The organism is Nonomuraea sp. NPDC049655 (genome assembly GCF_044465465.1).
In the GTDB taxonomy this organism is placed as follows: Bacteria; Actinomycetota; Actinomycetes; order Streptosporangiales; family Streptosporangiaceae; genus Nonomuraea.
Genome location: NZ_JBITLS010000008.1, coordinates 283532 through 340652 on the forward strand (window position 1 = coordinate 283532; position 57121 = coordinate 340652).

Sequence of the window (57121 nt, forward strand, 5' to 3'; positions counted from 1 at the left end):
CCCGCCATGAGGGCCCCACCATGAGGACGCCGCCATGAGGACGCCGCGGCCGGCTCAGGCCGGTTGCGGCGTCCGCGGCTCGGCCCTGGCCGGGGCGTAGAGGCCGAGGCGGCGCAGGGCCGGCGCGGTCATCATGGTGGTGATCAGGGCCATCAGCACGAGCACCGTGAACGTGCCGGGCGCGATCAGTCCCATGCCGAGCCCGGTGCTGAGCACGACGATCTCGGTGACGCCACGGGCGTTCATGAGCACGCCGAGCCCGAGCGCGAGTCGCCCCGGCATGCCGCCCGCCCAGGCGATCACCCCGGCCGCGCCCAGCTTGCCGAGGACGGCGGCCACCAGCAGCACCGCCCCGCCCAGCAGCACCACCGGATGGCCGAACGCCAGATGCACGTCGGTGCGCAGCCCGATCGAGGCGAAGAACACCGGCAGCAACATCGCGCGGTTGAGCGAGCCCAGGCGTTCGGGCACCGCGCCGAGCACGGGGGCGTCGCGGGGGAAGGCCACCCCGGCCAGCAGGGCGCCGAAGATGGCGTGCACGCCGATGGCGTCGGTCGCCGCCGCCAGGGCGAAGATCAGGCCCAGGACCAGCGCGAGCGCGGCCGGAGCGGGCAGCCGGCGGGCGGCGTGCCGGGCCGCCAGGGCGGCGAGCGCGGGGCGTACGACGAGGGTCACGGCGAGGACCAGGGCGGCGGCCAGCCCCAGCGAGGTCAGCACGCCCGCCGGGGAGCCGGCGTGCGCGAGGGCGATCACCGCGGCCAGCGCGCACCAGGCGAGCACGTCGGCCAGCCCCGCGCACAGGATCGCCAGCGAGCCCAGCCGGGTGGCGGTCAGCCCGGCCTCCTGGAGGATCCTGGCCAGCACGGGGAACGCGGTGACGCTCAACGCCGTCCCGGCGAACAGGACGAACGCCGTGCCCGACGCCGACGGCCCGGCGAGCGCGTCGGCGAACGGGACCGCCGCGACCGCTCCCAGGGCGAACGGCACGGCCGTCATCGCCAACGCGGCGACCCCCACGACCACGCGCTGCCGGCCGAGGGCGGCCGGGTCGAACTCCCGCCCCACCGTGAACATGAAGACCGCCAGCCCGGCCTGGGCCAGCAGTTCGAGCTGCGGCGCGACCCAGCCGGGCAGGATCAGCGCGGACACCCCCGGCGCCAGCGAGCCCAGCGCGGACGGCCCGAGCAGCAGCCCGGCCACCATCTGCCCCACCACGGACGGCTGGCCCGCCCGGCGCGCCAGGACGCCGCCCAGCGAGGCCAGCCCGCCGATGACCGCCACAGCGAGGAACAGCCGCAGGATCGACTGGGCGGGCGGCACCCCGGCGGGCGCGGCCGGCGCCGCCGGATGCCCCGGCTGCTGCGCGCCAGGCCCGAACACCAGCAACATCGACACGCCCGCCACGGCGATCAGCAGCAGCGCGACCGCCAGGCCCCGGGCCGGGGCGGGCAGCAGGGCCTGTTCGGTGTCGTCGAGCGGGTCGTGTCCGCGCATGGTCGCACCTTCCTGCGTATCCCGCGATGGGCTCCCGGCCCTTCGCCGGGTCAGTCGGCGGCTGGGAGCGGCCGGGCCGCCCGCCGGCCGATCAGCAGCAGGGCGCCGACGGCGGCGACGATGCCGACGGCGATGACGGGGATCAGGGCCCGATAGCCGAGCTCGCTCGCCACCAGGCCGAACAGCGGGGGACCGAGCAGGGAGCCGAGGCTGCCGGCCTGGGCGATGACGCCGTTGCCGACGTCGGCGTGGTCGAGGCGCTCCAGGATGAGGGGGAGCGCGGCGAAGACCAGGGCGCCGAGGAAGCCGTTCTCCATGGAGATGACGCCCGCGCCGGTGAGCGCGCCCCCGGCGGAGCCGCCGGCGTACAGGATCCAGGCGGCCGGCACGACGAGGAAACCGGACAGGGCCAGCACGCCGACCCGTACGCCCCTGCGCAGCAGGACGCCCACCGCCAGCCCGCCGGCCACGCCGAGCAGCGAGATCACCGAGGTGAGCGCGCCCGCGGCGGCGGCCGAGCGGCCGTACTGCTCGATGAGCAGCGTGGGCAGCAGCACGATCACCGGGATGGTCACCAGCGCCGTCAGGCAGAAGGCCGCGGCCAGCACGCCCGGCCAGGTCAGCGCCCGCGCCCGGGGCACCGGCCCGGCCGCCTGCGCCGCGCCGCCGCGCGGCAGCCGCGCCCACGTCACCGCGGCGACCAGCAGCGTCAGCCCGGCGATCAGGCCGGTCCAGCCGCGCCACCCCAGCGCGTCGCCGGCCGCGCCGCCGGCCAGCGTGCTGGCCCCCAGCCCGACCGGGACGAACGTCGCCCAGACCGACAGGGCGGTGCCCCGGTCGCGCTCGTGGGCCAGGCGCAGGATCAGCGCCGGGCAGGAGATGGTGACCAGGACGTAGCCGACGCCCTCGACGCCGCGGGCGACGAGCAGCCAGGCGAAGTCGTTCGCCGCCATGCTCGCCGCGCCCGCCGCCGCGATCAGGACCAGCCCGGTGACCAGCGACCGCCCGGTGCCGAAGCGGCGGACGAGATAGCCCGCCGGCAGGCCGACCGCGGCCCCGACGCCGACCACCGCCGAGATCACCCAGCCCAGCTCCGACAGCGACAGCCCCAGCTGGGCCGCCATCGCGGGCCCGACCGAGGAGAACTTGCCGAGGCTCATCGCGCCGACGACCCCGCCGACGTAGACGAGCAGGATCGTCAGCCAGGGGGAGCGCCGCGGGGACGCCTCCGTGATCTTCGCCGCCGACCGGGGGTCCATGAGTCTCCTTCGCACTGCGCTCCGCGGGCCAGGGTTCCCACGTCCGATCTTCGCCATGCCGGCGGCGCCGATCAACCCGCTTCCCCCGTGGCGAAGATGCCGATGCCCGACTCGGTGACGTTGACGGCCCCGGCCGACAGCAGCGCGTCGATCGTCTCGGGCACCTCCCGCCTGGGCAGGACGCCCTGGAGCACGACCATGGTCCCGTCCGCGAGGTCGGCGCCCGCGCGCCACGACCGGCCCGGCATCGCGGGCACCACCTCGGCCAGCCGGTCGGCGGGGGCGCGCACGGTCAGCAGCACGTGGGCCGGGCCCACCCAGGCGGCGCGCAGCAGCAGGGCGACGTTCCTGATCACGCCGCGCCTGGCCGGGTCGGCGTAGGCGGCCGGGTTGGCGACGAGCTGCGCGCCGCAGGTCCGCACGGTCTCGATGACGCGCAGGTCGTTCTGGCGCAGCGAGTGGCCGGTCTCCACGACGTCCATCATGGCGTCGGCCAGCTCGGGGATCTTGGCCTCGGTCGCGCCGTAGGACACGACCACCTCGGCCCGGCGTCCGGCCTCGCGGAAGAAGCGGCGGCCGATGTTCGGGTACTCGGTGGCCACCCTGACGCCGTCGTCGAGGTCGGCGGCGCTGCGGGCCGGATGGCCGGACGGCACCGCGAGCACCAGCCGCCACGGCCGTTCGGTGTTCCTGGAGTAGTCGAACGACTCCACCACCTCGACCTCGGCCCCGGTCTCCTCCACCCAGTCGGCGCCGGTCAGCCCGAGGTCGAAGGTGCCGTCGCCGACGACCAGGGGGATCTCGCGCGGCTTGTAGAAGGCCACGTGCGACACGCCGGAGTGGTCCACCGTGCCGCGGTAGGAGCGGTCCGAGCGCCGCCGTACGGGCAGCCCAGCGGTCGCGAACAGCTCCAGGGCCCGCCGCTCCAGCGAGCCCTTCGGCAGGGCGAGCGAGATCATGGTTCCTCCTGACGGGCGCGGCGGGGACGGCGGGGCGGCGGGGTCACACGTGCAGCAGCCGGTCGATGCCGACGACGGGCGGCTCGGGCAGGGAGGACGGCCGCACCTCGATCTCGCCCACCACGAGGTCGTCCGGCCAGGAGTCGACGATGGTGGCCACGCAGCGGGCCACCGACCGGGTGCTCATCTTGTGCGGAGAGCCGTCGCCGTCGAGGTTGGCGATGGCGCCCGGCGAGACCAGGCAGGCGCGCACCCCGTTGCGGCGCTCCTCCAGCAGCAGCGTCTCGACCAGCGCCTTCAGCCCGGCCTTGGTGGCGCTGTAGGCGGCCCCGCCCTCGAAGTACCGCGTTCCGGCGTGGCTGCCCATGGCGACGAACATCCCGCCGGCGGCCCGCAACGCCGGCAGGACGGCTTTGAGCAGGTGGAAGCAGGCGCTCAGGTTGATCGCGACCAGCCGCTCCCAGTCCTCGGCGCGCAGGTCGGCGATCGGGTCGAGCACCCGGTCCACCGCGTTGGACACGCAGACGTCGAGCCGGCCGGCCGCGCCGAGCACCTGGGCGGTCGCCTCCGCGATCTGCGCCGGGTCCGCCAGATCGCACCTGTGCTCGCCGAGCCAGTCCTCGCCCGTGAGCGAGCGATTCAGGGAGAAGACGCGGTAGCCGCGCTCGCGCAGCTCCTCGGCGATGGCCCGCCCGCTGCCCCGGTTGCTGCCGGTGACCAGCGCGGCCGGGGTCTCATGTGATGACATCGAGGACGCGGCTCCACTGGTTCACGATCTCCTCGCCCGCCACGCCGTCCCGGAACAGGTCCTTGTCCAGCGGGGAGCCGTCCTGGTGGCGCAGGCGCATGCAGTCCTGGGAGATCTCGGAGATGACGGTCAGCCCGCCGTCGGCCGTCCGGCCGAAGATGAGGCAGAAGTCCCACACCTCCAGCGGGCGCAGCCAGGACCGCAGCACGTCGTTGACGGCGAGGGACAGCTCGCGCATCTCCTCCACCGGCAGGCCGAGCGCCCGCAGGTAGTCCTCGCCGATCGGCTGGTCCTCGGGGTCGGTCCGGTAGTCGAACTTCACGACCGGGCGCGGCAGCGGGGCCCCGTCCTCGAACAGGCCGGGGTACTTGCGGGTGGTCGATCCGGTGGCCCGGTTCTTCACGATCACCTCGAACGGCGGCGCCGGGCAGTAGTCGGCCACGTACGAGTCGGCCGAGACGCGTTCCCGGAACGCGCACGGCACGCCGGCGTCGGCCAGCCGGGCCGCCGCCCTTTCGTAGAAATCGAGCCGGAGCGGCCCGGTGCGCTCGACGATTTCATCGCGGTGGTACGTGAAACTGCGCAGGCTGGGGATTATCTGCACCAGGCACCGCCCCTCGGGCAGCAGCCACAGACGCTTACTGCGCCCGACGATATCCGGCTCGCCCCGGCCGGCCGGAGTTCCCGGATCTGATCCGTTATCCACGTCGCCTCCATCCGCCGACAATGGCCCACACAACTTGATATTGCGGGCACCTCGCTGTCAAGGCGGCGTGACCCTGGAAAAAGGAGCACTTGACGTGGCTCTCGCGGTCTTGATATGTCGTCCGCCCTTGCCCGGAGCACTGGAAGAAAGAGTACTTGACGGGTCCCGGCGACCGGACGGTACTGTCTTCAGAAATTGAAATTCCGAGCCTAATTAGAATCCCAATGGGGGGAGGATCGTTGTCGGAATATGAGCGCATAGCTCACTCGAAGATCACGCGTAAGTTCAGGTCCGCGGGGCAGCAGCTCTTGTTCTCGCGGGGGCGGCGGGGCGAGGTGTCCGACGCGAACGGCGTACCGTACATCGATTTCGTCATGGGTTATGGCCCCGTGATAATCGGTCACGCGGACGCCCAGTTCAACGAAATTCTCTGCGGTTATCTCGGCAACGGAGTCATGCTGCCGGGCTACACCACGTTCCACCAGGAATACCTCGACCGGCTGCTCGGCGAGCGGCCCGGCGACCGCGGCGCGTTCTTCAAGACCGCCTCAGAGGCGGTCACCGCCGCCTTCCGGCTGGCCGCGATGCGCACCGGGCGGCTCGGCGTCATCCGCAGCGGCTACGTCGGCTGGCACGACTCCCAGATCGCCGACTCGCTCAAGTGGCACGAGCCGCTGCACTCCCCGCTGCGGGAGAAGCTGCGCTACACCGACGGCATGCGCGGCGTCGGCGAGTCCGAGCCGGTGGCCAACTGGGTGGACCTGCGCCTGGAATCCCTCGCCGAGCTGCTGGAACGGCACCGCGGCCGGCTGGGCTGCTTCGTCTTCGACGCCTACCTGGCCTCCTTCACCACGGCCGACGTGCTGCGCCAGGCCGTCGCCATGTGCCGCGAGGCCGGCCTGCTCACCGTCTTCGACGAGACCAAGACCGGCGGCCGGATCTCGCCCCTCGGCTACGACCACGACAACGCCCTCGGCTCCGACCTGATCGTGATCGGCAAGGCGCTGGCCAACGGCGCCCCGCTGAGCATCCTGGCCGGCGACGCCGACCTGCTCGCGCTGGCCGAGAAGGCCCGGCTGAGCGGCACGTTCTCCAAGGAGATGATCGCCGTCTACGCGGCGCTGGCCACCCGCGACATCCTGGAGAAGCCCGTCGGCGACTCGCCGGACGGCTGGACCGAGCTCGGCCGGATCGGCACGCAGGTGGCCGCCGCCTTCACCGCGGCCGCCGCGGACGCCGGGGTCGAGGCCCTGGTGGGCGCCCGTCCGGTGCTCGGCGGCGGCATGTTCGAGCTCGTCTACCACGACGTGGGGCTGCTGGGCGACAAGGAGCGGCGCGAGTCGCTGCTGGCCGAGCTGGCCGGGGTCGGCATCCTGCTGCTCGAAGGGCACCCGTCCTTCGTGTGCCTGGCCCACCGCGACATCGACTGGGGTGACCTGCGCGACCGGGTGCGGCAGGCGTTCGAGGCGTGGAGCGCGCCCGCGGGGGCCGGCCGTGGCTGACCTCCTGCGCCTCGCCCTGGTCGGCTGCGGCCGCCAGATGCAGCAGAACCTGTTCCCGTTCCTGCAACGCATCCGCGGCCACCAGGTCGTGGCCTGCGTCGACCCCGACCTGTCGCTGGCCGCCGACGTGCAGTCGCTGGCCGGCGGCGCGACCTGCGTCTCCTCGGTGGACGAGCTCGACCTGGAGATGGTGGACGCCGCCGTGCTGGCGGTCCCGCCGGAGCCGTCGTACCTGCTGGTCCGGCAGCTCGCCGAGCGCGGCGTGGACTGCTTCGTCGAGAAGCCGGCCGGGCCGTCCACGCCCGCGCTCCAGGACCTGGAGCACGTGGTGCGGCGCAGCGGGCGGCACGTCCAGGTGGGCTTCAACTTCCGCTACGCCGAGACCCTGCAGCGGCTGCACGAGCTGAGCGAGGAGATCCGGGCCACGCCGTGCTCGGTGACCATCGACTTCTACAGCCGCCACCCGTCCGCGCCGCAGTGGGGGGTGGACACCACCCTGGAGGCGTGGATCCGGCACAACGGGGTGCACGCCCTCGACCTGGCCCGCTGGTTCGTGCCGTCGCCGGTCGTCCAGGTGGACGCGCACGCCATCGCCAGTGACGCCGACCGGTTCCAGATCAACCTGTTCCTGCGGCACCACGACGGCTCGCTGTCCACGCTGCGCATGGGCAACCACGTCAAGCGGTTCATGGTGGGCGTCACCGTCCAGGGCATGGACGGCAGCCGGTACAGCGCGCCGTCGCTGGAACGGGTGACGCTCGAACTGTCCGACGGCGTGCCGTACGGCCAGGAGCTGCACGCCACCCGCAACCTGGACCACGGGTGGGGGCGCAGCGGCTTCGGGCCCGAGCTGCAGGCGTTCGTGGACGCCTGCGCGCAGCGGTCGGCCGAGCCCCAGACGGGCGGCCGTCCTCCGGTCAAGGGCGTGCCGTCGGTCTCCGACGCGCTGGCCGCCTCCGCCCTGTGCGACCGGGTGATGGCCGAGCTCAACACCGCCGCGACGAACGGCCTCGGCCTGCTGACCGGGTCCGTCCGGGCCTCGGCCTAGGCCGGGCCGCCGACGAGGAGGGGGAGGAATGACCGAGCGGGCGCGACCGGCCGCGGGCGGGCGGCCGGTCGCGTCGCGGGATCCGGCCGGGTCACCTGATCCGGCCGCCACGCGGGATCCGGCCGCCACGCGGGATCGGGCCGGATCGCGGGGGGTGGGCCGGTGGATCGCCGGTCACCTGCGCCGGCACCGGCCGTCGTTGCTGCTGTTCACCGTGGCCGCCGCGGCGGCGAGCCTGTGCTCCACGCTCGTCCCCGTGCAGGTCGGCGCGGCGTTCGCCGAGGCCACCGGCCCCCGCCACGACCTCGGCGCGGTCGGGGTGGCGGCGCTGGCGGCGGCGCTGCTGGCGGCCGGCCGGTTCGTCGCCGACCTGCTGTCGAACGGCTCGATGGAGGTCGTCGCCCAGCGCGTCAAGCGGGACGTGCGCGACGAGCTGTACCGCAGCCTGCTGACCAAGCGCATGGCCTTCCACGACCAGCAGCGCATCGGCGACATCCTGGCCCGCGCCATCAACGACGCCAGGCTCGTCGACTACATGCTCAGCCCCGGGGCCGCCACCGCCGCCAACGGCGTGCTGGCCCTGCTGGTGCCGATCCTGTTCATCGCGTCGCTGGACCCGCGGCTGCTGCTGGCCCCCGGCGTGCTGGTCCTGGTCTTCGCCTACGCGCTGCGCTACCACCTGCGCCGGCTCTACCCGCTGGTCATGCGCACCCGCGAGACCTTCGCCGACCTCAACGAACGCTTCTCCACCACGCTGTCGGGCATCGCCACGGTCAAGGCCGCCACGCAGGAGGACTTCGAGCGGCACGCCCTGAGATCGGCCGCCGCCGCCTACCGGGACGCCTTCGTCCGGCGCGGCCGGGCGCAGGCGGTCTACCTGCCCGCGCTGAGCTTCGCCCTCGCCATGGTGACCGGCTCCCTGCACTCGCTCTACCTCTACTCGCAGGGCGAGCTGGCGCTGTCCCAGGTGGTGACCTATCTCGGCTGGCTGCTGCTGTTCGCGCAGCCCGTCACCATGTCCGAGCAGGCCGTGCCGGTCATCCAGGAGGGCTTCGCGGCCGCCGCGCGCATGCGGCAGATCATCGACGGCGCCCCCGGCGAGCGCGAGGACACCCGCGGCACCGCGGCCGCCGTCGAGGGCACGATCACCTTCGACCGGGTGTCGCTGCGCCACGAGGGCCGAGACATCCTGCGCGAGGTCTCCTTCCACCTGCCCGCCGGCCGCACCCTCGCCGTCGTCGGCCCCACCGGCAGCGGCAAGAGCATGCTGATCAAACTGGTCAACCGCATGTACGACGCCACCGAGGGCCGGGTGCTGATCGACGGCCGGGACGTGCGCGAGTGGGAGCCCGGCGCGCTGCGCCGCCAGATCGGCCACGTGGACCAGGAGATCTTCCTGTTCTCCAAGAGCGTGCTGGACAACATCGCCTTCGGCGCCCCGCACGCCGCCGGGTACGAGGACGTCCTGCGCGTCGCCAAGCAGGCGTGCGCGGACGAGTTCGTCCAGGGGATGGCCGACGGTTACGCCACCGTGCTCAACGAGGGCGGCACGACGCTGTCCGGCGGGCAGCGGCAGCGGCTGGCCATCGCCAGGGCCCTGCTGACCGAGCCGCGCATCCTCACCCTCGACGACGCGACCAGCGCCGTGGACGCCCGTACCGAATCGGCGATCACCGAGGCGATCGAGCGCGCGACGGCGGGCCGCACGACGGTGCTGGTCTCGCACCGCCCCGGCCAGATCCGCCGCGCCGACCTCATCCTGCTGCTGGACGGCGGCCGGGTCGTAGACCAGGGCTCGCACGACGAACTGATGGCGCGCTGCGCGCTCTACCGGGAGATCTACAGTGGCTGACGCCCAGGATCGGCGGCGCCCGTGAGCGACCTGTTCGCGGGCCTGCACGCCGACGCCTACGACCGCGTGTACGGCAACCGCCGCCTGCTGGCCCGCATCCTGCGGCAGCTGCGCGCCCACCGCGCCGGCATGATCGGCTCGGCCCTGCTCGTCGCGGGCTCGGTGCTGCTGACCGCCTCCGTGCCGATCGTCGTCTCCCGCCTGATCGACCAGGCCGGCGGCGGCAGCGGCCCCGGCCTGCTGCTGTGCCTGTTCGTGGTCGCGGCGGCGGTGCTGGCCTGGGCGATGAACTGGGCCCGCCAGGCGATCACCGCGCGGCTGGTGGGCGGCATGGTCTACCGGCTGCAGTGCGAGGCCGCCGACGCCGCGCTCGCCAAGGACGTCGCCTTCTACGACGAGAACTCGGTCGGCAAGGTGCTCAGCCGGGTCACCGGCGACACCGAGGGCTTCGGCTCGGTGCTCACCCTCACCCTCAACCTGATCAGCCAGCTCTTCCTGGTGGTGCTGCTCGGCGGCGTGGTGTTCTGGATCGACCCCGGCCTCGGCCTGGTCATCCTGGCGGCGCTGCCGTTCCTGCTGGGCACCGCCCTGGCCTTCCGCCGGGTGGCCCGCACGGCGGCGGCCGCCACGCGGCGGGTGATGGCCAAGGTCAACGCCAACGTGCACGAGACCATGCTCGGCATCGCGGTCGCCAAGAGCTTCGGCCGCGAGCGGGCCGTCCACGACGACTTCGACGACGTCAACCGGCTGTCGTACCGGGTCTACGTCCGGCAGGGGCTCATCTACGCGGTCATCCTGCCGGTCCTGACGCTGCTGGCGGGCCTGGCCACGGCGGTCGTGCTGTACCAGGGCGGGCGGTTCGCGGCGATCGGCAGGCTTTCGGCGGGCGAGTGGTACTTCGCCCTTCAGGCGCTCGGCATGCTCTGGCAGCCGGTCACCCAGGCCGCCTCGTTCTGGAGCCTGTTCCAGCAGGGGCTGGCCGCCGCCGAGCGGGTGTTCGCGCTGATCGACAGCGACCACGCCGTCGTCCAGAGCGGCAACGAGCCGGTGACCGAGCTGACCGGCGCGATCGAGGCGCGCGGCCTGCACTTCCGGTACGGCTCCGGCGCCGCCGTGTTCCGCGACTTCGACGTGCGCCTCGCCGCCCGCGAGACGGTGGCGGTCGTCGGGCACACCGGCGGCGGCAAGTCCACGCTGGCCAAGCTGATCGCCCGCGCCTACGACTTCCAGGGCGGCGAGCTGCTGGTGGACGGCCGCGACATCCGCACCCTGGACCTGCGGGCCTACCGGCGGCGGGTGGGCGTCGTCCCGCAGCACCCGTTCATCTTCGCCGGCACGCTCGCCGAGAACATCGCCTACGGCCGCCCCGGCGCCGGCCGCGACGACGTCGTCCGGGCCGTCGAGCGGATCGGCCACCGCGTGTGGGACCGCAGCATGCCGATGTCCCTGGACGACCGCCTGGCCGCCGGCGGTCAGGGCGTGTCGGTCGGGCAGCGGCAGCTCATCGCCCTGGCCAGGATGTTCGTCCGCGAGCCGGACATCCTGCTACTGGACGAGCCGACCGCCAGCGTCGACCCGCTGACCGAGCGCGGCATCCAGGACGCGCTGGCCCGGCTGTGCGCGGGCCGCACGGTCGTGGTGATCGCCCACCGGCTGTCCACCATCCGGCGCGCCGACCGCGTCCTCGTGCTGCACGGCGGCGAGATCGCCGAGCAGGGCCGGTTCGACGAGCTGCTGCGCCGCGACGGCCCGTTCGCCGAGCTCTACGCCACCTACTACGCGCACCAGGAGACCGCATGACCTGCGCCCCCCATCCGGCGGAGTTCGAGCCGATCCAGCGGGAGGCGTCCGCCACGGGCGTGCGCTGCGTGGTCGGCGCCGTGCTGTTCAACCCGCTCGGCGAGGTGTTCCTGCAACGGCGGGCGGCCCACGTGCGGCTCTTCCCCGGCTGCTGGGACATCGTCGGCGGGCACGTCGAGCGGGGCGAGACGCTGTGCGCGGCGCTGGCCAGGGAGATCGCGGAGGAGACCGGCTGGCGGCTGCTGCGGGTGGGCGGCCTGGTGGACGTCTTCGACTGGACCGGCGGCGACGGCGGCCTGCGCCGCGAGATCGACGTGCTGGCCACGGTCGAGGGCGACCTGACCCGGCCCGCGATCGAGCAGGACAAGTTCGACGAGGCCCGCTGGCTGGACGGCGACGCCCTGCGCCGCCTGGCCGCCGAGTCGCCCGGCTCGGGCATGGTCGAGCTGGCCCTGCGCGCGCTGGCCATGCGGCCGGTCTAGGACTCCGGTTTGCGTACCGCGTCCAGGGCCTGTCGCAGGGTGAACCGGCCGGCGTACAGCGCCTTGCCCACGACCACGCCCTCGACGCCGAGCGGGGTCAGGGAGGAGACGGCGCGCAGGTCGTCCAGGCTGGAGACGCCGCCGGAGGCGACGACGGGCCGGCCGGTGGCGGCGCAGACGTCGCGCAGCAGCTTCAGGTTGGGGCCGCCGAGGGTGCCGTCCCTGGCGATGTCGGTGACGACGTACCGGGCGCAGCCGGCCGCGTCGAGGCGGGCCAGGGTCTCGTACAGCTCGCCGGCGTCGCGGGTCCAGCCGTGGCTGCGTACGGTGGTGCCCCAGACGTCCAGCTCGACGGCCACCCGGTCGCCGTGCCGGGCGATGACCTCCGCCACCCACGCAGGACGCTCCAGCGCGCCGGTGCCGAGCACCACCCGGCCGCAGCCGGTGGCCAGCGCCGCCGCCAGGCTCGCGTCGTCGCGCACGCCGCCGCACAGCTCGACCGGGATGTCCAGGGCGCCGACGACCTCGGCGATCCGCGCCCGGTTGGAGCCGGTGCCGAAGGCGGCGTCCAGGTCCACCAGGTGCACCCAGTCGGCGCCCGCGTCCTGCCAGGCCAGCGCCGCGTCGAGCGGGTCGCCGTACCAGGTCTCGGATCCGGACTCGCCGCGCAGCAGGCGGACGGCCCGGCCGCCGCGCACGTCTACGGCGGGCAGGAGGGTCAGGCATGTGGACACTCGTCGTTTCCTCTCCCGTGAACCCCCCCTTTTCCATCATCGCGAACACTGGTCAGGAAGCGAAGTCAACCTTCGGCCACCACCATGGTTCACTTGCCCCCGCCCGGCCGGACGGGAACGCTTGCCGGTGCGCGCCGCACGCCCAGTCGCCGGGGGCCGGTCCCCCTGTTCCGAGGAGGACTGCATGGTCTCGCTCGCGCTGCCCAAGGGCACGTTCCTGGAGCGTCCCGTCCTCGACCTGTTCGCCGCGGCCGGGCTGGAGGTGCGCCGGCCGTCCGAGCGCAGCTACCGGGCGAGCATCGCCTACGACGGCGGCGTCGACGTGGCCTTCCACAAGCCGCGCGAGATCCCGCTCGCGGTGGAGCGAGGCGTCTTCGACTTCGGCGTGACCGGCACCGACTGGATCGAGGAGACCGGCGCGAAGGTCGAGCTGGTCGAGGCGAGCGGGTGCGTGCCGCCCTGGCGGCTGGTGCTCGCCGTCCCCGCCGGGCATCCCGCCGTGGACGCCGCCGGCCTGCCCGCCGGGGCCCGGGTCGCGACCGGCTTCCCGAAGATCTCCCGGCAGTTCTTCCAGAGCGTGCCGCTGCCGGTACGGATCGTCCCGTCGTTCGGCGCCACGGAGGCCAAGGTCCCCGAGCTGGCCGACGCCGTCATCGAGACCGACGGCCCCGGCTCCGCCCTGGACGAGCACGACCTGCGGGTCGTCGCCACGTTGCGCACCTGCCTCCCGCAGGTCGTCGCGAGCCCCGCCGCCTGGCGGGACGCCCGCAGACGCGCCGCGATCCAGCGGGTCGCGCGGCTGCTGGCCTCGGTCGACGGGGGAGCGGCCCACGTGCTGCTGACCGTGCGCACCACCACGCGCGACCTGCCGCGGGTCGCCGGGTCGATGCCGGAACGGTCCTGGCGGGCCGGCACCGGCCTGACCGAGAGCCTGGTGGTCGTGCAGGGGCTGGCGGCCCGGCGCGGCCTGGCCGAGACCATCGGCGGCATCCTGGCCGCCGGGGCGCTCGACGTCATCGAGTCGCGCGTCGGGAAGGACGTCACGCCGTGAGCCGCCGGATGATCGTGTGCGACCTCGACGGGACGCTCCTGGACTCCCGCGGCCAGGTCTCCGAGCGCACCAGGACCGCCGTGCGCCGGGCCCGCGCCGCCGGGCACGTGTTCGTCATCGCGACCGCGCGGCCGGTCCGCGACACCCGTCCGGTGGCCGCGGCCCTGGACCACGCGGCCGTCGCCGTCTGCGGGAACGGCTCGATCACCTTCGACTTCGGCAGCGAGGAGGTGGTCGACTACCGCCCGCTGGACCGGCAGCCGCTCGCCGCGACGCTGGCCCTGCTGCGCGACCGGTTCCCCGGCGTGCGCCTGGGCGCCGAGTGCCGCCTCGAACTGCTCCTGGAGGACGCCTTCCACCTGCCCGAGCCGCTGGCCCGCGACGCGCGCCGGGTGCCCCGCCTGGAGCACGAGATCGACCGGCACGACGTCGGCAAGCTCATGGTCCAGCTCGAAGGCGCCGCCCGCCAGTATTACGAGACCGTGCGCGGGCTGCTGACCGGCTGCGAGGTCACCATCTCGGCCGACGTGTTCTGCGAGGTCATGCGGTCCGGCGTGACCAAGGCCGCGGCCCTGGAGTCGATGGCGTCCCGGCTCGGCCTGGGCAGCGCCGACGTGATCGCCTTCGGCGACATGCCGAACGACCTGCCCATGCTGACCTGGGCAGGAACCGCGGTGGCGGTGGCCAACGCCCATCCCGCCGTGCTCGGCGCGGTGGGCGAGGTGACCGCCTCCAACGACGACGACGGGGTGGCCGCGTGGCTGGAACGGCACGCCACGGCCGATTTCTCAGAGAAGTATTGACGCTTGTCTGACGAGTATTCATGATGGTCGCTGGAGCCGGGAACGCACCGGCCAGGATCGGCCTGCGGAGGCAGGCCGCCAGGGCCCGCGCCGGGCGCGGGCGTCCCGTCTGAGAGGTGCCCCAGTGCCCCGATTAGCCGTTGCCCCTGTGCTCGTCCGCGTCCTAGCACTCTTCGCGGCGCTGTGCTCGCTCGCCGCCTGCACCGCCGTCAGCCCCGCCGCCGGGAAGAAGGGCGCCACCTCGGTCGGCGTGGCCTTCAGCCGCGGCGGGCGCGGCGACAGATCCTTCAACGACTCGGTGGGGGCCGGCGTCGACCGCGCGAAGGCCGAGCTCGGCGTCGCGGCCAAGGAGCTCAGCCCCAACGCCGCCGGGTCCGACCTGGAGGAGATCCTGCGGCTGCTGGCCCAGACCGGCCACAACCCGGTGCTGGCCGTCGGCTTCTTCTACGCCCAGCCGCTGGCCAAGGTCGCCCCCGCCTTCCCCCGCACCCAGTTCGTCATCATCGACGACGCCACCGTGAAGCTGCCCAACGTCACCAACGTGGTGTTCCGCGAGGAGCAGGCCAGTTACCTGGTCGGCGCGGCGGCCGCGCTCAAGTCCGCCAGCGGGAAGATCGGCTTCGTCGGCGGGGTGCAGACGCCGCCGCAGGAGAAGTTCCTCGCCGGGTACGCGGCCGGCGCCCGCGCGGTGAAACCCGGCATCCAGCTCTCCAGCGTGTTCATGTCCCAGCCGCCCGACTTCAGCGGCTTCTCCGCCCCCGACAAGGCCCAGGAGGCGGCCCGCGGCATGTACGACGGCGGCGCCGACGTCGTCTACCACGCCGCCGGGGCATCCGGGCTCGGCGTCTTCCAGGCGGCCAAGGCGGCCGGCAAGTGGGCGATCGGCGTCGACGTCGACCAGCGCAAGACGGTCGATCCCGGGCTCGCCGGGGTGATCCTGACCAGCGCCACCAAGCAGCTCGACGTCGCGGTGCTGAGCATCGTCCGGGACGCGGTGGCGGGGCGGCCGATCGCCGGGGTGCGCGAGTTCGGGCTCAAGGAGGGCGGGGTCGGCTACGCCACCAGCGGCGGCGAGCTCGCCGACATCCAGCCGCGGCTGGAGGAGCTGCGCAAGCGGATCGTCTCGGGCGAGATCAAGGTGCCCGCCAGGCCGGCGGAGAGCCGGTGAGCCGGGCGCGGGCGGCGGGCCGGGAAGCGCTGGGCGTGCTCGCCGTCCCGGCGCTCGCGCTGCTGATCGCGCTCACGGTCGCCACCGCGCTGCTGGCCGCGGTGGGGGCCGCGCCGGGGCGGACGTACCTGACGATGCTGGAGTTCGGGGTCCGGCCGGACTCGCTCGTCTCCGCGGTGAACCGGGCGGCCGTCTACTTCTTCGCCGCCCTCGCGGTGGCCGTCACCTTCCGGATGAAGCTGTTCAACATCGGGGTCGAGGGCCAGTACCACGTGGCCGCGCTGTTCGCGGCGGTCGCCGGGGCGGCCGTGCGGCTGCCGGGCCCGCTGCACCTGGCGTTCGTCTGCCTGGTCGCCGTGCTGGCCGGAGCCCTGTGGGCGGGGATCGCCGCGGTGCTCAAGGTGTGGCGCGGGGTCTCGGAGGTGCTGTCCACGCTGCTGCTGAACTACGTCGCCACCGCCGTCGTCGCCTACCTGCTGGCCGAGGTCTTCGCCGCCGGCAGCACCTCGGGCTCGACGCGGGAGCTGCCGCCGTCGGCCCGGCTGCCGCAGCTCACGCTGCCGTCGGGCGACCAGCTCGGCTCGGCCACGCTGGGCGCGGTCGTGCTCGGGGTGGCGGTGCACGTGCTGCTCACCCGCACCCGCTACGGCTACGAGCTGAGGGCCGGCGGCCTGAACCCGGTGGCGGCGCGCGTCCAGGGCATCGACCCGCGCCGGATGATCCTCGTCACGATGGTGCTGTCCGGCGGACTGGCGGGCCTGGCCGGGCTGCCCGACCTGCTGGGCCAGACCTACCGGTACGGCATGGACTTCCCCTCCGGCGCGGGCTTCACCGGGATCGCCGTGGCCCTGCTCGGCCGCAACACGCCCGCGGGCATCGCGCTGGCCGCCCTGCTCTTCGGGTTCCTGGAACGCTCGGCGCTGATCCTCGACATCGAGGGCATTCCCAAGGAGATCGTCACGATCATGCAGGGCGTCATCGTGCTCAGCGTCGTGGTGGCCTACGAGGTGGCGCGGCGGATGGAACGCCGACGGGCCGAGCGGCTCGTACGGGAGCAGGCGTCCCCGGCGCTGGAGCCGACCGCATGAGCGCGGGACGGTACCGGTGGTGGCGGGCCGCGCTCGTCCTGCTGCTGGCGATGTCGGTGGTCAGGGTGTTCACCGGCGCCGACGAGCTCACCGGGTCGGGCGTCGTGGGGGCGGCGCTGCGGCTGGCGGTCCCGATCGGGCTCGCCGGGCTGAGCGGCCTGTGGAGCGAGCGGGCGGGCGTCGCCAACCTCGGCATCGAGGGCATGATGATCATCGGCACGGTCTGCGGGGCCTGGGCCGGGTACGGGTTCGGCGTCTGGGCCGGGGTGCTGGCCGGCACGCTCGGCGGGGTCGCGGCCGGGCTGCTGCACGCGGTCGTCACCGTCACCTTCGGGGTCGACCAAGTGGTGTGCGGCATCGCGATCAACATCCTGGCGGTGGGCGTGGCCCGGTTCATGTCGGTCATCGCCTTCAGCGGCCTGCCGGGGGCGGGGGCCACCCAGTCGCCGCCGGTGAGCGGGTCGATCGGCACGATCAGCGTGCCCGTCCTGGCGGGCGGCGGGGGCACGGCCGACCTGCTCGGCGCGCTGGAGCGCGGCCGGTTCTTCCTGGTGTCCGACCTCGCCGGGATCGTGCGGGGCTTCCTGCACGAGGTCTCGCTGCTCACCGTGGTCGCCGTCGCGCTGGTCCCGGTCAGCTTCGTGCTGCTCTGGCGGACCGCGTTCGGGCTGCGGCTGCGGTCGGCGGGCGAGCACCCGGCGGCGGCGGACTCGCTCGGGGTCCCGGTGCTGCGGATGCGGTACTACGGCGTGCTGGTCTCCGGCGGGCTGGCCGGGCTCGGCGGGGCCTACCTGGTCACCGTCTCCTCGACGGTCTACCGCGAGGGCCAGACCGGCGGCCGGGGCTTCATCGGGCTGGCCGCCATGATCTTCGGCAACTGGCGGCCGTCCGGCACGGCGGCGGGGGCGCTGCTGTTCGGCTACGCCGACGCGCTGCAACTGCGCCAGGCGAGCGCGGTGCACGTGCTGCTGCTGCTCGGGGCCGTGCTGGCCTGGGTCGCGGCGGTCGCGCTCGTCCGCACGCGGCTGCGTCCGGCCGCGACGCTGGCGCTACTCGGCGCCGCCGCCTTCGCGGTCTTCCAGGGCACCGACTCGGTCCCCACCCAGCTCGTGTACGCCACGCCGTACCTCACCACGCTGCTGGTGCTGGTCACGGTCGCCCAACGGCTCCGCATGCCGGCCTACGTCGGCATCCCCTACCGGCGAGGAGACGCGTGATGGCCGTCGACCGGGCACCCCGCCTGATGGGGTACGCCGACCGCTGGTCCGCGGCGCCCGGGGAGCCGCTGGCCGTGCACGCCTCCGGCCCGGACGGGGACGCCGACGTCACCCTCGTGGACCTCGTCCGGGAGGCCGACCTGACCCCGGCCGTGCCGGTGACGATCGCGCCGCGGCCCCTGCGGCCCGGCTCCCGGCTGGAGGCGGCCTCGGTGCCGACGCCCGCCAGGGGCGGCCTCGCCCTCTGGATCCGGCCGAAGCGGCTCGGGCCGCGCCAGGTCGTGGCCCGGCTGGGGGCCGCCGGATGGCGGCTGCTGCTCGCGCTCGACGAGGAGGGCCGGCCCGAGGCGACCGTGCTGACGCCGTCGGGGAGCATGGGCTGCCGGCTGCGCTCGGCCGTCCCGGCGGGGGAGTGGTCGCTGCTGGCCGTGGCGTGGGAGGCGGCGCCGCTGATGACCGTGCTGCATCTGAACGACTTCCGCGCCACGGGGGTGAGCGCCGGGCGGGCCCGCCTGCCGCTGCCGTCCCCGTCGGGCGAGCTGCTGATCGGGGCGGGCGACGAGCATCCGTACGCGGGCCGGATCGCCCTGCCCATGCTGACCGAAGGCCCGCTCGCCATGCCCGGCCGCGTTCCGCTGACCGACCTGACCACCGGTCCCGAACTGGTCAAGCACCTCGGCCCCGAGCTGCTGGCCCTGTGGGACCCGTCCGCCGGCCCCGGCGCGCCCGTCGTCCCGGACGTCAGCGGCAACGGGCGCCACGCGAGCGCCGTCAACCGGCCGCTGGCCGGGCTCCTCGGGCCGGGCGGCGACGCCCGCACCGCGCTCCAGGTCAGCCCGGAGGACCTCGACGACGCCCGCTGGCCGGTGACGTGCGAGCTGACCGTCCCGCAGGACGCCGGCTCCACCGTGCTCGGCGTCCGCCTGCGGACCCGGGGGCAGTCGTGCGTGCTGCCGGTGGTGGCGCGGCCGGACGCGACGCGCAGGAGCCCGGTCGCGGTCGTCCTGCCCACGTTCACCTACCTCGCCTACGCCAACCACCGGCAGTCCAGCGAGGCCGAGTACTTCGGCGACTACCGGCAGGTCACCGACCGCGTGATCACGCTCTCCCCGGTGGACGCCTACCTCAACGAGCATCGCGAGCTCGGCCTGTCCCTGTACGACCAGCGGCGCGAGGGCGGCCACGTCACCCACTCCTCCAGACGCCGCCCGGTGCTCAACCTCACCCCCGACTACCGCTGGTGGATGACCGGCGCGCCGCGCCACTTCGCCGCCGACCTGCTGCTGCTGCGCTGGCTGCGCGCGGCGGGCTTCGCCTTCGACGTGCTGGCCGACGAGGACGTGCACGACGGCGGCGCCGACCTGCTGTCCGCCTACCGCGTCGTCCTGACCGGCAGCCACCCCGAGTACGTCACCGCCCCCGGACGCGCGGCCTTCAGCGCGTACGTGTCCGGCGGCGGCCGGCTCATGTACCTGGGCGGCAACGGGTTCTACTGGGTGACCGGCGTCGACCCCCGCCACCCGCACGCCATCGAGGTCCGCCGCGGCCACGTCGGCGACTGGTGGGACGACGAGCCCGGCGAGGACGTGCTGACCTCCACCGGCGAGCCCGGCGGCCTCTGGCGGCACCGCGGCCTGGCGCCGCAGGAGCTGCTCGGCGTCGGCTTCGCCGCCCAGGGCTGGGGGCCCGCCCCCGGCTACACCCGCCTGCCCGACAGCCACCGGAAGGAGGCGTCCTGGGTGTTCGAGGGCGTCGGGACCGACCCGGTGGGCTGCTGCGGCCTCGCGCTCGGCGGGGCGGCGGGGGACGAGATCGACCGGGCCGCGCCCGAGCTCGGCACCCCGCCGGACACCCTGGTGCTCGCGACCTCCGCGGGCGGCCACGGCCACCACTACCGGCCCCCCACCGAGGAGGCCGGTTCGGGCGCGCAGGCCGTACGCGCCGACATGACCCTGCGACTGCTCGGATCCGGCGGCGCGGTGTTCGCCGCCGGATCCGTCAACTGGGTGACCAGCCTCGCCTGCTGTGACGGTGACATCAGGCGAATCACCCGGAACGTCCTGTCCCGATTCCTGCAACCCGCAGCTTGTGAGGAGGAGTGACGTGACCACCGCGAGCGCGAGGCACCTCGACTACCCCTATCCCCGCACGTCGGCCGAGCTGACCGACGAGATGTTGTCCATGCCGGCCGAGGAACTGGCGGCCATCGCCCGCCACCCGCTGACCGTCTACCCCGACACCACCGAGCTCTACTACCGGCTGGCCCGGGAGATGGCCGACGAGTTACGCGCCCGCAACATGCGCGGCGAGCCCACCCGCTGGATCCTGCCCGTGGGCCCGAAGGCGCAGTACCCGATCCTGGCGCGCATCTGCAACGAGGAGCGCATCAGCTGGGCCGACGTGTACGCCTTCCACATGGACGAGTTCCTCGACTGGCAGGGCCGGCCGGTGGACCCCTCGCACCCCTTCAGCTTCCGCGGCTACTGCGACCGCAACCTCTACCAGCTCCTCGACCCCGACCTGCGGCCCCACCCGGGCAACGTCGTCTTCCCCGACGTGTTCGACCCCGACGCGTTCGGCGCGCGCCTGCGTGCCGAGGGCGGGGCCGACACCTGCTACGCGGGCTTCGGCTACCGGGGGCACCTGGCCTTCAACGAGCCGCCGTCCACGCGCTGGCACCAGTACACCGCCGCGGAGTTCGCCGCCTCGACCACGCGCGTCGTCCCGCTGCTCGACGACACGATCGTGGCCCACTCCCACCGGGTGACCGGCGGTTACACGCAGGCGATCCCGCGGATGGCGATCACCGTCGGCATGTCGGAGATCCTCTCCGCCCGCCGGCTGCACCTGATCACCGACGGCGGCGCCTGGAAGCGGTACATCGTCCGGGTGCTGCTGCTCACCACCGAGCCGGACGTGCTGCTTCCGGTGACCTTCGCGCACCACCACCCCGACGTGCGGGTGACCGTCGACGCCGACAGCATCGCGCCCTGCGCCCTGGGGCTGGGCTCGTGACCGTCGTCGCGGTCGGGGCCTACATCGTCGACCTCTACATGTTCGGCGACCGTCTGCCGGAGCCGGGCGAGAGCGTCAACGCCGCCGACTACGCCACCGCGCACGGGGGCAAGGCCGCGAACGTGGCGGTCGCCGCGGCCCGGCTGGGCGCCGCCGCCCGGTTCGTCGGCTGCCTCGGCGACGACGCCGCCCGGCCGGTGGCGCTGGCCGAGCTGCGCGCCGAGGGCATCGAGGTCGGCGAGTGCACCACGGCCGTCGGCGTCGCGACCGGGCGCAGCTTCGTCTACGTCGATGCGGCCGGCGGGCAGATGGTCATGACCTGGCCGGGGGCCGCCGACCTGCTGCCGCCCGCCCAGGCGGCCGCCGTCGTCGCCGGCCTGCCCGCCGGGTCCGTGCTCGTGCTGCAGGGCGAGATCCCGCTGGAGATCTCGTACGCGGCCGCGACGGCGGCCCCGCCGGGCGTGCGCGTCCTGCTCAATCCGAGCCCGGCGGGACCGTTCCTGGAGGGGACCGGGAAGGAGCTGCTGGCCCGCGCCGACGTGCTGGTGCTCAACGAGGGCGAGCTGGCCGCGCTGGCCGGCGAGACCCCCGGCGACCTGGACGACCTGCGCGGCAGGACCAGGGGACGCATCGTCGTCGTCACCCGCGGCGAGCACGGCGCCGAGATCGCCGACGACGGCGGCACTATGCTGATCGACGTCCCCAGCGTGCGCGTTGTGGACACCACCGGCGCGGGTGACGCCTTCACCGGCGCCCTGGCGGCCGCCCTCTGCGCCGGCACGGGCCTGGTGCGCGGCGTCCGGCTCGCCTGCCAGGTGGCGACCGTCTCGGTCACGCGCCGGTTCTGTGCCCCCAGCTACCCATCGGCCGCCGAGCTCGGCATCGCCCCGCTCCGCGGTCCGTCCGTGCAGGAGAGACCCGCGTGACACGACGTCATCCCACCCTGGCCATCCAGATCCGTGACCGGCTGCACGCCCTGATCGTCGAGCAGGGGCTGCGCCCCGGTGACAGGCTGCCGTCCGAGAACGAGCTCATGACCCTGTTCGACGTCGGGCGCACCAGCATCAGGGAGGCGTTCAAGCTCCTGGAGCAGGAAGGGCTCATCCAGGCCAGGCACGGCGACGGCCGCTACCTCACCTCGCAGCCCAGCCTGGACCGGCCGCTGACCCGCCTCGAAGGCGTCACCGAGATGCTGGCCAGCCGCGGGTTCACCGCCGACAACACCGTCCTCGACGTCGTGGCCACCGAGCCGGACCGCCACCAGCGCGAGCTGCTGCAACTGCCGCCCGGCGAGGCCATCGTCCGGCTGGAACGCCTGCGCCGGCACCGGGACGACGCGCTGCTGTACTCCATCGACCTGTTCCCGCGCTCGCTCATCGGCCGCCCCATGGACGAGGTGGACTGGACCGGCTCGCTGTTCCAGCTCCTCACCGAGCACGGCCACACCATCGCCTACGCCGTCGCCCAGGTGCGGGCGGTGACCCTCAGCCACGCCCAGGCCGAGCGCATCGGCACCCACGAGGACGGCGGCGCCTGGCTGCTGCTCCTCCAGACCCACCACGACAGCGCCGGACGGCCGGTGCTGTATTCGCAGGACTACCACAGGGGCACCGACTTCTCCTTCCACCTGGTGAGACGCCGCGACTGAGTGAGCCGCCGCCGCGTACCGACCGACCGCCGTTCGCCGACGCAGAGAGGATCATGCGATGAGTGCCATCACGCTGGAGGCCGGCCACCCCATCCCGGCCTCCCCTTCCAGCCTCCGGGCGAGGTGCACCAGGCTGTCCGTCTTCTGGCTCGCCGAGGACGAGGTCTCCTTCTACGGGCTCCCGCCGCTGCTGATGAAGGTGTCGAACGTGGCCGGGGTCGCGGTCGTGCGCAGCTGCGCGGAGGCCCGGCTGCTGCTGGCCGGCGAGGACTTCGACGTGGCGGTGATCCCGCTCGCGGTCCTGCCGGACGTGCTCGGCGGACGCCCCCGCCGGGCCCGCCCGCAGATCCTGGCCATGGTGCGTCAGGGGGAGGAGCTCGCCCCCTGCGTCGCCCAGCGGTACGGGCTGGCCGGTTGCCTGCTGTGGGACGAGATCAATGTCGCCGGCTTGTCGGGCACCTTCGATCGGCTGCTGCGCGGCGACGCGCCCGTCCCGTCCAGGGGCGGCCCCGACCTGCTCGGCCGCCTGACCGAGCGCGAGCACATGGTGCTGGCGCTGCTGCTGCGCGGCATGAGCAACCACCAGATCGCCCGCTCGATGGGCATCTCCATCCACGGCGTCAAGCGCCACATCTCGAACCTGCTCGTCAAGTTCAACTGCTCCAACCGCACCGAGGTCGCCCTGGTCGCCCAGCGGCTCGGCCTCGACCCCGCCGCCCGCACCCCGCGCCACCTGAGCAGCACCGGCACGTAGCACGTACGACGAACCATCCCCGAACGGTCATCGAGAAACGGAGTGACAATGGACGTCCCTCTCATGGAACTCAGCGGCCGCGCCCCCGTCGTCAGGCTGCATGACATCGAGGCCGACATGGCCGCCGCCACCGACGCCATCAGGTCGCAGCTGACCGGATGGGGCTTCATGGCCGCGGAGGTGCCCGGCATCGGCGAGCGCGTCGAGGCCATGATGAACGAGTTCGCCGCGGCCTGCCGGGCGACCGGGCCGAGCCTGTCCGACTACGCCTACGACGTCGTCCCGCAGCTCGCCGTCGGCGGCACGCACGGGTTCTTCCCGTACAACTCGGAGATCCCGCGCCTGGCCAACGGCGTGCCCGACCCGAAGGAGTTCATCCACGTCAGCGGCGCCATGATCGGCGACCAGCCGCCCGGGGCGGGTGACGTGCTGCGGGCCTTCCCGGCGTTCGGCGCCCGCGCCGCGGAGGTGTTCGACATCGCCTTCCGGCTGATCTCGCTCTTCGGCGAGGTCGTCCGGGGCATGATGCCGCCCGGCACGCCGGAGCTGGACCTCTCGCACGACGCGACGAACCTGCGGGTGATCCACTACCGGGACGTCGGCGACCGCGAGGTGCTGGCCCACGAGCACTCCGGCATCCAGATGCTCGGCCTCCAGCTTCCCCCGTCCGACCAGGGCCTGCAGTACGTGCTGCACGACGGCACCTGGGTCGAGCCGGTGATCGCCGGGACCGACGTCGTGCTGTGCAACATCGGCCGGATGCTCACCAGCGCCTCCGACGGGCGGTTCCGGCCGTCCACGCACCGGGTGCACACCAAGCCGATGCCCGCCGGCTACGAGCGCCTGTCGTCGGTGCTCTTCGCCTACCCGCAGCACAAGGCCCGCCAGTGGAAGATGGTGGACGGCGAGCTGATGTCGCTGAACGCCACCTGGGGCGACTTCATCGACAGCCGCTTCCAGGGGCTCGGCAAGCAGTCCTGACCGCCCGGCCTCCTGGCGGCCGGGCCGGCCGTCAGGAGGCGATCATGAGGCACTGGCCCGGACGGCCGCCCGGATCACGTCGGCGACCTCCTTCGGCCGCGACACCGCGACCGCGTGCGAGGCGCCGGCGACCTCCACGGCGGTCGCGCCGGCCCGCTCGGCCCCGAACCGCTGCACGTCGGGGTTGATGGCCTGGTCGGCGTCGGCGATGACGGCCCACGACGGCTTGGCCCGCCAGGCCGCCGTGGCCGCGCCCTCGGTGAACGCCCCGGCCGCCAGCGGCCGCTGCGCCACCGCGAGGACCCGGGTGACCTCGGCCGGCACGTCGGCGGCGAAGACCTGCGGGAAGGCGTCGGCGGCGATGGTGAACTCGACGGCGGCGCCGCCGTCCGCCAGCGGGTAGGACGCCTGCCGCAGGCTCGCGCCGAGCGGCGGCTCGGGGAATCGGCCCTGGAGCTCGCCCAGGCTCTCGCCCTCGTCCGGGACGTACGCGGCGACGTAGACGAGGCCGACGACGTTGTCCGCCGCGCCGGCCACGGTGATGATCGCGCCGCCGTACGAGTGGCCGGCCAGCACGACCGGGCCGTCGATCTGTGCCGCGACGGAGGCGACGTACGCCGCGTCCGAGGCCAGGCCGCGCAGCGGGTTCGGCGGGGCCACCACGGGGATGCCGTCCCGCTGCAGCTCGGCGATGACGCCGGTCCAGCTCGCCGCGTCGGCGAACGCGCCGTGCACGAGGACGACCGTCGGGGTGGTGCTCTCCGTCATGGAAAAACTCCTTCTCAGGGCGAAAGGGACCGGTCGGCCCCGGTGGCGATCCAACAGCCGGGCCGCTCGCGCGCACGAGGCGGAAACGTACTTCTGCCTGTGGTTCCGCCTCGTCTTTCGGGCAGGCCGGTCGCTTGGATGGGTGACGGCCCCCCTGCTTCCAACCCCTTCTTCCTGGAGCGATCATGATCAAGCCCGTCCTGGAACCAGCCGCTCAGGCGTTCGCCGAGGCCACCGCCGAGCCGCCGTACCTCTTCCAGCTCCCGCCGGAGGAGGGCCGCAAGGCCGTGAACGAGGTGCAGTCCGGCCCGGCCGAGCTGCCCGCCGTGGACGAGGAGTGGGTGACGGTCCCCGGCGGACCCACCGGCGAGGTCAGGGCCCGCATCGTGCGGCCCGCCGGCAGCACCGGCGACCTGCCCGTGATCATCTACATCCACGGCGCCGGCTGGGTCTTCGGCAACGCCCACACCCACGACCGGCTGGTCCGCGAGCTGGCGACCGGCGCCGGCGCCGCCGTGGTCTTCCCCGAGTACGACCTGTCGCCCGAGCACCGCTACCCGGTCGCCATCGAGCAGAACTGGACGGTCGCCCGCTGGATCGTCACCGACGGCGCCGCCAAGGGCCTGGACGCCACGCGCGTCGCGGTGGCCGGCGACTCCGTGGGCGGCAACATGACCGCCGCGCTGACCATCATGGCCAAGCGGCGCGGCGGGCTGTCGCTGCGCCGCCAGGTGCTGTTCTACCCGGTGACCGACGCGTCCTTCGACACCGAGTCCTACCGGCAGTTCGCCGAGGGCTACTTCCTGCGCCGGGACGGCATGCAGTGGTTCTGGGACCAGTACACGACCTCGGAGGCCGAACGCGCCGAGATCACCGCGTCCCCGCTGCGGGCCACCGTTGAGGAGCTGGCCGGTCTGCCGCCGGCGCTGGTCATCACCGGCGAGGCGGACGTGCTGCGCGACGAGGGCGAGGCGTACGCCGCCAAGCTGCGCGCCGCCGGGGTGCCGGTGACCGCCGTGCGTTACCAGGGCATCATCCACGACTTCGTCATGCTCAACGCGCTGCGCGGCACGTACGCGGCCGAGTCGGCGATCGAGCTGGCCGCCGGCACGCTGCGCCGGGCCCTGCACGAGAGCTGACCTCCCGCGCCATGCCCTCCGCCTACGACCTCGACCAGGTGCGGCACGCCAACGCCACCGGGCGGGTCCCGGTCGTCTTCGTCCACGACCCGTGGTTGCTGGCCGAGAGCTGGGAGCCCTGGGCCGAGGTGTTCGGGCAGGCGGGGTTCGTCCCCGTCATCCCGGCCTGGCCCGAGGACGGCGAGGCCGCCGGGCATCCCGCAGGCCACTTCGCCGGGTTGATCGGCGGGCTGGCGCGCCGGCCCGCCCTGGTCGGCCACGCCGCCGGCGGCCTGGTCGCGCAGATCCTGGCCGGACGCGGGCTGGCCTGCGCCTGCGTGGCGATCAGCCCGGCGCCGTTCCGCGGGGCGCTCACGTACGGGCGCTTCCGGCACGCCGTGGCCAACGCCGTCGGCGAGGAGGAGGCCAGGCGGCTGTACGAGACGTACGCCGTCCGGGCGGCGGAGGCGGGCGACCCCACGGGCCTCGACGGCGCCGCGCCGGACCGGGGGCCGCTGCTGCTGGTCGCCGGCGAGATGGACCGCACGGTCCCGTGGGCCGCCGCGCACGCCGCCTACCTGTGGCAGGCCCGCAACCGGCACCATCTGACCGAGATCGTCGAGCTGCCGGGGCGCGGGCACTCGATGACCGTGGACAGCGGCTGGCGCGAGGTCTGCGGCACCGCCCTGACCTTCATCGAGCGGTTCGTGGACCCCTGACCGGCCCGCTCAGCCGGTGGCTTCATGCGTTGTCACCGGGGCCAGCCGGGTGAGTTCGGCGGTCACGCGGGCCGCCCGGACGGCGTCGGCGGAGGCTTCGTACAGCTCCAGGGCCTCCTGGAACGCCTCGCGCGCCGCCTCCCGCCGTCCCAGCTCGACCAGCGCCCGGCCCAGGTTCGTCAGCGTCTGGGCCGTGGCCCGGTTGATCGGGCGCTTGCGCAGCTCGACCAGCGCCTCGCGATAGTGGTCGGCGGCCTCCTGCCAGCGGCCGAGCGCGAAGTAGCCGTCGCTCAGCAGGTCCAGCGCCGCCCCGACGGCGTGGGCGACGATGACCGGCGTGCCGCCGAACGCCGGGTCGCGCAGCCGTTCCAACAGCTCCAGCCCGTGCCGTACGGCCTCCTCGATCCGGCCCAGCCGGCGCAGGCCGTTGCCGACGCTGAGCATCGCCTGGGCGTAGCCCTCGGGGTCGCCGGCCTGCCGGAAGCACTCCGCCGCCCGCCGCGCGTGCTCCAGGCCGGTCTCCGTGGCGCGCCGGTCGTCGCGCCCCCACAGCGCCCAGGTGGCGTAGGTCAGGGCCCAGCCCTGCTGGCGCACGTCCCCGACCTCGCGGGCCAGCTCCAGCGCGCGCAGCGCGGTCCGCTCGCCCTCGTCGTAGCGGCCCTGGCAGTACGTGCGCGCCCAGGACAGGTAGTTGAGGTGCACCGCCTCCTGCAGGCGGTCGCCCGTCTCGCGGGCCGCGCCGGACGACAGCTCGAACACCTCGGGCCAGTACCCCCAGTGCATCCACAGGTCGGAGAACCAGTGCATGGCCTCGGCCACCTCGACGACCCGCGCGTGCTCGCCGGCGCGGGCCGCCTGCCGCAGCGCGGCCAGCCACGCCGCGCCCTCGGCCTGGAGCCATTCCTGCGCCTGCCGCGCGCTGTCCAGCTCGACCAGCGAGCTCCACCCGGACGGCGGCGCGCCGTAGCCGGGCTCGAACCAGCGCCCGGCGACGGTCGCGATCTCCAGCAGCCAGTCGTCCATCCGCCGCCGCGCCTGCCGCTGCGCCGTCATGGGCTCCTCGTCGGACAGCCGGGCGCGGGCGAACAGCCGTACCAGGTCGTGGAAGCGGTAGCGGCCGGGGTACGGCGACTGCAGCAGCCCGAGATCGACCAGCTCCTCCAGGGCGTCCTCGGCCTCGTCCGGGCCGAGCTCGGCGAGGACGGCCGTCATCGGCGCCCCGAAGTCCGGCGCGGCGGCCAGCGCCAGCCGCCGGAAGCCGCGCCGCGCGGGCGCCGACAGCTGCCGGTACGACAGCGCGAAGGCCGCCGCCACCGACAGGTCGCCGGCGGCCAGCGACTCCACCCGGCGTCCCTCGTCGCCGAGGCGGGCGGCCAGGTGCCCGGCGGTCCAGCCGGGCCTGCTCTGCAGCCGGTTCCCGGCGATGCGCAGCGCCAGCGGCAGGTTCCCGCACAGGTCGGCGACCTGGGCGACCCCGTCCGGGTCGGCGTCGGCGCGCTCGGCGCCGACGATCGCGCGCAGCAGCGCGGCCGACTCCCCGGCCGCCAGGTGCGCCAGCGGCACCTGGTGCACGCCCTCCAGCCCGGCCAGCGGGCGGCGGCTGGTGACCAGCGTCATGGACGGGCCCTCGGCGGGCAGCAGCGGGCGCACCTGGGCCTCGTGCGCGGCGTTGTCCAGGATGACCAGGCAGCGCCGGCTGCGCAGCAGGGCGCGGTACTGGCCGGCGCGGTCCTCCTCGTCGGCCGGGATGCGCCGCTCGGCCACGCCCAGGGCGTTGAGCAGCCGGGACAGCGCCGTGCCGGGGTCCAGCGGGACCGGGTCCATGCCGCGCAGGTCCAGGTAGAAGCGGCCGTCGGGGAACAGGTTGGCCAGGTGGGCGGCGGCGCGCACGGCCAGGGCGGTCTTGCCGATGCCGGCGGCCCCGGAGACGGCCGCGACGACGGCGGGCGCGTCCTCGGCCCCGGCGACGGCGGCGACGACGGCGGGCGCGTCCTCGGCCGTGCGGGCGGCCAGGTCGCGCAGCAGGCGCAGCTCCCGTTCGCGGCCGGTGAAGTCGCCCACGCCGCGGGGCGGCTCGCAGGCGCCCGGCGCGGCGTCCTGGCGCGGGCGGCCGGCGCGGGCGGCGTCGGACAGCGCCGTGCGCCGCGGCTCGTCCAGCCGCAGCGCCTCGGCCAGGGCCTCGACGGTGCGCCGCTGCGGGCCCCGGCTGGCCCCGCGTTCCATGTCGCCGATGGCGCGCACGCTGACGCCGGAGGCGTGGGAGAGCTCCTCGATGGTCAGCCCGGCGGCGTGTCTCAGGCTCCGCAGCATCGTGCCGAACGACTCCGCCACCCGTCCCCCTCGAAAGTTGTGAGCGGCGAAATCCCCCGAAACGCCGCATACCAACCTTATCTGCCGGAAAACGGGGTGAGGTGCTGGTCGATCGAGGTGTACGTCACGGTCCAGAAGTCCTCGAAGACCTTGGGCGCCACCGGCGACGTCATCGCCACCTGGGTGAACAGCACGCCCACCAGCCCCTCCGACGGATCGGCGTAGGCCGTGGTGCCGAGCCCGCCGGTCCAGCCGAACCGGCCCGGCCGGGTGTACAGGCGATCGGCCCGGGTGTCCACCTGCATCCCGAACCCCCAGCCGCCCGACCCGAGGAACGTCTCGGCGCCCGCCTTCTGAGCCGGCGACAGATGGTCGGCCGTCATCAGCTCGACCGAGACCCGCGACAGGATCCGGCCGCCGTCGTGCCGCCCCTTCTCCAGCAGCATCCGGAAGAACGCGGCGTAGTCGAGGGCGGTCGAGAGCAGGCCGGGGCCGCCGCCGCCGGACGGGAAGGCCGGCGGCTCGTGCCACACGCGCGGGTCGGGCCTCGGCGTCACGCCCCCCGAGCCGTCCGGCCGGTAGGAGGCCGCCAGGCGGTGGAGCTTGTCCGCGGGCAGGTGGTAGCCGGTGTCGCGCATGCCCAGGGGCTCGAAGACGCGCTCGGTCATGAAGTCGTGCAGCGGTTTCCCGGCGGCCCGCGCGACCAGCACGCCCAGGACGTCGGCGCTCGTGTGGTAGGTCCACCGCTCGCCCGGCTGGAACATCAGCGGCAGCGCGCCCAGCCGGGCGAGCCATTCGTCAGGGCCGCCGGCGGGGCCGTCGGGGCCGCGGTCGATCCGCGGGTCGCGCATCGCGCGCACGATGGGCAGCTCGTCGCCCTCCACCAGGAGCTGTCCCGTGCCCAGCCGGAAGGTCAGCAGGTCGCGTACGGTGATCGGCCGCGTGGCGGGCACCGTGTCGTCCAGCGGCGCGTCCAGGGCGCGCAACACCCGGCGACCGGCCAGCTCGGGGACGAGGTCGTCGATCGGGTCGTCGATCCGCAGGACGCACTCCTCCACCAGGATCATCGCCGCCGCCGCGGTGACGGCCTTGGTCAGCGACGCGATCCGGAAGATCGAGTCCGCCTCGACGGCCGCCCCGCCGCCGCGCTCCAGCGTGCCCATCGGCACGACGTGCGTCTTGCCCCGATGATGGACGAGCCCGACCAGCCCCGGCACCTCGCCCCGCGCCACGAACCCGCCCAGCACGCCCCGCATCCGCTGTTCCAGTACGCTCATCGGTCCTCCTGAAGTGACGTGTCGTGACAATGACCGGACGGACCCGGAAAACTCATCGTCATGGCGTGTCCATCCGGGCGGGTCCCGTTCGTGGTGAAGGCGTACGGCGGCCCCGCCGTACGCCGACCGCGAAGGGAACACCGATGAAGTACATGCTGCTGATCAACGCCGGCACCTCCGACGAGCAGGAGCCGGGCGACTTCCAGGAGTGGATGGCCTACGACAAGTCCGTCCGGGAGGCGGGCATCCTGGTCTCCGGCGAGTCGCTGGCCGACCTGGTGACCGCCACCACCGTACGGGTGAGCGCAGACGGCACGCCGACCGTCACCGACGGCCCGTACGCCGAGACGCGCGAGGTGCTGGGCGGCTTCTACGTGATCGACGTGCCGGACCTCGACGCCGCCCTCGACTGGGCCGTGCGCTGCCCGGGTGCGCGCGGCGGCGGCTCGGTGGTGGTCCGCCCGGTCGCCGACTTCGATGCGTGAGATCGAGGCCGTCTTCCGTGAGGAGCGCGGCCTGCTGCTGGCCGCGCTCGTCCGCCGCTTCGGCGACCTCGACCTCGCCGAGGAGGTCACCTCCGACGCCGTCGAGGCGGCGCTGAGGCACTGGCCCGCCGAGGGCGTGCCGCCCAATCCGGGCGCGTGGCTGATGACCACCGCGAGGCGCAAGGCGGTCGACCGGCTCAGACGCGAGCAGGCGCTGGCCACCCGGCTGGCCGTCCTGGCGGCCGAGGCCGAGCGGGCCGCCCCCGAAGCGCCCCCCGGCGAGGACGGCGGCCTCCCCGACGAACGGCTGCGGCTCTTCTTCACCTGCGCCCACCCCGCGCTGCCGGCCGAGGACCGCGGGGCGCTGACGTTGCGCTGCCTGGCCGGCCTGACCACCCCCGAGGTGGCGCGGGCCTACCTGGTGCCGGCCCAGACGATGGCCAAGCGCATCGTCCGGGCCAAGAAGAAGATCCGGGAGGCGCGCGTCCCGTTCCGCGTGCCCGAGGCCCACGAGCTGCCGGAACGGGTGCCCGGCGTGCTCCAGGTGATCTACTCGATCTTCACCGAGGGCTACGCGGCCAGCTCCGGGCCCCTCCTCCAGCGGCTCGACCTGGCCGAGGAGGCGATCAGGCTGGCCCGGATCCTGCGCCGGCTGCTGCCCGCCGAGCGGGAGGTCGCCGGGCTGCTGGCGTTGCTGCTGCTGGTGCACGCCCGGCGCGACGCCCGTGCCGGGCCCGAGGGGGAGCCGGTGCTGCTCGGCGAGCAGGACCGCGGCCTCTGGGACCGGGCCATGATCGAGGAGGGCTCGGCGCTGGTGGTGACCGCGCTCAGCGGCGGCCCGCCCGGCCCGTACGCCGTCCAGGCCGCGATCGCGGCGCTGCACGACGAGGCCCCGGACCTGGCCACGACCGACTGGCCGCAGGTCGTGGCCCTGTACGACGTGCTGCTCGCGCTCGACCCCTCTCCGGTGGTGGCGCTGAACCGGGCGGCGGCCGTGGCCATGCGCGACGGGCCCGAGGCCGGGCTGGCGCTGCTGGAGGAGCTGGCCGGGGCGCGGCGGCTGCGCGACTACCACCCGTACCTGCTGGCCCGCGCCGACCTGCTGCACCGGCTCGGCCGGCTGCCCGAGGCCGCCGAGGCGTACCGCGCCGCGCTCGGGGCGGCCGGGAGCGAGCCCGAGCGCACCCACCTCCGCCGCCGCCTGGCCGCGCTGGAGGAGGCCGGGCACGAGGTTTGAGCACCGCCCTGACCAGGGAGAACTGCTGCGATGGGTGGAGCAGACGGTGACCGCTACCTGCCGATCGCCGAGCACGGCCTCATCGGCGATCTGCGCAGCGTGGCCCTGGTCGGCACCAACGGCACCATCGACTGGTACTGCTGCCCGGCCTTCGACTCGCCCAGCGTGTTCGCCTCGATCCTCGACGCCGACCGGGGCGGGGCGTTCGAGCTGGGCACCGACGTGCCGGCGCGGACCAAGCAGTTCTACTTCCCCGACACCAACGTGCTCATAACCCGCTTCTTCACCGAGAGCGGGGTGGGCGAGATCCAGGACTTCATGCCGATCATCGGCGAGCCGGGCGGCCGTGGCCGGCAGCGGCTGATCCGCCGGGTGCTCTGCGTGCGCGGCTCGCTGCCGTTCCACGCGCGGGTGGCCCCCCGCTTCGGCTACGGGGCCGACCCGCACGTCGTGCGCGAGGTCGACGGCCTGACCGTCTTCGAGTCCGCCCAGCTGACGCTCGGGCTGAGCGCCACCGTCCCGGTCGAGTGCGACGGACGCGACGTGCGGGCGTGCTTCACCCTCGTGGAGGGCGAGTCGGAGGTGTTCGCGCTCGACCGGATCGAGGCCGAGATCCCGCCCCTCGGCTGCCCGCACGTCGAGGCGGAGGAGGCGTTGACCGCCACGGTCGCCTTCTGGCGCACATGGCTGTCGGCCTCCCGCTACCGGGGCAGGTGGCGGGAGATGGTCCACCGCTCGGCCCTGACGCTCAAGCTGCTGACGTACGCGCCGACCGGCGCGATCGTCGCCGCCCCGACCACCAGCCTGCCCGAGCTGATCGGCGGCGAGCGCAACTGGGACTACCGCTACCTCTGGGTCCGCGACGCCGCCTTCTGCGTCTACGCCCTGCTCCGGCTCGGCTTCACCGGCGAGGCCGAGGCGTTCATGTCGTTCCTGACCCGGCACGTCAGCCTGCGCCCCGCCGGCCCCAACGGCCCCCTCCAGATCATGTACGGCATCGACGGCCGCACCGACCTGCCCGAACGGCAGCTCGACCACCTGGAGGGCTACCGCGGCTCGGCCCCGGTGCGCGTCGGCAACGCCGCCGCCGGCCAGCTCCAGCTCGACATCTACGGTGCCCTGCTCGACTCCGTCTACCTCTACGACAAATGGGGCAAGCCCATCTCCAGCGACCACTGGGACGCCGTCTGCGCCCTGGTCGACTGGGTCTGCGACAACTGGGACCAGCCCGACGAGGGCGTCTGGGAGACCAGGGGCGGACGCAAGAAGTTCCTGTACTCCCGGCTGATGTGCTGGGTCGCCATCGAACGCGCCATGCGCATGGCCGCCCGCCGCGGCCTGCCCGCCGACATCCCCCACTGGCGCGGGGCGCGCGACGACGTCTACCGGCAGATCATGGCCCACGGCTGGTCCGACGTGCGGCAGGCGTTCGTCCAGCACGAGGACGGCGACGTGCTCGACGCGGCGCTGCTGATGATGCCGCTGGCCAAGTTCGTCTCGCCCACCGACCCGAAGTGGCTGTCCACCCTCGACGCGCTCACCGCCGACCTGGTGTCCGACTCGCTGGTCTACCGCTACGACCCGGACGCCAGCCCCGACGGCCTGCGCGGCCAGGAGGGCACGTTCTCCATCTGCTCCTTCTGGTACGTCGAGGCGCTGGTCCGCGCCGGCCGGGTGGAGGAGGCCCGCCTGGCCTTCGAGAAGATGCTGACCTACGCCAACCACCTCGGCCTGTACGCCGAGGAGATCGGCCGGACGGGCGAGCAGCAGGGCAACTTCCCGCAGGCGTTCACCCACCTGGCCCTGATCAGCGCCGCCTTCAACCTCGACCGCGCCCTCGGCTGACCGCGGGATTCCCGGCGCTCCTGGGCGTTCAGGACTCGCCGGACAGCACGGCCGTCCCCAGGGACGCGCCGGAGATCACCCTCGCCGCGGTCGTCGTGGACGAACCGGAGCCCAGTTCGGTCAGGGCGGCCCGGTCGAGGGCGTGCACGGTGAACTGGTAGGTGTTGACCGACCAGGGGGAGCACGGCCCCTGGTAGCCGTACAGGCTGGCGCTGCCGCGGTAGTAGATCTGCCGGGCCCCGGCCGGTGCCGTCGGACGGTAGGCGTGCTCGACGTTCTGCGGCAGCGAGGTCACGTCCGCCGGGATGTCGTAGATCACCCAGTGGATGAGGTTGTTGTTGTCCAGGTCCCGCATCACCAGGGCGTAGCCGCGGGTGCCGGCCGGGCCGCCGCTCCAGGTCAGGGGCGGTGACCCGTTGCGCCGGCCGGGGTCGGTCTGGCCGCCGCTGGTGCACTCGTGCACCTTCGGGATGATCCCGCCCTGGGTGAAGGCGGTGCTGGTGAGGGTGAAGGCGGTGGCGTTCGCCGGCGCCGCGGCGGTCACGGCGGCGGTCGTCGCCTCCGCCACCACCGCGAACGGCACACCCTCATGGAACCTGTCCGCCATGAACCGATATCAGGCTGAGTGGTCCGGTTTCTTTGTGATGCTGCTGGGAAGCAATGGCGCTGTCAGGCCGGGGGCACTCCTTCCCCACAAGGGGTGGCGACACCCGGCGCGGCAGAACGGGAGTGTGAAGCGTGGAAGTCACCGGCATCATCTCCGCCCTCATCATCGGGCTCGTCATCGGCGTCATCGGCCGGCTGGTCGTGCCGGGCCGTCAGAGCATCCCCATCTGGCTCACCATCGTGATCGGCATCGTCGCGGCCCTCATCGGCACCGCGATCGCCGCCGCGGTCGGCGTCGCGGACACCCGTGGCATCGACTGGATAGAACTGGTCATCCAGGTGGTGCTCGCCGGTCTGGGGGTGGCCCTGGCGGCGGGCCTCTACGGCAGACGCAGCGTCCGGTAGAGCGGAACGCGCCGGGATCCCGGAGTGCGGCGAACGCGCCGCACTCCGGGATCCCGCCGTTCCCGCTCCCTTTTGTACGGCAGACGTTTTCGGCATGGCCGGAACCGGGGCCGGAGGGAGATCGTTGTGCGGGTCGGCTGCACACATTCGATCTTCGACAGGGAGAACAAGCCGTGGTCTTCAAACGCATGCTGGGTGCCTTCGGCGTCGGCGCGCCCTCGGTGGACACCGTTCTGGCGACGCCGCGCGTCCAGCCGGGCGGCACGCTGTCCGGCGAGGTGCGGCTCAAGGGCGGCGACTTCGACGCCGAGATCGAGCACGTCACCCTCGGCCTGGTCGCCCGCGTGGAGTTCGAGCACGGCGACGGCGAGCACGTGGGGGCCGGGGAGTTCTTCCGCGTCCAGGTGTCGGGGCCGTTCGTGCTGCGCCAGGGCGAGGAGCGCACGATCCCGTTCCAGATCGGCGTGCCGTGGGAGGCGCCCGTCAGCCAGATCGGCGGGCAGCCGCTGCACGGCATGGCGCTGGGCGTGCGCACCGAGCTCGCCATCGCCAAGGCGGTGGACAAGGGCGACCTCGACGAGGTCGCGGTCGAGCCGCTGCCCTCGCAGCTGCGCATCCTGGAGGCGCTGCTGCAGCTCGGTTTCGCGTTCAAGTCCGCCGACCTGGAGGCCGGCCGCCTGTACGGCGTGCGCCAGGAGCTGCCGTTCTACCAGGAGATCGAGTTCTACCCGGCCGGCCGGTACGCCGGCGTGCTCGGCGAGCTCGAAGTGACCTTCGTGGCCGACCCGGCGGGGCTGGAGGTGGTCCTGGAGGCCGACAAGCGCGCCGGCCGCTACTCCGGCGACGCGATCGGCCGCTTCACCGTCAGCCACGCCGACGCCCTGCAGACCGACTGGGCCGCCGAGCTCGACCGCTGGCTGTCCGGCCTGGCCGCGCACGCCCACGGCGGCTTCGGGCACGGCGACCACCACGGCCACGGCGACCACCACGGCCACGGCGACCACCACGGTCACCACGGCTACGGCCACCACGAGCAGCACCACGGCGGGCCGGGCTGGGGCGCGGTGGCCGCGGCCGGCGCCGCCGGCGTGGTCGGCGGCCTGGTGGCCGGGGAGATCGTCGAGGAGATCTTCGAGGGCGACGACGACGAGGGCGGCGACGGCGACTGGTGACCCTCGACCGGTGATCCGCCCGTCACGGGCGGGTCACCCCGGTTCCGCCGCACGTCGACGTGAGGTCTGTGTCGCGGGGCGAGGTCTGTGTCGCGGAGCAAAGTGGCAGAAAAAGGAGCTTCTACTCCTTTCCACTCTTAACGTATAGCGCACCGGGGGGCTTGCGGCAAGACCCCCGTCGTGGCGCAGAATCGTCCGCCGAGGCCAAAGCCTTGCCACGCGAAGACCGACCTCGTTGCGGAGCCACATACATGAATCCCCTGACCACCGGCGTGTTCGACCTGCCCGGCAACCTCGCCGCCAAGGCCGACCCGGCGCTGATCGCCGTCGACGAGCGACACTTCGCGGCCCTCGCCGAGAGCCTGGAGCAGTCGATCGCCGACTTGTCCGCCCGCCTCGACGCCGAACGCATGGCCCCCGGCGGCAAGGGCCGGCAGGCGCTCGACCGGGACCTGGAGATCCACCGCCTGTCCGCCCGGCTGCGGACGCTGCGCCGCTTCGGCCTCGACCTGTGCCTCGGCCACATGGTCACCGCCGACCACCCCGAACCGGTGTACATCGGACGGCTCGGCCTCACCGACAGCGACGGCCGCCGCCTGCTGCTCGACTGGCGTTCGCCCGCGGCCGAGCCGTTCTTCGGCGCCACCCACGCCAACCCCATGGGCCTGGCCAGCCGCCGCCGGTACCGCTGGACCCGCGGCCGGATCAGCGACTACTGGGACGAGGTGTTCACCGCCGACGGCTTCGAGGGGCACGCCGCGCTCGACGACCAGTCCGCCTTCATCGCCAGCCTCGGCGGCAACCGTTCGTCCAGGATGCGTGACGTGCTCGGCACCATCCAGGCCGACCAGGACGCCATCATCCGGGCCGGCTCCCGCGGCGCCCTCGTCGTGGACGGCGGCCCCGGCACCGGCAAGACCGTCGTCGCCCTCCACCGCTCGGCCTACCTGCTCTACTCCGACCCCCGGCTCGGCCACAACAAGGGCGGCGTGCTGTTCGTCGGCCCGCACCAGCCCTACCTGGCCTACGTCGCCGACGTGCTGCCCAGCCTGGGGGAGGACGGCGTGCGCACCTGCACCCTGCGCGACCTCGTGCCCGAGGGGGCGGCGGCGGCACCCGAGCGGGACCCGGAGGTGGCGCGGCTGAAGGCGTCCGCGGACATGGTGAAGGCGATCGAGCCGGCCGTCAGGTTCTACGAGAACCCGCCCGCCAAGGGCATGACGGTCACCACGCACTGGTCGGACGTCTGGCTGAGCGCCGAGGACTGGGCCGAGGCGTTCCAGGCCGCCGACCCCGGCACCCCGCACAACGAGGCCCGCGACCAGATCTGGGAGGAACTGCTCACGATCCTCGTCGACAAGCACGACCCGCATGACCAGCACGGCGATCACGAGGTGTCGCCGGAGCTGCTGCGCAGGTCGCTGCGCGCGAACCGGGAGCTGCTGGCCGCCTTCAACCGCGCCTGGCCGCTGATCGAGCCCACCGACCTCGTCGGCGACCTGTGGACGGTCCCCGCCTACCTGCGGTTGTGCGCCCCCTGGCTCGCCCCGGACGAGATCCGGCGGCTCCAGCGCGCGGACGCCCAGTCCTGGACGGTCTCCGACCTGCCGCTCCTGGACGCTGCCCGCCAGCGCCTCGGCGACCCGGAGGCGTCCCGCCGGCAGCGCAGGCAGGAGGCCGCCCTGGCCGTCCAGCGCGAGCGCATGGCCCAGGTCGTGGACAACCTGATCGAGGCCGACGACGACGGCGAGGGCCTGGTGACCCAGCTTCGCCGGGCGGACCTCCAGCGCAACCTGGTGGACGAGTCGGAGCTGCCCACCGTGGAGCCGGACCTGCTCGCCGGGCCGTTCGCGCACGTCGTCGTGGACGAGGCCCAGGAGCTGACCGACGCCGAATGGCAGATGTTGCTGCTGCGCTGCCCGTCCAGGAGCTTCACCATCGTCGGGGACCGCGCCCAGGCCAGGCACGGGTTCACCGAGTCGTGGGCGGAACGGCTGGGCCGGGTCGGCATCGACCGCGTCGAGCTGGCCGGCCTGAGCGTCAACTACCGGACCCCGGCGGAGATCATGGCCGAGGCCGAGCCGGTCATCAGGGCCGCCCTGCCGGACGCCAACGTGCCGGTCTCCATCCGGGAGAGCGGCATCCCGGTCCAGCGCGGGCCGGTCGCCGAGCTGGACGCGATCCTCGACGCCTGGCTCGCCGCGAACCCCGAGGGGATCGCCTGCGTGATCGGGGACCCGGCCTTCCCGGAGCGGCCCCGGGTCCGGTCGCTGACGCCGGAGCTGTCGAAGGGGCTGGAGTTCGACCTGGTGATCCTCGTCGATCCGGACCGGTTCGGCGAGGGCGGCGACGGCGTCGAGGGCGCGGTCGACCGTTACGTGGCGATGACCCGGGCGACCCGGCAGCTCGTCGTCCTCACGACCCCCTGACGGGGGACCGCCGCCGGGTGCGCCGCGCCGTCCGTCGTCACGCACGCGCCCTGGCGGCGGCGGGGCCGGCCGGGGCGTTCGGACGGGTGACGCGGCGGCGCCGGGCCGGCTTGCCCATCATCGGGTTGGCGACGCCCCAGGCGGCGCTCTTGCAGATCAGCTCCTTGTAGACGGCGGCGACCCGCCCGGTCAGCACCCTGGGCAGGGCGCGGTCGTCGGCGGTGACGAACTGGATCAGGCCGTTGCCCCGGCCCAGCGAGACGCACTGGTTGAAGTAGCGCGGCGAGGTGTTCGGCAGTTTTCCGCCGGTCAGCCGGGCGGCGATCGAGTCGGCGGCCTGACAGGCGGTCGGGATGCCCGACGCGCACGACATGCGCAGCGGCTTGCCGCCGGGGCCCATCGCCATGGCGGCGTCGCCGACGGCGTACACGTTCGGGTGCGAGACCGAGCGCATGGTCCCGTCGACCACGATCTGGCCGGTGCCGCTGACCTCCAGCGTGGTCGCCCGCGCGATCGGGTGCACGGCGAAGCCGGCCGTCCAGACGGTCACCTCGGCCGGGATGGGCTCGCCGTCGGTGATGATGCGGTCGGCCTCGACGCCGGTGACGGCCGTGTGCTCGTGCACGGTCACCCCGAGCCCGGCGAGCACCTTGCGCACGTGCGCGCGGCCCTTCGGCGAGAGCCAGTCGCCGAGACCGCCGCGGGCGGCGAGGGCGACGTCGAGGTCGGGACGGGCCTCGGCGATCTCGGCCGCGGCCTCCAGCCCGGTGAGCCCGCCGCCGACGACGACCACACGCTGACCGGCGTCGAGCCGGGCCAGCCGCTCGCGCAGCCGCAGCGCCCCCGGCCGGCCGGCGACGTCGTAGGCGTGCTCGGCGGTCCCGGGCACGCCCTCGGCGTTCCAGCCGCTGCCGAGCGCGTAGACCAGCGTGTCGTAGGCCAGCTCCTCGGCGCCGCCCGCGCCGGTGACGGTGACGGTCCCGCGGTCGGCGTCGAGGCCGGTGACCGTCCCGAGCCGCAGCTCGACGCCGGTGCCGGCGAACATCTCGCGGAACGGCCGGGGCCTGAGGTCCTGCCCGGTCGCCACCTGGTGCAGGCGGACGCGCTCCACGAAGTCGGGCTCGGCGTTGACGAGGGTGATGGCGACGTCCTCACGGCTCAGCCGCCTGGCCAGGCGGCCGGCGACGACGGCTCCGGTGTAGCCGGCTCCGAGGACGATGATGCGGTGCTGCATTTCCTCGCTCCTGTCTGACGCGGGTTCGCCACCTGAACCGGACGGCCCGCGCTTTCCTGACAGGATCACGGTGTGAAGCGCGTCACACCGTGTCTCAGAAGGCTCTGAACACCGGCTCTCCGTGGTCGCTGGCCGCCCAGCGCGCGGTCGCGCGGTCCAGCTTGTCGGGGTTGACCTGGTTGCGGAACGCGGCGATGCCCTCGGCGGTGACTTCCAGGCACATGACGCCGACGACCCGGCCGTCCAGGACCGCCACGACGGCCGGCTCCCCGTTGGCCGTCCAGGGGTAGATCTCGGGCGAGCCGCCGATGATGGCCCGCTTGGCCTTGCCGGGCTTGACCAGGCCCCACAGGAACTTCGCGACCGCGACGGCGCCCTCGAACGCCTTGGCGCGGGCCGGGACCTTCCCGCCGCCGTCGCCGACCGCGATGGCGTCCTGGGTGAGCAGGCGGACGAGCGGCTCGGTCTGCCCGCTGGTGGCGGCGGCCAGGAACTCCTCGACGATCCGCCGGGCGGCGGCCTCGTCGACCTCGGTACGGGCCCGGCCGTCGGCGACGTGCCTCTTGGCGCGATGGAAGATCTGCTGGCTGGCCGACTCGGTGATGTCGAGGATCTCGGCGATCTCCCGGTGGGAGTGGTCGAAGGCGGCCCGCAGCACGTAGACCGCCCGCTCGTTCGGGGACAGGCGCTCCATCAGCGTGAGGACGGCGTACGAGACCGATTCGCGCTGCTCGGCGGTCTCGGCCGGGCCGAGCATCGGGTCGCCGGCGAGCAGCGGCTCGGGCAGCCACTCCCCGACGTACGTCTCGCGACGGGCCCGCGCGGAGCCGAGCTGGTTGAGGCACAGGTTGGTGAGCACCTTCGTCAGCCACGCCTCGGGCACCTCGACGCGGCCCGCGTCGGCGGACTGCCAGCGCAGGAACGTCTCCTGCACGGCGTCCTCTGCCTCCGCGGCGGAGCCGAGCAGGCGGTAGGCGATGGCCTCCAGGCGGGGTCTGGCGGCCACGAACCGGTCGACGTCGTCCACGGTCAAAGGCATGGCCTGATCCTAGAACGTCCCCTTATATGGTGGAACGCCGGTGTTGATCCGAGACGGTCCCGGGTAGAGGCGGCCGATGTTCGACGACTTCGCGACCGACGTGATCGACGTCGGCGAGACCGACCTGTTCGTCCGGTACGGCGGCTCCGGCACGCCCCTCCTGCTGCTCCACGGCCACCCCCGCACCCACGCGACCTGGCACCGCGTCGCACCCCTCCTGGCCCCCCACCACACGGTGGTCTGCCCCGATCTGCGCGGGTACGGCCGCTCGGGCAAGCCGCCCACCACCCCCGACCACGCCCCCTACTCCAAGAGGGTCATGGCCCGCGACATGGTCGCCCTCATGCGCTCGCTGGGCCACGAACGGTTCGCCGTCGCCGGCCACGACCGCGGCGCCTACGTCGCCCACCGCCTGGCCGCCGACCACCCGGCCGCCGTCACCCGCCTGGCCGTGATGGACGGCATCCCCATCGGCGAGGCGCTGGCCAGGGCCGACGCCCGCTTCGCGGCGTCCTGGTGGCACTGGTTCTTCCTCGGCCAGACCGCCAAACCCGCCGAACGCGTCATCAACGCCGACCCTGACGCCTGGTACAAGGGCAGCCCCGAGCAGATGGGCCAGGAGGCGTACGAGGACTACCGCCGGGCCATCCACGACCCGGACACCGTCCACGCGATGTGCGAGGACTACCGCGCCGGCCTGACCGTGGACCGCGCGGCCGACGACGCCGACCGCGCCGCCTCCCGCCGCCTCACCTGCCCCACCCTGTTCCTCTGGACGTCCAAGGACGACATGGAGGACCTGTACGGCGACCCGCTGGCGATCTGGCGCACCTGGGCCGACGACGTGACCGGCCACCCGATCGACAGCGGCCACCACGTGGCCGAGGAGGCCCCGGACGAGCTCGCCGCCTCCCTGCTGGCCTTCCTGCGCGAATGACGCCCTGACGGGGGCGGCCGTCCCGGACACGTGATTCATGCCGTTTTCCGCGTTCACCTCCATCGCCGGGCCCCTTCCGTGAGGATGGAGCTCCTGCACAGCGTGGCGGGTGCGTCACAGAACGCGATGCGGAAAGGGGCGTCATGAGTTCCGGAGCAGCTTCGCCCAGCGGCGGCGGTCCTGCGAGCAGGGCGGCGACGACCAGGGTCCGCGACGTCGTGCGCGATGTGGTGGCGGCGACCGCGCCGGAGGAGCTCCTGCTCGTGGACGGGCTGGCCGGGCTCGACGACGACGTCGTGATCCGGCGGCTGGGCCGGCGGGGCGCCAGGCGTGAGCCGTTGGGGTTCGGTCTGGGGGAGATCGCGGCCCTGGTGACGCCGGTGGTGTGGCTCATGGTCGACGAGGCCGCACGGCGGGTGGGGACCGCCGCCGTGGACGGCGCGGCGGCGCGCACGAAGGCCGTGCTGCGCAAGGTCTTCCGGAGGCGGGCGGCGGCCGTCTTCGTCCCTGACCTGACCCGTGACGAGCTCGCCGAGATCCACCGCAGGGTGCGGGAGACCGCTGTGGAGCACGGGCTCGGCGACAGCCGCGCCAGGCTCATCGCCGACGCCGTGGTGGGCCGGCTCGCACTGGCCGCACCGGAACTCGACGCGCGGGAACCGGACGGCCCGGCCGACGGCGCCCCCCTGACGAAGAACCAGTGATGCCGGCCACGGCCTCCGCCCCGCGGATCGACGAGCGCGCGATGGGCGCGGGCACGACCGTGCGCTTCGTGCTGCTGCTCACTCTGCTGCTGGTGAGCAGCGGTTCGATGATGCAGGTCGTGGCCCGCGGATACCACGGCGGCTATGGATACGGCTGCCTGCTCGCCGCCGGCGGCGATCCCACCCAGGGCACCGACCGGGGCATCTCCGCGCGGATCATCGCCAACCATGACGCCTACTGGGCCTGCGTCGATCGCTACGAGCCCGCGGCGCCCTGGTGGCTGCCGCTCCTGGGGCTCGTCCTGGTGGCGGCGGCGGCCGTGGCGCTGTTCCTGGCCCTGCCGCACTGGAAGGTCCGGCGGGGCCGCCTCGTACCGCTGGACGTGATCGACCACGACGGCGAGATCGGCCGCAGGATGGCGGAGCTCGCCGCCGTGGCCGGCCTGGCCCGCGTGCCCAGGATCGTCGTGGACCTGACGGCGGTCACGACCGACGCCGTGGTGTTCGGCAGCGACCGCCGCCCGATCGTGTGCCTGCACGGCGGGCTGGTCGCCCGCAGGACCGCCGATCCCGGCGGCTTTCGCGCGCGGGCGATGCACGAGTTCGCCCACATCCGCAACCGCGACCTCACCATCACCTACGCCACCGTCGTCGTGTGGCGGGTGTTCGTCGTCCTCGTGCTCCTCCCGTACGTCGTCTGGTACCTCACCGCGATCCCCACCTCCGCGCGGTCGCCGTTCTGGCCCGGCGAGACGGCGTTCACCACGCGGGGCCTGCTGCTTCCGGTCTGCATGATCCTCCTGGTCTATCTCGCCCGCTCGGACGTCCTGCGCAGCCGGGAGATCCACGCCGACCTCGCCGCGACGCGCTGGGGCGCCGACCTGCGCTCTCTGGCGTTCACGGTGCCCGCCCCGGTCACGGGCCGGCTGCGGCGGGCTCTCGGCTCCTTCGTCGAGCTGTGGCGCATGCACCCGCGCTGGACGCTGCGCCGGGACGCCGTCACCGACCCGGCGGCGCTGTTCGGCGTGCAGGCGCTGCCCATGTTCCTGACCGGGGCCGCCGCTCCGCTCATCGACGTCCAGGTGGCGGACTACCTGCCTCCCGTCGCGAGCGGCACCTGGCTGGGCCGGCTGCCGGCCCTGCTGGTGGCGGGTCTGGTCACCGGCGTGGCCGGGATCGCGCTGTGGCGTGCCGTGGTCCATGCGGTGCTGACCGGGCGTCGGGCGCCGTCCGGTGTGCGCGCGGGGCTGTGGCTGGGAGCCGGCGCAGTGGCCGGCGAACTGGTGCTGAACCGGGTGACGGTCCTGCGGTGGTTCCCGGACCACCCGGTGGTGCTGGCGCTGGTGCTGTTCGCCGGGGTGGCCTTCGCCTGGTGGACCGCGCAGTGCGCCGAACTGTGGGTCAGGGCCTGGCCGGGGCGTACGATCCGGCCGGCCATGCTGCTGGGGCTCGCGGCCGCGTGGCTGGTGCTGTTCTCGTGGTTCGTGTGGTGGCAGAGCGAAGGCGCGCTGCTGGCGAGCACCGGAACGGTCGACCCCGCCGGGATGCAGTTGATCCTGCGGGAGCTGTACGGCGCCTCACCGGAGGAGCATCCGGCCGTGCAGTCCGCGATCGGCGCGGTGTGGCCGTTCCTCACCAGCCTCGACACGCCGCTCGTCCTCTCTGCGGTCATGGCCCTGTGGGTGGTGCCACTGCTCACCTGGACGTTCCGCCCGACCACCGCTCCGCCCTCGTGGACGCTCGGCTCGTCGACCGAGCCCGGCCGGCGGGAGGCCAAGGGGGTGCCGCTGCAGCGGCGGGTGCTGCCGGCCGTGCTGCTGGGGATACCGGCGAGCTGGGCCGCCGTCGCCGTCGTGATGGGCTACATGCACACCTGGCAGCCCCCACCCGCGGATCGAGGAGGCCTCTACGCCCTGGTCTACCAGGCGTGGACGCTCGTGGCCCTGGTGGCGGCGGCCGCGACGGCAGCCACCGTCGCGAGCGTGCCGGCGAGCCGTCACCGGCTGCTCGTCGCGCTGATCACCGCCGAGGTCGTGGCGCTGGGCGGCCTGGCCGGCCGCTTCGTGTTCGCCGCCGCGGACGGCTGCTTCCAGCCGCTCAACACCTTGGCGGTTCGCTGCCACTGGCTGCCGGATCCGGCTTGGACGCTCGTGCAGAGCATCATGGGCTACGTTCTCGTGCTCGCCGCGGTCGCCGCGGTCGCCGCCGTCCTGGCGGCCGGCATCGTGTCGGCGGCCCGGAGGCTGCGGCCCACGACCCGAAGCGCGACCCGCGACCTCCCTCCCGGCCCGCGGCCGACCGGCCGGCTCGCCGCGCGGCGAGCCGCCACGGCCGTGCTCTGCGCGGCGGCGGTGGCGGCGCCCCTCGTGGCGGCCGCACAGCAGGAATCGCCCGGACCCGCCACCCTCTCCCAGGTCCAGCGGGTGGTGGGCCTCGACGATGCGGTGGTGTCCGCCGAGATCAGGCAGCTGCAGGTGAAGGCCTGGTGGGCACACGGCGGGTGGGATCTGCGCGAACGCTACAGGACCGATGTCGTACGTCTCTCCAAGAGCCTGAACGACGCCGCGCAGGCCGGGCGCGGCTCCGTCGAGCCGGCGATCTTCGGCCCCCTGTGCACCCACATGGGGGAGATCGCCCGGGACGCGGGCCGCTACTTCGACGCCCCCGACCAGGAGACCCGGGCCTTCTGGCGGACGTTCGTCACCCAGGCCGGCAACGGCGGCCGAAACTGCCGGAAAAGCCTGGCGGACGAGAACGGCGACCTCTTCATCACGTCCATGAACGAGCTCATCGAGGCCGGGAAGGCGCTCGAAGCGGTCACCGCCAGGATGCCGAGGTGACCTCCGCGGGGCGGGCGGCGCCGAGCCTTGCCTGGTCAACTCCGTCAGGGACGCGGAAGGTCACCCCCGGGGAACGGACCCGGCCGGATCGGCGCAGTGGGGCATGAGCAGGTCGATCGCCTCCTGCCGCGGCAGGTCCGCGCCACGCCGGTACGCCTCCCGGTAACCCGCGTCGCCGAGCCGCCCGGCCAGGACGGGCACCAGCCGCCGCAGATCGGGGTCGCCCTCGTCGAAGACGCCCCGGATCACGTGGCTCATGCCGAGCGCCGTCGCGGCTCCCGCCGGGTCGCCCTCCAGCCCGAGCAGCCTGGCCAGCAGCTCAGCGGCGCGGGCCAGGGCGTTGGCGTTGGTGTGCCCGAGCACGCCGCGCATCGCGCGGGGCAGCAGCTCGCGCGCCCGTTCCGCCGCCCCCTCGGTCACCAGGACGGCCATCCGGGAGGACACGATCACGTCGCCGTTCAGCTCGGGCGGGCCGGGCAGCCGGTGGACGACCGTCTCCAGCTCGTCCACGACCTCATGGGCCCGGCCCAGGTCGCCGGCGTGGCGGTGCACCTCGGCGAGCGGGAACAGCATGCTGGCCGCCAGCCGCCGGTGGCCGTGTTCGCGGCCCACGCGTCGCGCGGCGTGGATGTCGTGCAGCGCGCCGTCCAGGTCGCCGCCGCGCATGCGGTTCTGAGCGAGATGCGACTTGGTGATGAACAGGTGTTCCTCGGTGCCCAGCTCGGCGGCGATCGCGACGGCGCGCTCGCAGGCCGCGACCGCGTGTTCGTGCTCGCCGCGCAGGCCGTGGACGCGGCTCCGCCGTACCAGGCTCATCACCAGGCCCCAGCGGTCACCGACCTGCTCGAACAGGCGTAGCGCCTCGTCCCTGTGGCGGGCGCCGGTCTCCTGGTCGCCCTGTTCCGTGAGCAGGAAGTCGTAGGCCCAGCGGGCGCTGGCGCGCACCCACGGGTCGGGGGAGTCCAGGGCCTCCAGGTCTCCGGCGTCCTGGGTGGTGAGCCTGGACAGGCGGAGCAACGGCAGCGCGTTGTGGAACTTCGTCACCCCCGGACGGCTGAGGTTCTCCCGGACCTCCGGCCCGCCCCGCCGGCCCGCCGTCGCCCGTACCACCTCGAAGGCGGCACGGACGTCGTCGGGCAACTCGTCGCCGAACGCCAGCACCTCGCTCAGGAACGCGTCGGACTCGGCGGACATCCCGCGCATGCCCCAGTACCAGATCATGGACCTGACGAACCGGGCGGCCGTGGCCGCGTCGCCCGCCCCGATGGCGGCCCGCAGCGCGGCGACCAGGTTGTCGTGCTCGGCGTCGAAGACCTCGACGGCGCGCAGCTGGTCCCGGGTGCGCAGCAGCGGCTCGTTCTCCTCGGCCAGCGCCAGGAAGTACCCGCGGAAACGGTCGCCGACCGGCGGCTCGGCGAGCTGGGCCGCCGCGTAGGCGCGGACGGTCTCCAGCATCCGGTACCTGTCGCCGACCTGCTGGATCATGGACTTCTCGACCAGCGCGCCCGCGACGTACACCATGTCCTCGGCGGGCAGGGACGCGTCGGAGCAGATCGCCTCCAGCGCGGCCAGGTCGGCTCCGCCGGGGAAGGCGGCCAGGCGCGCGGCCAGCACCCGCTCGGGCTCCTCCAGCAGGTCCCAGCTCCACTCCACCAGCGCGAGCAGCGTGCGCTGGCGCGGCAGCGCGGTCCTGCTGCCCGAGGTGAGCAGGCGGAACCGATCGTCCAGGCGCTGGGCGATCTGTGTCACGGTCATCGCTCGCAGCTTGGCCGCGGCCAGTTCGAGGGCCAGCGGCATGCCGTCCAACCGGCGGCAGATCTCCACCGTGGGCTCCAGGGTGGCCCGGTCGAGCGCGAACCCCTGGCGCACCCTGCCCGCCCGCTCGACGAACAGCCGCACGGCGTCCGACTCGGCGGCCTCGGCCAGGTCCGCGTCCGGCACGGGCAGGCCGAGCGGGCCGAGGTGGCACAGGGCCTCGCCGTCGATCGCCAGAGCCTCCCTGCCGGTGGCCAGGACGCGCAGCTGCGGAAGCCGGCCGAGCAGCTGCTCGGCGAGCTCGGCGGCCGCCTCCACCAGGTGCTCGCAGTTGTCCAGCACCAGCACGGCGGGGCCGACGTCGAGCTGGGCGGCCAACCGGGCGGGCGCGGGAGCCTGCGGCTTGAACCCGCCCTCGAACAGGCCGCCGCAGGCGCTGAGCACCGCGTCGGCGATCTGGTCCGGACGGGTGACCCCGGCGAGCGAGACGAACCACGCCCGGTCCCCGACCTGCTCGGCGGCCTCCAGCGCCAGCCTGGTCTTGCCCGCGCCGCCCGGCCCGACGATCGTCACCAGCCGCGCTTCGGCAAGCAGCAGGGCCAGCTCGCCGAGCTCACGCCCCCGGCCGACGAAGGTGGTCAGCCTGGCCGGGAGCCGGTTGGACGCGGCCTGCGGCCGTACGGCGGGCCGGCTCAGCTCCCCGCGCAGGAGGGCGAGGTGGACCGCGCGGAGCTCGGGCGAGGGGTCGATGCCCAGCTCGTCGCCGAGCCTGCCGCGGACCTCGTCGTACACGGCCAGCGCCTCCGACTGGCGTCCGGCGGCCGACAGGGCCCGGATCCGCAGTTCGGCCAGGCGCTCGCTCAGCGGGCGCGCGACGGCCGCGACCCGCAGGTCGGCCAGCACCTCGGAGTGGCGGCCGAGCCGCACCTCCGCGTCGAAGAAGTCCTCGGCGACGGTGGCGCGCAACTCCTCCAGCCGCGCCGCCACGTTACGGGCGAACGCCGCCTCCAGCACGTCCGCCAGCGCGTCGCCGCGCCACTGCTCCAGGGCGGCGCGGAGCAGGGAGGAGGCCTCCCGCGGCCGGCCGGCCGCGAGCTCCCGCCTGGCCTGCCCGGCGAGCTGCTCGAACCGGTGGGTGTCCACGTCCTCGGGACGCAGCGGCAGCCGGTAACCGCCGGCCACCAGCTCCACGGACTCCGGTCCGCCCAGCGTCCTGCGCAACCGGGAGACCAGCCCGTGCAGCGCGTTGACGGCCCCGGCCGGGGGCTCCTCGCCCCAGACGCAGTCGATCAGCGCGTCCGCCGACACCGGCCGGCCGGCCTCCAACGCGAGCCGCGCGAGCAGCACCCGCAGACGTACGCCGGGAATGTCGATGGGGGAGGCGTCGTCGGACGCGGCCGCGACCGGGCCGAGGAGGGAGATCTGCACCCAGCCACCTTCCCACCCACCCCTCCACCCACCACCACCGCACCCCCGCCACCCCATCGCCCCCGCCGCTCCGCACACCGCCGCTGGACCCAGCCACCCCGCCACCCCGTCGCCCCCGCTGCGCGACCGGCCCTGGGGCCGGGGTCAGGGGAGGCGGTTGCGGTAGATCTGCCTGGCTTGCTCGTACAGGGCCAGGTGGTCGTCCACCTGGGCGGGGGTGTCGAAGCGGCCGGACTCGCGCAGGATGGATTCCAGCCGGTCCAGCCAGGCCAGGCACCACCGCACGTCCGCCTCCCTGGCCACGTGGACGCCCGCGACGTCGAGGTACACAGGGCTGGTGTGGGCGTAGGCGCCGCGCCGGTGCTGGGAGCGCTGGTGCGGCCCGCCGGTCGCCACAGCCACCACGTACGTCGGTTCGTCCGCCGTCATCGTGGCCACCAGCCGCCCGGGAGGCCCCTGCGCGAGCACGCCCGCAGCGGTACGGATCTCCAGTTCCTCGACCTCCGGCCCGATCGTGGAGACCACGATCTCCACCTCCTGGCCCGGCAGCAGCTCCAGCGTGTCGCCGGGGCCGTGCCCGTTCACCGTGAGCTCCAGCCACGGCCCGGTGGTGGCGAACGTACGACCGTGCAGGATCGCCTCGGCGTAGGACTCGGCGGTGAGGGGGCCGGCGACGTTGGCGTACACACGCTCCCAGCCGGGCGGGGCGGAGGCGGTGCCGCGGCGGCAGAACGACAGCACGGCGTCGGTGCCCGCCGTCACCGCCAGCCTGTTGCCCGCGCCGATGAGACGGCGGTACACGGCCGCCGTGGCCAGGACGGAGGAGTGGTTGAGCACATCGAGCGAGTCGATCAAGCCCAGTGCGGCGTCGGCCACGATCTCCCTGGCCGCGCAGGACCGTCCGCGATCGAGTACGACGTCCGGCGGGTCGTCGTCGCCGAACGCGGTGTGGAACGGGTGACCGTAGGAGACGATCCCGCCGAGCGCCCTCAGCTCCTCGCACGCCGCCGCGTTGGGCGGCCAGTCCGCCGTGCCGCCGAAGCCCGTGTGGTAGCGGCTCGGCAGCCCGCGCAGCCCGAACGCCGTGCAGTGGCCGAGCACGTCGTTGCGGTACTCGACGCCGATCCTGGCCAGATGCCGGTCGTCGGACCACGGCAGGTCCTTGCCCACCCACTGCTCCAGCGCCTCCGCGTCGTAGACGCGCTCGCTCGCCACGTTGCCCGCCACCAGGTTGAGCACGTGGAGGTCCTCGCCGTGCTGCGCGGCGGCGGCCAGCTCGGGCGCGGCGGGCTCCTCGCCCATCCAGTTGAGGTGGACGTGCAGGTCGCCGCCGTACCAGCCGCGGGCGGCCGCGTCGTACAGCCGTTCGGGCGTCAGCTCCACCAGCGTCTCCGCGCCGGCCTGCGGAGTGACGGTCACGTCGGCGGTGCCGTACTCCATCCCCCTGGCCACGGTCACGGTGACGGGCTCGGCGGGGACGCGGACCACGAGGTCGTCGCCGTGGAAGAACGGCCGGCAGTGCGCGTCCAGCTTGGGCGGCGCGCCTTCGGGGTACCAGCCCTGGCCGTTCGCGCTCGTCACGCTCCACCGGCACGGGAACCCCGCGCGCAACCGCACGCCGGCCGCCGCCACCCGCCTGCTCAGCGGCGTCAGGTCGACCGGCTGCCCGTCGACGACGACGGACTCGGCGACCTCGACCACCTTGGCCCCGCACGCCTCCACCGTGTAAGGGGTGCCGTCCACGAGCACGGTGACCGGTTCGTCCCGGCTGGAGTCGAGCAGCAACGCCGTACGAAACGGCTCGCCCTCCAGCACGATTCGCGTGACGGCCGCCACCGCGTGACCGCCGGGCGTCAGGCGCAGCACGGGCAGGTTGTCCACGACGTCGCCGGCGAGCGCGTCACGTACCACCCGGTCGGGATCCACCTCGCCGAGGTGATCCTCCAGCTCGGCGGCGGGCAGGTCGGGATGGCGCTCGGCCAGTTGGCGCAGTCCGGTGGTGTAGAAGTTGTAACGGCGGTCGAGGAAGACGGTCGCCCATGCCTGGACGACGTAGGACAGAGACGGTTCGCCCCAACCGGGGCCGTGCGCGTCACGGAGCGCGCGGTACTCGGCCAGAGCGGCGGAGACGGGGCCAGGAAGCAACGCATCGTCACACATCGGACACTCCTCGCAGGGGACCCATGGTCATACTGACACGGCCCTCCCGCTGTGTCCCGCTTTGCGGCAAAGGGAGAAAGTCATCCCCAAACCGCCCGCCGCGCCGAATCCAGCATGTCCCCGCGTCTGGTCCCTGATCCACATGCTTGCCGTCGGTGACATCGGGTGGCGGGCGGCCAAGGCCGCACCCAGCTCACCTTCGACGCCTTCGACCAGCTCGCCGCCGACGCCGACAGCCTGTACGCCTACGCGTCGCCAACGCCAAGCCAAATGCTCCCGCGACGCGTTCGGCGCCTTGCTCGGCCTGCAAGAAGACGCCAACCCCGCCGTAGGCGCACTGAACGCGCTGCATGGTGACCCGGTCGGTAGCTACACCGGCACCGCGCCGGCCAACTCGACGAGCTACGGCCCGTTCGGCGAGGTATCGGCACAAACGGTGAGCCCAGCTACCCTCTGCCATCAGGGCGAGTAAGCCGATCCGGACGCCGGCAAGGTCGACATGCACGCCCGCTGATACCAGCCCGGCACTGGCACCCTCACCACCCGCCCCGCCGCCCGAACTGCCCTCGATTTTTGCAAGGGTTTCACGCCAAGTCCCGGACTGGCAATCGGTTACGCCGATCCATGAGGTTGATGAGTTCAGCATGTCTGACACGATGGACGGACCTGGCGAGATATAGGAATCTCTCCGCTCCGCAGATTCCAAAGCAGTATGGGCCCGCGTATCTGCTTGTCCGGCATTCTCTACGCCGAAGTCGGCGGAGACCCGCCGCGTTCTGTGCTTATATGTGGGCTGTGGCGTGCATGGCGCTCGGATCGAAATGCGAGGAGGAGACTTGGAGTCGTTCGGTGGCCTGTCCGACCTGGTCGTTCGGCGGACGCAAGAGGAGCAGCGCCGCTTGGCGGCGGCACACGAGAAATCCCGGGTAGCGCGTATCGCCATGGGTGTGCTGACGGGGTCGATTGGGTTGCTTGCATCTCTGGCCAGCCTGGTGCCTACCAACCATAATTGGGATCCGGCCATGCCGGACTACAGCGATCCCGACCTGGTGATGATAGCGACGACCGCATCTGGCTTCGCCGTCCTCCTGTTCGTGATGACCCTGCTATTTCTCTGGCGGAGCAAAACAGCGGTTGCCTTCTCACTCCTCTTTCTCGTCGGCGATATTTATCGATTCGTTACCGTGGTCCCTCATTACACAGGTTGATTCTCGTCACGGACGAGGGCGCCGAACTGGTCAGCCATCCCAAGACGGAGCGGGAACAGCCCGGTGGGAAACAGGTCTCCTGTAAAGAATCCCATTGCAGGCGCAGTGGGTCGGGCGATGGCTGGTGCCCGTGGTCTTTCCCTACTGGTCTGTGTCCCGGTCGCCTTCGAGGGCTGGACGTCGTCTGCGAGCGACCGGGCGGCCCGGCTAAGCGCCATCGAGATCGACCAGTGAGATGGCCCTGCCCTGATTGCCGGTCACTGCCGGGGGCGTCCCTGATACGGCGTACTGGACACTTGCCCTCCATTGCGCCAGGCGACAACACCAGTGTGGGCGTGATCCCCTCGCTCGTCATACCGCACGGCACGGCCAGGAGCGAAGTCGATACTCACGTTCGTTGACGTGACGGCGCCCGAGACGGTTAGGTCGTTGCCACCCAGACGCCGCACTCTGTATGCCTGACGCTGATGTCTTCGTGGACGCTGCTGTCGCGTCGTTGGTCAGTCAGGCGGCGTTGCGAATGGTGGGTGGAGCAGGCCGCACACACGGATCATCGTCCACAACCAGCGAGCGTCAACGAGAACGGGCAGGACTCCGTGAGACTGGAGGCCCGCCCGTTCTTGCGATGTTCGCCCTGGTCAGCGGCCTGAATCGCTGATCAAGATTGTGTGCCCCCTGTAGGATTCGAACCTACGCACCCGGCTCCGGAGGCCGGTGCTCTATCCCCTGAGCTAAGGGGGCGACGAGTGATAAGGCTATCAGCATCCGGGGACCACTCGGCACCAGATAACGCTCCTTGAACGCATCCCGCGAAAACCCCACGTGACCGGCCCGCTACGGGCTAGCTTTGCGCCCGTGAGCGACGTTCTTGGCAAAGTACTGGTCGTGGATGACGACGAGGTCATCCGGCAGCTCATCGCGGTCAACCTGAACCTTGAGGGGTTCGAGGTGTCGACCGCCACCGATGGGCAGGACTGTCTGGATCGCGTGATGGACGTCATGCCGGATGTGATCACGCTGGACGTGATGATGCCCTGCCTCGACGGGTGGGCGACGGCGGAGAAGTTGCGTACGGAGGAGGCGACCAGTCACATCAAGGTCGTCCTGATCACCGCGCGGGCGCAGGACGACGACCGGAGGCGGGGGCTGGGGATCGGGGTCGACGCGTACCTGACCAAGCCGTTCGATCCGGCCGAGCTCATTCAGGTGGTGCGGGAACTCGCGTCCGGGGCGCCGAGTTGATGGGGTTGTAGAACGGCGCCGGATGGTGTGCCGGAGGTGGTGGGAGCGGCGGAGATGACGCCGCTCGGGCCGGCTCCGGATGCACGTCGGCGGCGACGACCATCGACGTGAGAGGCGCGACGTGCGTAGTTCGATCTTCGGCAACCTGGCCGGCCAGCCGCTTCCCGGTGGGTTCGCGCTGGAGAACAGCAAGATGCTGCGGGTCCAGTTGCCGCACGAGGTGCTTGCCAAGCAGGGGTCCATGGTCGCCTTCCAGGGGCAGATGGACTTCGACTACGAGGGGGGCGGGCTCGGCAGGCTGCTGAAGAAGGCCGTGACGGGGGAGGGGGCCTCCCTGATGCGGGTACGCGGCCAGGGGCAGCTCTATCTGGCCGACAACGCCGACGACATCCACCTCTTCTACCTGGAGAACGAGGGGCTGACGGTCAACGGGCGGAACCTGCTGGCGTTCGGGCCGGAGCTCAGGTGGGACATCCAGCGGGTGCAGGGGGCCGGGGTCGCGGCCGGTGGGCTGTTCAACACCACGGTGACGGGCACGGGGTGGGTGGCGGTGACCACGCACGGCACGCCGGTGTTGCTGGACGTGGCGCGGATGCCGACGTTCGTGGACGGGCAGGCGGCGGTGTGCTGGAGCACGGGGCTGCAGGTCGGGGTCAACCGCACGATGAAGGTCGGGGCGTTGATCGGGCGCGGCAGCGGCGAGGCCATGCAGCTGGCGTTCCGGGGGCAGGGGTTCGTCCTGGTGCAGGCCAGCGAAGGCGCGCCGGTGATACAGGCGTCCTGAGGTCGTACGGACGGGGGCCATGCGGTCCAGGAGGCCGGGCGTGGACAGGTAATTAGCTTATTGCCATACTGGCTCGGTGGATGTGGATCTGGTCAAGGCGCTGGCCAGTGACAAACGGCTGCTCATCCTTGAGTGGCTGCGCGACCCCGAGCGGCACTTCGGCCCGCAGCGCGACGGCGATCTCGTACGCGACGGCGTCTGTTCGTTGTTCATCGCCGAGAAGCTGGGCGTGAGCCGGCCCACGTGCGGCGAGCATCTCAAGGTGCTGGCCCAGGCGGGGCTGATCCGGGGCACGAAGATCAAGCAGTGGGTGTTCTACCAGCGCGACGAGGGCCGGATCGCCAAGGCCAAGGAGATGTTGAGCAGTGACTGGTGACGCCTACGAAGGTCCCGACGGCTCCGAAGGCGCCGATGCCGGAGAAGGCCCCGGAGCCCACGGAGGTCCCGATGCCGGGGAAGGTCCCGAGGCCGGGGAAGGTCCCGAGGCCCACCGGCGGCCGGACGCCTATGAGCGGCTGATCGCCGATCTCGATGCCGGCGGGGCGCGGTACCGGGTGATCGACCATCCGGCGGAGGGCCGTACCGAGCAGGTTAGCGCCCTGCGCGGGCACGGCGTCGAGCAGGCGGCCAAGTGCCTGATCGTGATGGTCAAGATCGGCAAGAAGCGCACCCGGCACGTGCTGGCCGTCGTGCCGGGCGACGCGCGGCTGGATCTGCAGGCGGTCAAGGGACTGCTGGAGGGCACGTACGTCGCCTTCGCCGACAAGGACCGCGCGGAGGAGCTGGCGGGCAGCGTCAGCGGGACGGTGTTGCCGTTCAGCCATGACCCCCGCCTTGAGCTGGTCGTCGATCCTTCGCTGCTGGAACTGCCGGAGATCTACTTCAACGCCGCGCGCCTCGACCGCTCCCTGGCGCTCGCCACCGACGACTACGTACGTCTGGCCGCGCCGCGCGTGGCCGCCATCGTGGCGGCGGCGGTGCCGGCCGCCGGTTAGCCACCGGGGGCGTCCGGGGCAGGGCGGCCGGAGGCGGGAGCGGACGGCGAAGGCGGTGACCTGCGGGGACGTCCCCTAGGCGGAGGTGGCTTTCACGATCGCGAGCGGGCCGGGCGCGTGGTGCAGCATGGCCTGGCTGACCGAGCCGATGAGCATGCCCTTCAGCGTGCCGTGCCCCCGGCTGCCGACGACCAGCAGGTCGGCCCCGGCCGCCACCTCGCGCAGCACCTCGACGGGATGGCCGTGCACGACGTCCTCGATCACCTCCACGCCGGGATGGCATTGGCGGGGTATGGCGAGGAAGGTCCGCAGGGCCTCGCGGGTCTCGCGTTCGGCCTCCGGATCGGCGGGCCCGAAGCCCGAGGGGCGCGGCCAGGCGAACGCCTCCACCGCGCGCAGCCTGGCGCCGCGCAGCTCGGCCTCGGCGAAGGCGAACTTCAGCGCGCGGAGGCTGCCCTCGGAACGGTCGACGCCGACCACCAGCTCACCGCGCGGAACGGCGGGCGGATCGCGGACCAGGACGACGTCCGTCTGGGCGTGCGCGGCCACCCCGTGGGCGACCGAGCCGAGCAGCAGCCCGCGTACGCCGCCCAGGCCACGACTGCCGACGACGAGCAGGTCGGCCTGCTCGGCGGTCTTGATCAGCGCGGCGCGGGGATCGCCGGGCACGAGTTCCGTGGTCACCTCGGCGCCCAGTTCGCGGGCCTGCCGTTCGGCGGCCGCGAGCACCTCCTTGGCGCCGTCGCGCATCCACTTGCCCACCTCCGCGTACCGGCCGGAGATCGGGCGGCAGACCCAGTCGGGCACCACGTGGGCCACGGTCAGCGACACCCCGCGCAGCACTGCCTCCTTGGCGGCCCAGTCGACGGACAGCAGTCCGGTCGGCGAGCCGTCGACACCTGCGACGATCATGGTCAGGCCACGTAACATTCCACTTCGGCGCGGCGATAGGCCAAGCCCTGTCTGGTGGACTCGTCGATGCACGCGCGCTCGGTCTTGCTGAGGAGCAGTTCGCCGCAGACCGTCACGCCGGAGTACGTCCGGCAGTCGAGTGAACGGTTGCGCCGGCCGATACGGTAGTTGTCCTTGACCGCCTGCCTGCACTTCTGGCGCAGGGCCGGTGTGTCGGCGTAGCGGCACTGGGCGGTCAGCGTCCGGTATTGCTGCTTGCTCACTTCCTGCTGCTCGATGCCGTCCCCAGAGGCGGCAGCCGGTCCGATCGTGGCGAGAGCCACGATCGCGGCCACAGCGGCGATCTTCATCATAGTTCCCCTGAGGGAGTCCGTACCGCCAGGGGCGATCGCCAAACCTTAGGCTGATCGCCATGCTGACGCTCCGGTACGACGAGCCCGCCCCCAGTTGGGAAGGACACGTCCTTCCGATCGGCAACGGAGCACTCGGCGCCTGCGTGTTCGGGACGCTTGAGACCGAGCGCGTCCAGCTCAACGAGAAGTCGTTGTGGACCGGCGGTCCGGGCAGCGCGGAGCCCGGTGGATCCGGCAACTGGTCGGCGGACCGTCCCGGCGCTCTGGAGGCGGTGCGGCGGGTCATCGACGAGCGGGGTTCGATGGCGCCGGAGGAGGTGGCCGCGATCCTGGGGAACCCGTCCTACAGCACGGTGGGGCACATTCCCGGCTTCGGGGCGTACCAGAACTTCGGTGAGCTGCTGCTCGACGTGACCGGCGGTTTCTCCGGCGGCTACCGGCGCACGCTCGACCTGGAGACGGCGGTGGCCGCCGTGACGTACGAGGACGCCGACGGCGTGGTCCTCACCAGGGAATATTTCGCCTCATACCCGGCGCACGTCATCGTCGGCAGGCTGACGGCGAGGCGTCCGGGACGGGTGGGGTTCACGTTGCGCTTCGGCACCGCGCATGACGGCGAGGAGGAAGTGACCGCCGAGTCCGGACGGCTGCGCGTCCGGGGCGTGCTCGCCGACAACGGCCTGGTGTACGAGGGCCAGGTCCAGGTGCTGACCGAGGGCGGCACCCGTTCGGACGAGGGCGACCGCGTCGTGGTGACGGGCGCCGACAGCGCGGTGTTCGTCTTCTCGGCGGCCACCGACTACGCGCCCGTCCACCCCGGCTACCGCGGCCCGGACCCGGCGGCGCGCGT

At 73.3% G+C, this 57121-nt stretch carries 49 protein-coding genes and 1 tRNA gene (1 of these 50 only partly in view); 33 read left to right on the forward strand and 17 right to left on the reverse strand.

All coding sequences use genetic code 11. The annotated features are described in order from the left end of the window. Positions 1-54: 54 nt before the first annotated feature. The 5 genes from ACIBQ6_RS26540 to ACIBQ6_RS26560 all read right to left on the reverse strand — a co-directional run bounded on the left by ACIBQ6_RS26540 (position 55) and on the right by ACIBQ6_RS26560 (position 5166). Complete coding sequence (locus ACIBQ6_RS26540) at positions 55-1494, reverse strand: cation:proton antiporter (RefSeq protein WP_397215103.1); 1440 nt, start codon at positions 1492-1494, stop codon at positions 55-57. 50 nt (positions 1495-1544) lie between these two features. Next, the gene (locus ACIBQ6_RS26545) at positions 1545-2753 is read right to left on the reverse strand and encodes an MFS transporter (protein ID WP_358283090.1); all 1209 of its coding nucleotides are present in this window, start codon (positions 2751-2753) and stop codon (positions 1545-1547) included. A 71-nt stretch (positions 2754-2824) separates the two neighbouring features. Then, positions 2825-3712, reverse strand: coding sequence for an ATP phosphoribosyltransferase (gene hisG, locus ACIBQ6_RS26550; protein WP_352349608.1), 888 nt, complete (start codon positions 3710-3712; stop codon positions 2825-2827). A 43-nt stretch (positions 3713-3755) separates the two neighbouring features. Continuing rightward, a complete protein-coding gene (locus ACIBQ6_RS26555; RefSeq protein ID WP_358283094.1) occupies positions 3756-4460 on the reverse strand; it encodes an SDR family NAD(P)-dependent oxidoreductase in 705 nt (234 codons plus the stop codon). Beyond that, complete coding sequence (locus ACIBQ6_RS26560) at positions 4447-5166, reverse strand: phosphoribosylaminoimidazolesuccinocarboxamide synthase (protein WP_352349612.1); 720 nt, start codon at positions 5164-5166, stop codon at positions 4447-4449. The genes ACIBQ6_RS26555 and ACIBQ6_RS26560 overlap by 14 nt, the downstream gene beginning before the upstream one ends. Before the next feature lie 224 nt (positions 5167-5390). Here ACIBQ6_RS26560 and ACIBQ6_RS26565 point away from each other — a divergent pair, with 224 nt between their 5' ends. Genes ACIBQ6_RS26565 through ACIBQ6_RS26585 form a run of 5 tightly spaced genes read left to right on the forward strand, consistent with a single transcriptional unit; the run spans position 5391 to position 11850 of the window. Further along, complete coding sequence (locus tag ACIBQ6_RS26565) at positions 5391-6668, forward strand: aminotransferase class III-fold pyridoxal phosphate-dependent enzyme (protein ID WP_397215106.1); 1278 nt, start codon at positions 5391-5393, stop codon at positions 6666-6668. Next, positions 6661-7716: a Gfo/Idh/MocA family oxidoreductase gene (locus tag ACIBQ6_RS26570; protein WP_352349616.1), complete on the forward strand. Its 1056-nt coding sequence runs from the start codon at positions 6661-6663 to the stop codon at positions 7714-7716. Before ACIBQ6_RS26565 ends, ACIBQ6_RS26570 begins: the two co-directional genes overlap by 8 nt. A 28-nt stretch (positions 7717-7744) precedes the next feature. Next, entirely contained in the window at positions 7745-9568 is a 1824-nt protein-coding gene (locus ACIBQ6_RS26575; RefSeq protein WP_397215109.1) for an ABC transporter ATP-binding protein, read from the forward strand. Between the two features lie 21 nt (positions 9569-9589). Further along, complete coding sequence (locus tag ACIBQ6_RS26580) at positions 9590-11368, forward strand: ABC transporter ATP-binding protein (protein WP_358283103.1); 1779 nt, start codon at positions 9590-9592, stop codon at positions 11366-11368. Then, positions 11365-11850: an NUDIX domain-containing protein gene (locus ACIBQ6_RS26585; protein ID WP_358283105.1), complete on the forward strand. Its 486-nt coding sequence runs from the start codon at positions 11365-11367 to the stop codon at positions 11848-11850. Before ACIBQ6_RS26580 ends, ACIBQ6_RS26585 begins: the two co-directional genes overlap by 4 nt. On the opposite strand, the gene priA is transcribed toward ACIBQ6_RS26585, so the two are convergent. Then, positions 11847-12584, reverse strand: a complete 738-nt coding sequence (gene priA, locus ACIBQ6_RS26590; protein ID WP_358283107.1) for a bifunctional 1-(5-phosphoribosyl)-5-((5-phosphoribosylamino)methylideneamino)imidazole-4-carboxamide isomerase/phosphoribosylanthranilate isomerase PriA — start codon at positions 12582-12584, stop codon at positions 11847-11849. The genes ACIBQ6_RS26585 and priA overlap by 4 nt on opposite strands. Positions 12585-12768: 184 nt before the next feature. Between priA and hisG (ACIBQ6_RS26595) the strand changes: the two genes are divergently transcribed. The 11 genes from hisG (ACIBQ6_RS26595) (at position 12769) to ACIBQ6_RS26645 (ending at position 24309) form a co-directional block, all read left to right on the forward strand. Continuing rightward, positions 12769-13635, forward strand: a complete 867-nt coding sequence (hisG, locus tag ACIBQ6_RS26595) for an ATP phosphoribosyltransferase (RefSeq protein ID WP_397215112.1) — start codon at positions 12769-12771, stop codon at positions 13633-13635. Continuing rightward, a complete protein-coding gene (locus ACIBQ6_RS26600; RefSeq protein WP_397215114.1) occupies positions 13632-14438 on the forward strand; it encodes an HAD family hydrolase in 807 nt (268 codons plus the stop codon). The genes hisG (ACIBQ6_RS26595) and ACIBQ6_RS26600 overlap by 4 nt, the downstream gene beginning before the upstream one ends. A 148-nt stretch (positions 14439-14586) precedes the next feature. Beyond that, a complete protein-coding gene (locus ACIBQ6_RS26605; protein WP_397215116.1) occupies positions 14587-15606 on the forward strand; it encodes a BMP family protein in 1020 nt (339 codons plus the stop codon). Further along, entirely contained in the window at positions 15603-16694 is a 1092-nt protein-coding gene (locus tag ACIBQ6_RS26610) for an ABC transporter permease (RefSeq protein ID WP_358283115.1), read from the forward strand. The genes ACIBQ6_RS26605 and ACIBQ6_RS26610 overlap by 4 nt, the downstream gene beginning before the upstream one ends. Beyond that, complete coding sequence (locus tag ACIBQ6_RS26615; RefSeq protein WP_397215118.1) at positions 16691-17911, forward strand: ABC transporter permease; 1221 nt, start codon at positions 16691-16693, stop codon at positions 17909-17911. The genes ACIBQ6_RS26610 and ACIBQ6_RS26615 overlap by 4 nt, the downstream gene beginning before the upstream one ends. Further along, positions 17911-20013, forward strand: a complete 2103-nt coding sequence (locus tag ACIBQ6_RS26620) for a N,N-dimethylformamidase beta subunit family domain-containing protein (protein ID WP_397215120.1) — start codon at positions 17911-17913, stop codon at positions 20011-20013. The genes ACIBQ6_RS26615 and ACIBQ6_RS26620 overlap by 1 nt, the downstream gene beginning before the upstream one ends. Before the next feature lies 1 nt (position 20014). Then, on the forward strand, positions 20015-20926 hold the full coding sequence (locus ACIBQ6_RS26625; protein WP_397215122.1) for a 6-phosphogluconolactonase: 912 nt from the start codon (positions 20015-20017) through the stop codon (positions 20924-20926). Then, positions 20923-21852 (forward strand): PfkB family carbohydrate kinase, encoded by a 930-nt coding sequence (locus ACIBQ6_RS26630; RefSeq protein ID WP_397215124.1) that lies wholly within the window; start codon positions 20923-20925, stop codon positions 21850-21852. The genes ACIBQ6_RS26625 and ACIBQ6_RS26630 overlap by 4 nt, the downstream gene beginning before the upstream one ends. Beyond that, entirely contained in the window at positions 21849-22574 is a 726-nt protein-coding gene (locus ACIBQ6_RS26635; protein ID WP_352323225.1) for a GntR family transcriptional regulator, read from the forward strand. Before ACIBQ6_RS26630 ends, ACIBQ6_RS26635 begins: the two co-directional genes overlap by 4 nt. A gap of 58 nt (positions 22575-22632) precedes the next feature. Continuing rightward, on the forward strand, positions 22633-23328 hold the full coding sequence (locus ACIBQ6_RS26640; protein WP_358283124.1) for a LuxR C-terminal-related transcriptional regulator: 696 nt from the start codon (positions 22633-22635) through the stop codon (positions 23326-23328). 48 nt (positions 23329-23376) lie between these two features. Then, positions 23377-24309, forward strand: a complete 933-nt coding sequence (locus ACIBQ6_RS26645; RefSeq protein ID WP_352349644.1) for a 2OG-Fe(II) oxygenase family protein — start codon at positions 23377-23379, stop codon at positions 24307-24309. A gap of 42 nt (positions 24310-24351) precedes the next feature. Here ACIBQ6_RS26645 and ACIBQ6_RS26650 read toward each other — a convergent pair whose 3' ends face one another. Next, positions 24352-25077 carry an alpha/beta hydrolase gene (locus tag ACIBQ6_RS26650; protein ID WP_358283128.1) on the reverse strand — a complete coding sequence of 242 codons (726 nt, stop codon included), beginning with the start codon at positions 25075-25077 and terminating at the stop codon, positions 24352-24354. Between the two features lie 185 nt (positions 25078-25262). Here ACIBQ6_RS26650 and ACIBQ6_RS26655 point away from each other — a divergent pair, with 185 nt between their 5' ends. Beyond that, entirely contained in the window at positions 25263-26216 is a 954-nt protein-coding gene (locus ACIBQ6_RS26655) for an alpha/beta hydrolase (protein WP_397215126.1), read from the forward strand. 11 nt (positions 26217-26227) lie between these two features. Continuing rightward, complete coding sequence (locus ACIBQ6_RS26660) at positions 26228-26914, forward strand: alpha/beta fold hydrolase (RefSeq protein ID WP_358283132.1); 687 nt, start codon at positions 26228-26230, stop codon at positions 26912-26914. Positions 26915-26923: 9 nt separating this feature from the next. Here ACIBQ6_RS26660 and ACIBQ6_RS26665 read toward each other — a convergent pair whose 3' ends face one another. Beyond that, complete coding sequence (locus ACIBQ6_RS26665) at positions 26924-29245, reverse strand: ATP-binding protein (protein WP_397215127.1); 2322 nt, start codon at positions 29243-29245, stop codon at positions 26924-26926. A 56-nt stretch (positions 29246-29301) separates the two neighbouring features. Further along, positions 29302-30501 carry a serine hydrolase domain-containing protein gene (locus ACIBQ6_RS26670; RefSeq protein ID WP_397215129.1) on the reverse strand — a complete coding sequence of 400 codons (1200 nt, stop codon included), beginning with the start codon at positions 30499-30501 and terminating at the stop codon, positions 29302-29304. A gap of 143 nt (positions 30502-30644) precedes the next feature. Between ACIBQ6_RS26670 and ACIBQ6_RS26675 the strand changes: the two genes are divergently transcribed. From ACIBQ6_RS26675 to ACIBQ6_RS26685, 3 genes are read left to right on the forward strand one after another with little or no spacing between them, the layout of a single operon-like run. Further along, positions 30645-30986: a YciI family protein gene (locus ACIBQ6_RS26675; RefSeq protein ID WP_352319589.1), complete on the forward strand. Its 342-nt coding sequence runs from the start codon at positions 30645-30647 to the stop codon at positions 30984-30986. After that, complete coding sequence (locus ACIBQ6_RS26680; protein ID WP_397215131.1) at positions 30979-32223, forward strand: RNA polymerase sigma factor; 1245 nt, start codon at positions 30979-30981, stop codon at positions 32221-32223. The genes ACIBQ6_RS26675 and ACIBQ6_RS26680 overlap by 8 nt, the downstream gene beginning before the upstream one ends. Before the next feature lie 30 nt (positions 32224-32253). Further along, a complete protein-coding gene (locus tag ACIBQ6_RS26685; protein ID WP_397215134.1) occupies positions 32254-34068 on the forward strand; it encodes a glycoside hydrolase family 15 protein in 1815 nt (604 codons plus the stop codon). A 28-nt stretch (positions 34069-34096) separates the two neighbouring features. Here ACIBQ6_RS26685 and ACIBQ6_RS26690 read toward each other — a convergent pair whose 3' ends face one another. Further along, complete coding sequence (locus ACIBQ6_RS26690) at positions 34097-34675, reverse strand: YbhB/YbcL family Raf kinase inhibitor-like protein (RefSeq protein ID WP_397215137.1); 579 nt, start codon at positions 34673-34675, stop codon at positions 34097-34099. Between the two features lie 131 nt (positions 34676-34806). Between ACIBQ6_RS26690 and ACIBQ6_RS26695 the strand changes: the two genes are divergently transcribed. The 3 genes from ACIBQ6_RS26695 to helR all read left to right on the forward strand — a co-directional run bounded on the left by ACIBQ6_RS26695 (position 34807) and on the right by helR (position 38680). Then, on the forward strand, positions 34807-35079 hold the full coding sequence (locus tag ACIBQ6_RS26695; RefSeq protein ID WP_358283144.1) for a GlsB/YeaQ/YmgE family stress response membrane protein: 273 nt from the start codon (positions 34807-34809) through the stop codon (positions 35077-35079). 173 nt (positions 35080-35252) lie between these two features. Further along, positions 35253-36251, forward strand: a complete 999-nt coding sequence (locus tag ACIBQ6_RS26700; RefSeq protein WP_397215139.1) for a sporulation protein — start codon at positions 35253-35255, stop codon at positions 36249-36251. A 251-nt stretch (positions 36252-36502) separates the two neighbouring features. After that, entirely contained in the window at positions 36503-38680 is a 2178-nt protein-coding gene (gene helR, locus ACIBQ6_RS26705) for an RNA polymerase recycling motor ATPase HelR (protein WP_397215141.1), read from the forward strand. A gap of 37 nt (positions 38681-38717) precedes the next feature. Here the strand turns inward: helR and ACIBQ6_RS26710 are convergent, their stop codons facing one another. Both ACIBQ6_RS26710 and sigJ read right to left on the reverse strand, forming a co-directional pair. Further along, positions 38718-39914: an NAD(P)/FAD-dependent oxidoreductase gene (locus tag ACIBQ6_RS26710; RefSeq protein ID WP_397215143.1), complete on the reverse strand. Its 1197-nt coding sequence runs from the start codon at positions 39912-39914 to the stop codon at positions 38718-38720. Between the two features lie 94 nt (positions 39915-40008). Further along, a complete protein-coding gene (gene sigJ, locus ACIBQ6_RS26715) occupies positions 40009-40953 on the reverse strand; it encodes an RNA polymerase sigma factor SigJ (RefSeq protein WP_397215145.1) in 945 nt (314 codons plus the stop codon). Positions 40954-41029: 76 nt separating this feature from the next. Here sigJ and ACIBQ6_RS26720 point away from each other — a divergent pair, with 76 nt between their 5' ends. The 3 genes from ACIBQ6_RS26720 to ACIBQ6_RS26730 all read left to right on the forward strand — a co-directional run bounded on the left by ACIBQ6_RS26720 (position 41030) and on the right by ACIBQ6_RS26730 (position 45434). Then, entirely contained in the window at positions 41030-41890 is an 861-nt protein-coding gene (locus ACIBQ6_RS26720; protein ID WP_397215147.1) for an alpha/beta fold hydrolase, read from the forward strand. Positions 41891-42033: 143 nt separating this feature from the next. After that, positions 42034-42594: a hypothetical protein gene (locus tag ACIBQ6_RS26725; RefSeq protein ID WP_397215149.1), complete on the forward strand. Its 561-nt coding sequence runs from the start codon at positions 42034-42036 to the stop codon at positions 42592-42594. Next, positions 42594-45434 carry a M48 family metalloprotease gene (locus tag ACIBQ6_RS26730; protein WP_397215151.1) on the forward strand — a complete coding sequence of 947 codons (2841 nt, stop codon included), beginning with the start codon at positions 42594-42596 and terminating at the stop codon, positions 45432-45434. The genes ACIBQ6_RS26725 and ACIBQ6_RS26730 overlap by 1 nt, the downstream gene beginning before the upstream one ends. Positions 45435-45494: 60 nt before the next feature. Here the strand turns inward: ACIBQ6_RS26730 and ACIBQ6_RS26735 are convergent, their stop codons facing one another. Next, positions 45495-48617 (reverse strand): BTAD domain-containing putative transcriptional regulator, encoded by a 3123-nt coding sequence (locus ACIBQ6_RS26735; RefSeq protein WP_397215153.1) that lies wholly within the window; start codon positions 48615-48617, stop codon positions 45495-45497. 144 nt (positions 48618-48761) lie between these two features. After that, entirely contained in the window at positions 48762-50777 is a 2016-nt protein-coding gene (locus tag ACIBQ6_RS26740) for a CehA/McbA family metallohydrolase (protein WP_397215155.1), read from the reverse strand. An 836-nt stretch (positions 50778-51613) separates the two neighbouring features. Here ACIBQ6_RS26740 and ACIBQ6_RS26745 point away from each other — a divergent pair. Beyond that, entirely contained in the window at positions 51614-51985 is a 372-nt protein-coding gene (locus ACIBQ6_RS26745; protein ID WP_397215157.1) for a hypothetical protein, read from the forward strand. Between the two features lie 669 nt (positions 51986-52654). On the opposite strand, the gene ACIBQ6_RS26750 is transcribed toward ACIBQ6_RS26745, so the two are convergent. Continuing rightward, positions 52655-52726 (reverse strand) — tRNA-Arg (locus ACIBQ6_RS26750). A gap of 114 nt (positions 52727-52840) precedes the next feature. Between ACIBQ6_RS26750 and ACIBQ6_RS26755 the strand changes: the two genes are divergently transcribed. The 4 genes from ACIBQ6_RS26755 to ACIBQ6_RS26770 all read left to right on the forward strand — a co-directional run bounded on the left by ACIBQ6_RS26755 (position 52841) and on the right by ACIBQ6_RS26770 (position 55006). Further along, on the forward strand, positions 52841-53227 hold the full coding sequence (locus ACIBQ6_RS26755) for a response regulator (protein WP_352349704.1): 387 nt from the start codon (positions 52841-52843) through the stop codon (positions 53225-53227). 121 nt (positions 53228-53348) lie between these two features. Continuing rightward, positions 53349-54011 (forward strand): AIM24 family protein, encoded by a 663-nt coding sequence (locus ACIBQ6_RS26760; protein ID WP_397215159.1) that lies wholly within the window; start codon positions 53349-53351, stop codon positions 54009-54011. A 76-nt stretch (positions 54012-54087) separates the two neighbouring features. After that, positions 54088-54387, forward strand: a complete 300-nt coding sequence (locus tag ACIBQ6_RS26765; protein WP_352349708.1) for a winged helix-turn-helix domain-containing protein — start codon at positions 54088-54090, stop codon at positions 54385-54387. Then, the gene (locus ACIBQ6_RS26770) at positions 54377-55006 is read left to right on the forward strand and encodes a YbaK/EbsC family protein (protein WP_397215161.1); all 630 of its coding nucleotides are present in this window, start codon (positions 54377-54379) and stop codon (positions 55004-55006) included. The genes ACIBQ6_RS26765 and ACIBQ6_RS26770 overlap by 11 nt, the downstream gene beginning before the upstream one ends. Before the next feature lie 75 nt (positions 55007-55081). On the opposite strand, the gene ACIBQ6_RS26775 is transcribed toward ACIBQ6_RS26770, so the two are convergent. Both ACIBQ6_RS26775 and ACIBQ6_RS26780 read right to left on the reverse strand, forming a co-directional pair. After that, positions 55082-55918 (reverse strand): universal stress protein, encoded by an 837-nt coding sequence (locus ACIBQ6_RS26775; RefSeq protein ID WP_358283173.1) that lies wholly within the window; start codon positions 55916-55918, stop codon positions 55082-55084. 2 nt (positions 55919-55920) lie between these two features. After that, a complete protein-coding gene (locus tag ACIBQ6_RS26780; protein ID WP_352349714.1) occupies positions 55921-56271 on the reverse strand; it encodes a hypothetical protein in 351 nt (116 codons plus the stop codon). A 59-nt stretch (positions 56272-56330) separates the two neighbouring features. On the opposite strand from ACIBQ6_RS26780, the gene ACIBQ6_RS26785 reads away from it, so the two are divergent. Then, a protein-coding gene (locus tag ACIBQ6_RS26785) for a glycosyl hydrolase family 95 catalytic domain-containing protein (RefSeq protein ID WP_397215163.1) crosses the window boundary here: on the forward strand, positions 56331-57121 show its 5' portion. It continues 1453 nt past the right edge of the window; 791 of the gene's 2244 nt are visible here — the first part of the coding sequence; it begins with the start codon at positions 56331-56333; its stop codon lies off the right edge, out of view.

Coding starts and splice junctions, on each gene's coding strand:
- ACIBQ6_RS26780 (WP_352349714.1), bottom strand. CDS start 56,271: ATGATGAAGATCGCCGCTGTGGCCGCGATCGTGGCTCTCGCCACGATC.
- ACIBQ6_RS26545 (WP_358283090.1), bottom strand. CDS start 2,753: ATGGACCCCCGGTCGGCGGCGAAGATCACGGAGGCGTCCCCGCGGCGC.
- ACIBQ6_RS26640 (WP_358283124.1), top strand. CDS start 22,633: ATGAGTGCCATCACGCTGGAGGCCGGCCACCCCATCCCGGCCTCCCCT.
- ACIBQ6_RS26680 (WP_397215131.1), top strand. CDS start 30,979: ATGCGTGAGATCGAGGCCGTCTTCCGTGAGGAGCGCGGCCTGCTGCTG.
- ACIBQ6_RS26710 (WP_397215143.1), bottom strand. CDS start 39,914: ATGCAGCACCGCATCATCGTCCTCGGAGCCGGCTACACCGGAGCCGTC.
- ACIBQ6_RS26645 (WP_352349644.1), top strand. CDS start 23,377: ATGGACGTCCCTCTCATGGAACTCAGCGGCCGCGCCCCCGTCGTCAGG.
- ACIBQ6_RS26655 (WP_397215126.1), top strand. CDS start 25,263: ATGATCAAGCCCGTCCTGGAACCAGCCGCTCAGGCGTTCGCCGAGGCC.
- hisG (WP_397215112.1), top strand. CDS start 12,769: ATGGTCTCGCTCGCGCTGCCCAAGGGCACGTTCCTGGAGCGTCCCGTC.
- ACIBQ6_RS26620 (WP_397215120.1), top strand. CDS start 17,911: ATGGCCGTCGACCGGGCACCCCGCCTGATGGGGTACGCCGACCGCTGG.
- ACIBQ6_RS26725 (WP_397215149.1), top strand. CDS start 42,034: ATGAGTTCCGGAGCAGCTTCGCCCAGCGGCGGCGGTCCTGCGAGCAGG.
- ACIBQ6_RS26730 (WP_397215151.1), top strand. CDS start 42,594: ATGCCGGCCACGGCCTCCGCCCCGCGGATCGACGAGCGCGCGATGGGC.
- ACIBQ6_RS26740 (WP_397215155.1), bottom strand. CDS start 50,777: ATGTGTGACGATGCGTTGCTTCCTGGCCCCGTCTCCGCCGCTCTGGCC.
- ACIBQ6_RS26540 (WP_397215103.1), bottom strand. CDS start 1,494: ATGCGCGGACACGACCCGCTCGACGACACCGAACAGGCCCTGCTGCCC.
- ACIBQ6_RS26690 (WP_397215137.1), bottom strand. CDS start 34,675: ATGGCGGACAGGTTCCATGAGGGTGTGCCGTTCGCGGTGGTGGCGGAG.
- ACIBQ6_RS26775 (WP_358283173.1), bottom strand. CDS start 55,918: ATGATCGTCGCAGGTGTCGACGGCTCGCCGACCGGACTGCTGTCCGTC.
- ACIBQ6_RS26670 (WP_397215129.1), bottom strand. CDS start 30,501: ATGAGCGTACTGGAACAGCGGATGCGGGGCGTGCTGGGCGGGTTCGTG.
- ACIBQ6_RS26660 (WP_358283132.1), top strand. CDS start 26,228: ATGCCCTCCGCCTACGACCTCGACCAGGTGCGGCACGCCAACGCCACC.
- hisG (WP_352349608.1), bottom strand. CDS start 3,712: ATGATCTCGCTCGCCCTGCCGAAGGGCTCGCTGGAGCGGCGGGCCCTG.
- ACIBQ6_RS26650 (WP_358283128.1), bottom strand. CDS start 25,077: ATGACGGAGAGCACCACCCCGACGGTCGTCCTCGTGCACGGCGCGTTC.
- ACIBQ6_RS26685 (WP_397215134.1), top strand. CDS start 32,254: ATGGGTGGAGCAGACGGTGACCGCTACCTGCCGATCGCCGAGCACGGC.
- helR (WP_397215141.1), top strand. CDS start 36,503: ATGAATCCCCTGACCACCGGCGTGTTCGACCTGCCCGGCAACCTCGCC.
- ACIBQ6_RS26585 (WP_358283105.1), top strand. CDS start 11,365: ATGACCTGCGCCCCCCATCCGGCGGAGTTCGAGCCGATCCAGCGGGAG.
- ACIBQ6_RS26565 (WP_397215106.1), top strand. CDS start 5,391: ATGGGGGGAGGATCGTTGTCGGAATATGAGCGCATAGCTCACTCGAAG.
- sigJ (WP_397215145.1), bottom strand. CDS start 40,953: ATGCCTTTGACCGTGGACGACGTCGACCGGTTCGTGGCCGCCAGACCC.
- ACIBQ6_RS26555 (WP_358283094.1), bottom strand. CDS start 4,460: ATGTCATCACATGAGACCCCGGCCGCGCTGGTCACCGGCAGCAACCGG.
- ACIBQ6_RS26675 (WP_352319589.1), top strand. CDS start 30,645: ATGAAGTACATGCTGCTGATCAACGCCGGCACCTCCGACGAGCAGGAG.
- ACIBQ6_RS26575 (WP_397215109.1), top strand. CDS start 7,745: ATGACCGAGCGGGCGCGACCGGCCGCGGGCGGGCGGCCGGTCGCGTCG.
- ACIBQ6_RS26615 (WP_397215118.1), top strand. CDS start 16,691: ATGAGCGCGGGACGGTACCGGTGGTGGCGGGCCGCGCTCGTCCTGCTG.
- ACIBQ6_RS26720 (WP_397215147.1), top strand. CDS start 41,030: ATGTTCGACGACTTCGCGACCGACGTGATCGACGTCGGCGAGACCGAC.